General features: G+C 66.8%; 57 protein-coding genes (2 of these 57 running past the window's edge). 37 read left to right on the top strand and 20 right to left on the bottom strand.

Features of this window, described 5'->3' with window-relative positions:
* The 13 genes from NS6_RS24370 to NS6_RS24310 form a co-directional block, all read left to right on the top strand.
* A protein-coding gene (locus tag NS6_RS24370; protein WP_068045931.1) for a DUF3180 domain-containing protein crosses the window boundary here: on the top strand, positions 1 to 425 show its 3' portion. It extends 52 nt beyond the left edge of the window; the window shows 425 of its 477 coding nt (coding positions 53-477); the start codon falls outside the window, past its left edge; the stop codon is at positions 423 to 425.
* A 69-nt stretch (positions 426 to 494) separates the two neighbouring features.
* Entirely contained in the window at positions 495 to 1,616 is a 1,122-nt protein-coding gene (locus NS6_RS24365; RefSeq protein ID WP_157112920.1) for a DUF6779 domain-containing protein, read from the top strand.
* 117 nt (positions 1,617 to 1,733) lie between these two features.
* The gene (locus tag NS6_RS24360; protein ID WP_371859356.1) at positions 1,734 to 2,681 is read left to right on the top strand and encodes a Rossmann-like and DUF2520 domain-containing protein; all 948 of its coding nucleotides are present in this window, start codon (positions 1,734 to 1,736) and stop codon (positions 2,679 to 2,681) included.
* A 49-nt stretch (positions 2,682 to 2,730) separates the two neighbouring features.
* Positions 2,731 to 3,663, top strand: a complete 933-nt coding sequence (panC, locus tag NS6_RS24355; RefSeq protein WP_068045772.1) for a pantoate--beta-alanine ligase — start codon at positions 2,731 to 2,733, stop codon at positions 3,661 to 3,663.
* Between the two features lie 87 nt (positions 3,664 to 3,750).
* The gene (gene panD / locus NS6_RS24350) at positions 3,751 to 4,170 is read left to right on the top strand and encodes an aspartate 1-decarboxylase (protein ID WP_068045769.1); all 420 of its coding nucleotides are present in this window, start codon (positions 3,751 to 3,753) and stop codon (positions 4,168 to 4,170) included.
* A 14-nt stretch (positions 4,171 to 4,184) separates the two neighbouring features.
* Positions 4,185 to 4,979, top strand: coding sequence for a type III pantothenate kinase (locus NS6_RS24345; protein ID WP_068045766.1), 795 nt, complete (start codon positions 4,185 to 4,187; stop codon positions 4,977 to 4,979).
* Between the two features lie 203 nt (positions 4,980 to 5,182).
* Entirely contained in the window at positions 5,183 to 5,809 is a 627-nt protein-coding gene (locus NS6_RS24340) for a cysteine dioxygenase (RefSeq protein ID WP_084471365.1), read from the top strand.
* A gap of 8 nt (positions 5,810 to 5,817) precedes the next feature.
* The gene (locus NS6_RS24335; RefSeq protein ID WP_068045924.1) at positions 5,818 to 6,240 is read left to right on the top strand and encodes a rhodanese-like domain-containing protein; all 423 of its coding nucleotides are present in this window, start codon (positions 5,818 to 5,820) and stop codon (positions 6,238 to 6,240) included.
* A 297-nt stretch (positions 6,241 to 6,537) separates the two neighbouring features.
* Entirely contained in the window at positions 6,538 to 8,004 is a 1,467-nt protein-coding gene (lysS, locus tag NS6_RS24330) for a lysine--tRNA ligase (protein WP_068045921.1), read from the top strand.
* Positions 8,005 to 8,122: 118 nt separating this feature from the next.
* Positions 8,123 to 8,485: a histone-like nucleoid-structuring protein Lsr2 gene (locus NS6_RS24325; protein WP_068045764.1), complete on the top strand. Its 363-nt coding sequence runs from the start codon at positions 8,123 to 8,125 to the stop codon at positions 8,483 to 8,485.
* Positions 8,486 to 8,733: 248 nt separating this feature from the next.
* Complete coding sequence (locus tag NS6_RS24320; protein WP_371859355.1) at positions 8,734 to 9,357, top strand: FHA domain-containing protein; 624 nt, start codon at positions 8,734 to 8,736, stop codon at positions 9,355 to 9,357.
* 278 nt (positions 9,358 to 9,635) lie between these two features.
* Complete coding sequence (locus NS6_RS24315; RefSeq protein WP_068045757.1) at positions 9,636 to 12,191, top strand: ATP-dependent Clp protease ATP-binding subunit; 2,556 nt, start codon at positions 9,636 to 9,638, stop codon at positions 12,189 to 12,191.
* Between the two features lie 159 nt (positions 12,192 to 12,350).
* Positions 12,351 to 13,001: a vWA domain-containing protein gene (locus NS6_RS24310; RefSeq protein WP_174552627.1), complete on the top strand. Its 651-nt coding sequence runs from the start codon at positions 12,351 to 12,353 to the stop codon at positions 12,999 to 13,001.
* A gap of 178 nt (positions 13,002 to 13,179) precedes the next feature.
* On the opposite strand, the gene NS6_RS24305 is transcribed toward NS6_RS24310, so the two are convergent.
* Positions 13,180 to 14,277 carry a sensor histidine kinase gene (locus NS6_RS24305; RefSeq protein WP_068045753.1) on the bottom strand — a complete coding sequence of 366 codons (1,098 nt, stop codon included), beginning with the start codon at positions 14,275 to 14,277 and terminating at the stop codon, positions 13,180 to 13,182.
* A 186-nt stretch (positions 14,278 to 14,463) separates the two neighbouring features.
* Between NS6_RS24305 and NS6_RS24300 the strand changes: the two genes are divergently transcribed.
* On the top strand, positions 14,464 to 14,919 hold the full coding sequence (locus NS6_RS24300; protein ID WP_068045916.1) for an SRPBCC family protein: 456 nt from the start codon (positions 14,464 to 14,466) through the stop codon (positions 14,917 to 14,919).
* 55 nt (positions 14,920 to 14,974) lie between these two features.
* Positions 14,975 to 15,418, top strand: coding sequence for an OsmC family peroxiredoxin (locus tag NS6_RS24295; protein ID WP_068045750.1), 444 nt, complete (start codon positions 14,975 to 14,977; stop codon positions 15,416 to 15,418).
* Positions 15,419 to 15,468: 50 nt separating this feature from the next.
* Here the strand turns inward: NS6_RS24295 and NS6_RS24290 are convergent, their stop codons facing one another.
* Both NS6_RS24290 and mhuD read right to left on the bottom strand, forming a co-directional pair.
* The gene (locus NS6_RS24290) at positions 15,469 to 15,954 is read right to left on the bottom strand and encodes a hypothetical protein (RefSeq protein ID WP_068045748.1); all 486 of its coding nucleotides are present in this window, start codon (positions 15,952 to 15,954) and stop codon (positions 15,469 to 15,471) included.
* 88 nt (positions 15,955 to 16,042) lie between these two features.
* Positions 16,043 to 16,354, bottom strand: coding sequence for a mycobilin-forming heme oxygenase MhuD (mhuD, locus tag NS6_RS24285; RefSeq protein ID WP_062972073.1), 312 nt, complete (start codon positions 16,352 to 16,354; stop codon positions 16,043 to 16,045).
* Positions 16,355 to 16,401: 47 nt separating this feature from the next.
* Between mhuD and NS6_RS24280 the strand changes: the two genes are divergently transcribed.
* Positions 16,402 to 17,166 (top strand): alpha/beta fold hydrolase, encoded by a 765-nt coding sequence (locus tag NS6_RS24280; protein ID WP_068045745.1) that lies wholly within the window; start codon positions 16,402 to 16,404, stop codon positions 17,164 to 17,166.
* Positions 17,167 to 17,251: 85 nt separating this feature from the next.
* Here the strand turns inward: NS6_RS24280 and NS6_RS24275 are convergent, their stop codons facing one another.
* Positions 17,252 to 18,121: an HhH-GPD family protein gene (locus tag NS6_RS24275; protein WP_084471376.1), complete on the bottom strand. Its 870-nt coding sequence runs from the start codon at positions 18,119 to 18,121 to the stop codon at positions 17,252 to 17,254.
* Positions 18,122 to 18,295: 174 nt separating this feature from the next.
* Between NS6_RS24275 and NS6_RS24270 the strand changes: the two genes are divergently transcribed.
* Together NS6_RS24270 and NS6_RS24265 are read left to right on the top strand one after the other, a co-directional pair.
* A complete protein-coding gene (locus NS6_RS24270; protein WP_068045913.1) occupies positions 18,296 to 18,919 on the top strand; it encodes a carbonic anhydrase in 624 nt (207 codons plus the stop codon).
* 119 nt (positions 18,920 to 19,038) lie between these two features.
* A complete protein-coding gene (locus tag NS6_RS24265) occupies positions 19,039 to 19,707 on the top strand; it encodes a hypothetical protein (RefSeq protein ID WP_068045738.1) in 669 nt (222 codons plus the stop codon).
* A gap of 32 nt (positions 19,708 to 19,739) precedes the next feature.
* On the opposite strand, the gene radA is transcribed toward NS6_RS24265, so the two are convergent.
* Positions 19,740 to 21,113, bottom strand: a complete 1,374-nt coding sequence (gene radA / locus NS6_RS24260) for a DNA repair protein RadA (RefSeq protein WP_068045735.1) — start codon at positions 21,111 to 21,113, stop codon at positions 19,740 to 19,742.
* A 176-nt stretch (positions 21,114 to 21,289) separates the two neighbouring features.
* A complete protein-coding gene (locus NS6_RS24255) occupies positions 21,290 to 21,949 on the bottom strand; it encodes a copper chaperone PCu(A)C domain-containing protein (protein ID WP_245669484.1) in 660 nt (219 codons plus the stop codon).
* 464 nt (positions 21,950 to 22,413) lie between these two features.
* Here NS6_RS24255 and carD point away from each other — a divergent pair, with 464 nt between their 5' ends.
* The 6 genes from carD to NS6_RS24225 all read left to right on the top strand — a co-directional run bounded on the left by carD (position 22,414) and on the right by NS6_RS24225 (position 27,140).
* Positions 22,414 to 22,902, top strand: a complete 489-nt coding sequence (gene carD, locus NS6_RS24250) for an RNA polymerase-binding transcription factor CarD (protein ID WP_011206964.1) — start codon at positions 22,414 to 22,416, stop codon at positions 22,900 to 22,902.
* A gap of 2 nt (positions 22,903 to 22,904) precedes the next feature.
* Positions 22,905 to 23,615: a 2-C-methyl-D-erythritol 4-phosphate cytidylyltransferase gene (gene ispD / locus NS6_RS24245; protein WP_068045732.1), complete on the top strand. Its 711-nt coding sequence runs from the start codon at positions 22,905 to 22,907 to the stop codon at positions 23,613 to 23,615.
* A 5-nt stretch (positions 23,616 to 23,620) separates the two neighbouring features.
* Positions 23,621 to 24,112: a 2-C-methyl-D-erythritol 2,4-cyclodiphosphate synthase gene (gene ispF, locus NS6_RS24240; protein ID WP_068045907.1), complete on the top strand. Its 492-nt coding sequence runs from the start codon at positions 23,621 to 23,623 to the stop codon at positions 24,110 to 24,112.
* Positions 24,113 to 24,398: 286 nt separating this feature from the next.
* Positions 24,399 to 25,805, top strand: a complete 1,407-nt coding sequence (cysS, locus tag NS6_RS24235) for a cysteine--tRNA ligase (protein WP_068045729.1) — start codon at positions 24,399 to 24,401, stop codon at positions 25,803 to 25,805.
* Complete coding sequence (rlmB, locus tag NS6_RS24230) at positions 25,805 to 26,776, top strand: 23S rRNA (guanosine(2251)-2'-O)-methyltransferase RlmB (RefSeq protein WP_068045905.1); 972 nt, start codon at positions 25,805 to 25,807, stop codon at positions 26,774 to 26,776. The genes cysS and rlmB overlap by 1 nt, the downstream gene beginning before the upstream one ends.
* Before the next feature lie 88 nt (positions 26,777 to 26,864).
* Positions 26,865 to 27,140 carry a DUF4190 domain-containing protein gene (locus NS6_RS24225; RefSeq protein WP_068045726.1) on the top strand — a complete coding sequence of 92 codons (276 nt, stop codon included), beginning with the start codon at positions 26,865 to 26,867 and terminating at the stop codon, positions 27,138 to 27,140.
* A gap of 6 nt (positions 27,141 to 27,146) precedes the next feature.
* On the opposite strand, the gene NS6_RS24220 is transcribed toward NS6_RS24225, so the two are convergent.
* From NS6_RS24220 to kstR, 7 genes are all read right to left on the bottom strand, one after another.
* Positions 27,147 to 27,956, bottom strand: a complete 810-nt coding sequence (locus NS6_RS24220; RefSeq protein WP_068045721.1) for an enoyl-CoA hydratase/isomerase family protein — start codon at positions 27,954 to 27,956, stop codon at positions 27,147 to 27,149.
* A gap of 51 nt (positions 27,957 to 28,007) precedes the next feature.
* Positions 28,008 to 29,177, bottom strand: a complete 1,170-nt coding sequence (locus tag NS6_RS24215) for an acyl-CoA dehydrogenase family protein (protein WP_068045718.1) — start codon at positions 29,175 to 29,177, stop codon at positions 28,008 to 28,010.
* Positions 29,178 to 29,705: 528 nt separating this feature from the next.
* A complete protein-coding gene (locus NS6_RS24210) occupies positions 29,706 to 30,605 on the bottom strand; it encodes a metal ABC transporter permease (RefSeq protein WP_068045715.1) in 900 nt (299 codons plus the stop codon).
* Positions 30,606 to 31,649 carry a metal ABC transporter ATP-binding protein gene (locus tag NS6_RS24205; protein WP_084471364.1) on the bottom strand — a complete coding sequence of 348 codons (1,044 nt, stop codon included), beginning with the start codon at positions 31,647 to 31,649 and terminating at the stop codon, positions 30,606 to 30,608.
* Between the two features lie 33 nt (positions 31,650 to 31,682).
* Positions 31,683 to 32,573, bottom strand: a complete 891-nt coding sequence (locus NS6_RS24200; protein ID WP_068045712.1) for a metal ABC transporter solute-binding protein, Zn/Mn family — start codon at positions 32,571 to 32,573, stop codon at positions 31,683 to 31,685.
* Between the two features lie 225 nt (positions 32,574 to 32,798).
* Entirely contained in the window at positions 32,799 to 35,351 is a 2,553-nt protein-coding gene (gene otsB, locus NS6_RS24195; protein WP_068045710.1) for a trehalose-phosphatase, read from the bottom strand.
* A gap of 175 nt (positions 35,352 to 35,526) precedes the next feature.
* Positions 35,527 to 36,171 (bottom strand): cholesterol catabolism transcriptional regulator KstR, encoded by a 645-nt coding sequence (gene kstR, locus NS6_RS24190; RefSeq protein ID WP_068045707.1) that lies wholly within the window; start codon positions 36,169 to 36,171, stop codon positions 35,527 to 35,529.
* Between the two features lie 131 nt (positions 36,172 to 36,302).
* On the opposite strand from kstR, the gene NS6_RS24185 reads away from it, so the two are divergent.
* The 11 genes from NS6_RS24185 to NS6_RS24135 all read left to right on the top strand — a co-directional run bounded on the left by NS6_RS24185 (position 36,303) and on the right by NS6_RS24135 (position 48,159).
* Positions 36,303 to 38,480: an acyl-CoA dehydrogenase family protein gene (locus NS6_RS24185; protein WP_068045704.1), complete on the top strand. Its 2,178-nt coding sequence runs from the start codon at positions 36,303 to 36,305 to the stop codon at positions 38,478 to 38,480.
* A gap of 26 nt (positions 38,481 to 38,506) precedes the next feature.
* Entirely contained in the window at positions 38,507 to 39,571 is a 1,065-nt protein-coding gene (locus tag NS6_RS24180) for an acyl-CoA dehydrogenase family protein (RefSeq protein WP_068045701.1), read from the top strand.
* On the top strand, positions 39,556 to 40,725 hold the full coding sequence (locus NS6_RS24175) for an acyl-CoA dehydrogenase family protein (protein WP_068045699.1): 1,170 nt from the start codon (positions 39,556 to 39,558) through the stop codon (positions 40,723 to 40,725). The genes NS6_RS24180 and NS6_RS24175 overlap by 16 nt, the downstream gene beginning before the upstream one ends.
* Before the next feature lie 103 nt (positions 40,726 to 40,828).
* Positions 40,829 to 41,716 carry a bifunctional MaoC family dehydratase N-terminal/OB-fold nucleic acid binding domain-containing protein gene (locus tag NS6_RS24170; RefSeq protein ID WP_068045899.1) on the top strand — a complete coding sequence of 296 codons (888 nt, stop codon included), beginning with the start codon at positions 40,829 to 40,831 and terminating at the stop codon, positions 41,714 to 41,716.
* A complete protein-coding gene (locus NS6_RS24165; RefSeq protein ID WP_068045697.1) occupies positions 41,713 to 42,141 on the top strand; it encodes a MaoC family dehydratase in 429 nt (142 codons plus the stop codon). Before NS6_RS24170 ends, NS6_RS24165 begins: the two co-directional genes overlap by 4 nt.
* Positions 42,142 to 42,196: 55 nt before the next feature.
* A complete protein-coding gene (locus NS6_RS24160) occupies positions 42,197 to 43,390 on the top strand; it encodes a lipid-transfer protein (RefSeq protein ID WP_084471374.1) in 1,194 nt (397 codons plus the stop codon).
* 514 nt (positions 43,391 to 43,904) lie between these two features.
* Entirely contained in the window at positions 43,905 to 44,924 is a 1,020-nt protein-coding gene (locus tag NS6_RS24155) for a DUF4129 domain-containing protein (RefSeq protein ID WP_068045694.1), read from the top strand.
* Positions 44,924 to 45,418 (top strand): hypothetical protein, encoded by a 495-nt coding sequence (locus NS6_RS24150; RefSeq protein WP_068045691.1) that lies wholly within the window; start codon positions 44,924 to 44,926, stop codon positions 45,416 to 45,418. Before NS6_RS24155 ends, NS6_RS24150 begins: the two co-directional genes overlap by 1 nt.
* 28 nt (positions 45,419 to 45,446) lie before the next feature.
* Complete coding sequence (locus NS6_RS24145) at positions 45,447 to 46,409, top strand: AAA family ATPase (protein WP_068045688.1); 963 nt, start codon at positions 45,447 to 45,449, stop codon at positions 46,407 to 46,409.
* Entirely contained in the window at positions 46,406 to 47,680 is a 1,275-nt protein-coding gene (locus NS6_RS24140) for a DUF58 domain-containing protein (protein WP_068045685.1), read from the top strand. Before NS6_RS24145 ends, NS6_RS24140 begins: the two co-directional genes overlap by 4 nt.
* Positions 47,677 to 48,159, top strand: a complete 483-nt coding sequence (locus tag NS6_RS24135) for a hypothetical protein (protein ID WP_068045682.1) — start codon at positions 47,677 to 47,679, stop codon at positions 48,157 to 48,159. Before NS6_RS24140 ends, NS6_RS24135 begins: the two co-directional genes overlap by 4 nt.
* Here the strand turns inward: NS6_RS24135 and NS6_RS24130 are convergent.
* Together NS6_RS24130 and NS6_RS24125 are read right to left on the bottom strand one after the other, a co-directional pair.
* Positions 48,089 to 49,321: an alkane 1-monooxygenase gene (locus tag NS6_RS24130; RefSeq protein ID WP_210747239.1), complete on the bottom strand. Its 1,233-nt coding sequence runs from the start codon at positions 49,319 to 49,321 to the stop codon at positions 48,089 to 48,091. The genes NS6_RS24135 and NS6_RS24130 overlap by 71 nt on opposite strands.
* A gap of 97 nt (positions 49,322 to 49,418) precedes the next feature.
* Complete coding sequence (locus tag NS6_RS24125) at positions 49,419 to 50,696, bottom strand: lipase family protein (protein WP_068045892.1); 1,278 nt, start codon at positions 50,694 to 50,696, stop codon at positions 49,419 to 49,421.
* 544 nt (positions 50,697 to 51,240) lie between these two features.
* Between NS6_RS24125 and NS6_RS24120 the strand changes: the two genes are divergently transcribed.
* A complete protein-coding gene (locus NS6_RS24120; protein ID WP_084471361.1) occupies positions 51,241 to 51,987 on the top strand; it encodes an esterase/lipase family protein in 747 nt (248 codons plus the stop codon).
* 141 nt (positions 51,988 to 52,128) lie between these two features.
* Here the strand turns inward: NS6_RS24120 and chsH3 are convergent, their stop codons facing one another.
* Entirely contained in the window at positions 52,129 to 52,992 is an 864-nt protein-coding gene (gene chsH3 / locus NS6_RS24115) for an enoyl-CoA hydratase ChsH3 (protein WP_068045679.1), read from the bottom strand.
* A 14-nt stretch (positions 52,993 to 53,006) separates the two neighbouring features.
* Positions 53,007 to 54,716: a 3-oxosteroid 1-dehydrogenase gene (gene kstD, locus NS6_RS24110; protein WP_068045677.1), complete on the bottom strand. Its 1,710-nt coding sequence runs from the start codon at positions 54,714 to 54,716 to the stop codon at positions 53,007 to 53,009.
* 104 nt (positions 54,717 to 54,820) lie between these two features.
* Here kstD and NS6_RS24105 point away from each other — a divergent pair, with 104 nt between their 5' ends.
* The gene (locus NS6_RS24105) at positions 54,821 to 56,440 is read left to right on the top strand and encodes an FAD-binding protein (protein ID WP_068045674.1); all 1,620 of its coding nucleotides are present in this window, start codon (positions 54,821 to 54,823) and stop codon (positions 56,438 to 56,440) included.
* A gap of 116 nt (positions 56,441 to 56,556) precedes the next feature.
* Here NS6_RS24105 and NS6_RS24100 read toward each other — a convergent pair whose 3' ends face one another.
* From NS6_RS24100 to NS6_RS24095, 3 genes are all read right to left on the bottom strand, one after another.
* The gene (locus NS6_RS24100; RefSeq protein ID WP_068045672.1) at positions 56,557 to 56,913 is read right to left on the bottom strand and encodes a hypothetical protein; all 357 of its coding nucleotides are present in this window, start codon (positions 56,911 to 56,913) and stop codon (positions 56,557 to 56,559) included.
* Positions 56,914 to 56,923: 10 nt separating this feature from the next.
* Positions 56,924 to 57,196 (bottom strand): CdiA C-terminal domain-containing protein, encoded by a 273-nt coding sequence (locus tag NS6_RS34210; RefSeq protein ID WP_084471360.1) that lies wholly within the window; start codon positions 57,194 to 57,196, stop codon positions 56,924 to 56,926.
* Between the two features lie 85 nt (positions 57,197 to 57,281).
* Positions 57,282 to 57,319: the 3' portion of a hypothetical protein gene (locus NS6_RS24095; RefSeq protein WP_068045669.1), read on the bottom strand. The gene runs 526 nt beyond the window's last position; only the last 38 of its 564 coding nucleotides appear in the window; its start codon lies off the right edge, out of view; it ends in the stop codon at positions 57,282 to 57,284.

Genomic DNA, 57,319 nt, shown 5'->3' with positions numbered 1-57,319 from the left:
CAGCCGTTATCGCCTGGGTGGCCACCCGGCTCGCCTACGGGAGTTTCCCGCCGATCTCCACGATTGCGGGGGCCTCGCTGTACCCGGTGGCCGCGCTCGAGGCGGTGCTCGGGTTCTATATCCGTGCCCGGGTGAGCAACAGCCAGATCGGTGCCGACCGGCGCCAGCTGCATCCGATCACGGTGGCCCGGGCGTTGGCGCTGGCGAAGGCGTCTGCGCAGGTAGGTTCGCTGGTGGCCGGGGTCTGGCTGGGATTCTTGCTCTGGATTTTCCCGCAGCGCGGAGATCTGCGGGCCGCCGACGCGGACTATCCGGGCGTCCTCATCGGCTGCGGCGCGGGTATCGCGCTGGCCGTTGCGGCACTGTGGCTCGAACACTGCTGCCGGGCCCCGGACGACCCCAGCGACGAACCCGCGCCATCCTAGACCTCTTCGTGATGGATCACGCCCATTCTGACCTGGGCGCGTCCGACTTTCACGATTACTCTTGCGGGCATGGTGTCACCGTCCCGCAGTAGTTCTTCCGTGCGCAGCCGGGAAGATGTGGGCAAGTTGTTCCTCGGCGGCTCGGTGCTGCTCGGGGTGGTGGCCAGTGTTTTCCTGGTGCTCAGCGATAGCGTGCAGCTCATCCGCGTGGGGCTGGTGGCCGCGTTGTGGGCGGCGGTACTGGGGGCGTGGGCGGTGAGCCGGTATCAAGCCAAGGTTCGGGATCTACGTGGCGCCTATGAACGGGAACTGGAGCGGGAGATCAGCGCGCGCCGCGAACACGATCTCGGGATCGAGGCCCGGGTGCGCTCGGCGGTGGGTGCCGACGCGACCGAGATGTCCGCGCTGCGGGCCGAGCTCGCGGTGCTGCGCCGACAGCTCGAACGGCTCTTCGACGGTGAGCTCCCGCCGGAGCGTCCCGCGCTGCGGGCTGCGTCCTTCCGTATCCAGGAATTGTCCGGCGCGCCGGACCGGGCCGGTTTCGCGGCGGCTTGGCCGCCGACCGAGGACGGTGAGCGGCACGCGGTCGACGCCTGGGCCAACGCCGCGGCGAGCTGGTCGCATGCGGCGGACAGCTGGGTCGATCCCGAAGACGAGGTGGCGGATTCGGGCGCCGGCATCGGGGAACGCAACACCGTCACTCCCGTCTACGAAAGTGATCATCCCGGTCGGCCCCGGTTCGCCGGCCCCGACGATGCCCCCATCACGGCCGAAACGGCGATCGTGCGCATCGACGACGAACCGGCGCCGGGCGGGGCAGAGTCGGAGCTCGCGGCGCCGAGCTGGGCTGATGCGTTCACCGAGGTCCACGACGCCCCGGATGGGCCCGGCGGTGCCGAGCGTCACGGGCCGCCGCACCCCGCCGAATTCGTACAGGGCCCGCCGCGGCCGCCCGAGCCCGTTCACGGTCCGCCCGCACCGCGTCGCCCGGCGGCCGCCTTGTCCGAACCGTCCGAGACACCGGCTCCGGCGAAGGTCCGGGAGAACACCCGGGCCCCGGGCAAGCTGTCCCCGCGCTCGGTCAATTCGCGCCGCCGCCGTGCCCAAGCCGAACCGGCCGGTTCGCGCCGGTTGTCGGTGGCCGAGATCATGGCGAACCTGCGCCGAGAGGAGGAGCAGCGCAGCTCCTGAAGTGCGGCAGATCACCCGGTGCGCCCATGGCGCATCGGCGGACGTGAGTCCTATCCTCGATGCGTAACGTCTGGTACCCGCTGTGCGGGACTGGAACGACTTTTCGAGAGGACACTGTTGACCTCGCCACGCGTGACTCCTGGCAATCCGGCCGCGAGTGGTGATCCGGCGCCCGCACGCCTGACGGTAGGAATCGTTTCGGCGGGGCGCGTGGGATCCACACTCGGCGCCGCGCTCGAACGCGCCGGACATGTGGTGTTCGGCGTCGCTGCCATCTCCGATGCCTCGGTGCGGCGGGCGCGTACCCGGCTGCCCGAATCCCGGATCCTCCCGGTCGAGGAGGTCGCCGCGCGCTGCGAACTGCTCATCCTGGCGGTCCCGGACGCCGAGCTGGCCGGGCTGGTGCGCGGGCTGGCGAGTGCGCGGACAGTGCGGCCGGGCACGATCGTGGCGCATACGTCGGGCGCGAACGGTATCGCGATCCTGGCCCCGCTGGAGGAAGCCGGCGTGCGCCCGCTGGCCATTCATCCAGCGATGACCTTCACCGGCCACGACGAAGATCTGTCCCGCCTGGCCAATGCATGTTTCGGGATCACCGCCGCGGACGAGATCGGCTACGCCATCGCGCAGTCGCTGGTGATCGAGATGGGCGGCGAACCGGTTCGGGTGGCCGAGGAGCACCGAACCCTCTATCACGCCGCGCTCGCCCACGGCAGCAACCATCTGGTCACCCTGGTACTCGATGCCGTGCAGGCGCTGCGCGACGCGCTCGCCGGGCCGGGGCTGCTCGGCCAGCAGACCATCGACGACCAGCCGAACGGCCTGCCCGAACGGCTGCTCGCGCCGCTGGTCTCGGCGGCGCTCGACAATGCGCTGCGCCGCGGCCAGGCCGCGCTGACCGGCCCGGTTGCCCGCGGTGATACCGCCGCGGTCGCCGCGCATCTCAACGCCTTGACCGCGGCCGATCCGCAGATCGCCGCCGGGTATCGGGCCATGTCGCGGCGTACCGCCGAACGGGCGCAGGCCCCCGCCGAACTTCGTGCGCTGCTGGAAGAGCACCGATGATGCGTTACCTGCGCCGTGGACCGCACGTACCGGCTTGGAAGGAGGCAGCATGACGGATCGGACCCTGCACGACGCCTACCGCGTCGGCGAGCTGACAGTGCAGCACGACCCGGTCGTCCTCGGCAAGGTCGTCCGCGCGCTGCGCCGCTCCGGCCGGACCGCCGGGCTCGTCCCCACCATGGGCGCCCTGCACGAAGGCCATTTGGAACTGGTCCGCCGCGCCAAGCGCACCAACCAGGTCGTGGTCGTCTCGATCTTCGTCAACCCGCTGCAGTTCGGCGAGAACGAGGATCTCGACAGCTACCCGCGCACCCTCGACGCGGATGTCGAACTGCTTCGCGCGGAGGGCGCCGACCTGGTATTCGCCCCGAGTGCCGCGGATATGTATCCCGACGGCCCGCGCACCACTGTGCAGCCGGGTCCGCTCGGCGCCGAGCTGGAGGGCGGCTCTCGGCCGACTCATTTCGCCGGGATGCTCACGGTGGTGGCGAAACTACTGCAGATCGTGAGCCCGAACGAGGCCTTCTTCGGCGAGAAGGACTATCAGCAGCTGGCGTTGATCCGGCAGATGGTCCGCGATCTGAATTTCGATATGAAGATCGTCGCAGTCCCGACGGTCCGTGAATCCGACGGTCTGGCGCTGTCGTCGCGCAACCGCTACCTCGACCCGATCCAGCGCGAACTCGCGACCACTTTGTCGGCCGCCCTACTGGCGGGTGCCCGTTCCGGAGCAGCTGGTCCGCAGGCCGTCCTCGATGTGGCGCGGTCGGTTCTGGCCGCGGCCCCCGAAATCGACCTGGACTACCTGGAACTCCGCGCCGCGGACTTGGGGCCGACCCCGGAGACAGGCAACGCCCGCCTCTTGATCGCGGCCCGGGTGGGCACGACCCGGCTGATCGACAATGCCCCCGTCCAGCTCGGCGTACAGCCCAACGAGACCCAGGGGGCCCCGAACCCCGCGCTGCCGGAGGCAGCGCCATAAACACAGCGGAGTGAAGAACGAGACCAAGGGGGGCCTCGAACCCTGCGACGCCGGAGGCGGCGCCATGGATACAGAAGGGCGACAGTGATGTTGCGGACCATGATGAAGTCGAAGATCCACCGGGCCACCGTGACCCATGCCGATCTGCATTACGTCGGATCGGTGACCGTGGACCAGGATCTGCTGGACGCCGCCGATCTGCTCGAGGGTGAGCAGGTCTGCATTGTCGATATCGACAACGGGGCCCGGCTCGAGACCTATGTGATCGCCGGTGAGCGTGGTTCCGGGGTGATCGGTATCAACGGTGCCGCCGCCCATCTGGTCAACCCGGGTGATCTGGTTATTCTCATCGCCTACGGGATGATGGACGAGGCCGAGCTGCGCGGATACGACCCGAAGGTGGTGTTCGTGGATTCGCGTAACCGGGCGGTCGAGCTGGGTTCGGATCCGGCGCATGCGCCGGAGGGCTCCGATCTCATCAGCCCGCGTAATCTGTCGCTGGTCTGAGCGCCGATAAACCGATGCTGCTGACCCTCGACGTCCGTACCACCAGCACTGTCATCGGGTTGATGAACGATACCGATTCCGGGGCGGAACTGGTGCGGCACTGGCGGATTCACACCAATCCACTCCATACCGCCGACGAGTTCGCCATGAATCTGCGCGGTCTGCTCGGGGCCGATCTCGACACGGTGACCGGTATCGCCGGCCTGTCGACCATGCCGCCGATGCTGCGGGAAATGCGGCTGATGCTGGACCGCTACTGGCAGCACGTGCCGCATGTGCTGGTGGAGCCGGGGGTGCGGACCGGTATACCGCTGCTGGTGGACAACCCGAAAGAGGTCGGTGCGGACCGGATCGTCAACAGTCTCGCGGCCTATCACGAATACGGCACCGCTTCGATCGTGGTGGATTTCGGTGTATCGATCTGTGTCGATCTGGTGTCGGCGAAGGGGGAGTTCCTCGGGGGTGTCATCGCGCCGGGGGTGGAGATCGCGACCGAGGCGCTGATCGAGCGGGCCGCGCTGCGGCGGGTCGAGCTGACCCGGCCGAGATCGGTGGTCGGCAAGAACAGTGTCGAATGTATTCAGGCCGGCGCCGTTTTCGGTTTTGCGGGGCTGGTGGACGGGCTGGTGGACCGGATCCGCGACGATATCGACGGTTTCTCCGGCAACGATATCGCCGTGGTGGCGACGGGCCCGGGCGCGCCGTTGATCCTGGACGAGTCCGAGACGATCGAACATCATCTGCCGCATCTGACGCTGAGCGGCCTGCAGCTCGTCTACGAACGCAACCAGCGGCGTAGTCGCGGCTGAGCGCACCGGGACGTAGTCGCGGCCGAGGGCACTGTGTGATGTATTCCGCTGGGCTGGGTGTGGCCGCGGCGGGTCCGGGTTGCTAGTATCGCCGTGTGCTGTTCCGCATGCGTACCCAGGAGTGTTGTCGAGGCTGATTCGCCTCGACCGTTCGAGGCATCCCGAATTCCTCGTTCGTTCTCATTCCTCTTGGAGATGCGCAGATGCGTTCCCCTGTTCTTTCTTCCGTAGTGCGGCCCTCGGTTCGTGATACCACCGCAGCGGCGGCGAATCCGATTCCCGATCGTCCGATTGCTCCGGCATTGCCTACCCGGCTGCGTCCCGCGGATCTGTTACGGCTGACCGACGAGACCGGTGAGGATGTGCTCGCCGGCCGATACGACCACCTGCTTCCCGAGGGCGGCCGCTGGCCGCTGGTGGACCGTTGGGCTACTCGGCTGGTCGCCGATGACGAGGTCGATATCTGGCTGATCAGTTGGACACCGGAGAAATCCACGAAACTGCACGATCACGCCGGTTCGCTCGGCGCGTTGACGGTGCTCAGCGGCGCGCTCGCGGAGTACCGCTGGAATGGATCAGAACTGCGGCATCGGATCCTGGCGGCGGGTGATCAGGCAGCTTTCCCGATCGGCTGGGTTCACGATGTCGTCCGTGCCTCCGACCGGGTTGCGGTCGCGGGGCGGTCCGATCCCGGGCCGCTGGATCCGACGCTGAGTGTGCACGCGTATTCGCCCCCGTTGACTGCCATGTCCTATTACGAGGTGACCGGTCACGGCAACCTCCGACGTACCCACACTGTCCTCACCGACCAGCCCGAAGGTGATCTCTGATGCCGTCGATGACCATCGACCAAATGCTCGACAATGCCCGCTCCCAGTTGCGGCGGATCCAGCCGATCGAAGTACCGGCCGCGCTCGCGCGGGGTGCGATCCTGGTGGATATCCGGCCCGCGGCGCAGCGAGCCGGGGAGGGGTCGCTACCCGGCGCGCTGGTGATCGAACGGAATGTCCTGGAGTGGCGGCTGGATCCGAGCAGTTCGGCTCGGCTGGCGCTGGCCACCGACCATGATGTCGAGTGGATCGTGGTGTGCTCGCAGGGGTACACGTCGAGCCTGGCCGCGGCCTCATTGCGTCAATTGGGGTTGCATCGCGCGACCGATCTGGTCGGCGGTTACCAGGCGCTGGTAGCTGCGGGTATGCGCACGGTGGCGACCGGCGCCGAACACTTCACCAGGGAAGTTCGTTCGCTCGCGGTTCTCTGAATTGTTCCGCGCCCGGCAGCGAATAGATCCGGAGCGCAATACATTTCCGCGCTGCCGCCACACCGGCGATATTTCCTAAGCAACCAAATGGTCTATTTTCGTGGTTAGCCCACGCGTGCCCGCGCCGATTCCATATGGGGCGGTCCAGGGGCGGGCGGCTGACGAATCGATTTGCCGTGCACGCTAGGGTGGTTCGCTGTGAGCAACCCGAACTCCTCGTCATCCGGCGGCTCCGCGGGCACTGTTCCCGTGGGCGGATCCGGCCGCGCAGCGGTTGTCGACGACATCCCCGAGCAGATGCGGATCCGGCGGGAGAAGCGGGAACGGCTGCTTGCCGCGGGCGGTGAGGCCTATCCGGTAGTGGTGCCCCGCACGCATTCACTCGCCGAAATCCGGGCCGCTCATCCGGATCTCGCGGCCGATACCGCGACCGGTCAACACGTCGGTGTGGCCGGGCGCGTCATCTTCATGCGCAATACCGGGAAATTGTGTTTCGCGAAGTTGCAGGAAGGTGACGGCACCACGTTGCAGGCGATGATCAGCCTGAACGGCGTCGGCGCCGACGCCCTCGCGGCGTGGAAAGCCGATGTGGATCTCGGCGATATGGTTTTCGTCCACGGCGAAGTCATCTCGTCGCGTACGGGCGAATTGAGCATCATGGCCGATTCCTGGTCGATGGCGTCCAAGGCGCTGCGGCCGCTGCCCGTCGCCCACAAGGAGATGAGCGAGGAATCTCGGGTCCGCCAGCGTTATGTGGACCTGATCCTGCGCCCGGAGGCCCGGGAGATGGCCCGCACCCGGGTCGCGGTGGTGCGGGCGCTGCGCAACGCGCTCGAACACCGGGGTTTCCTCGAGGTCGAGACACCGATGCTGCAAACCCTGCACGGCGGTGCGGCGGCACGGCCTTTCCGGACACATTCCAATGCGCTCGATATGGATCTCTACCTGCGCATTGCTCCGGAGTTGTTTCTCAAGCGCTGTGTTGTCGGCGGGCTCGAGCGGGTCTTCGAGATCAATCGAAACTTCCGTAACGAGGGTGCGGATTCCACCCATTCACCCGAGTTCGCGATGCTGGAAACTTATCAAGCGTACGGAACCTACGACGACTCTGCGCGGATGATCCGGGAATTGATCCAGGAAGTCGCTCGAGAGGCTCTGGGAACTGAGGTTGTCACGCTTGCCGACGGGTCGGAATACGACCTGAGCGGCGAGTGGACAACCGTGGAGATGTATCCGTCGCTATCGGAGTCGCTGGGCGTCGAGGTCACCCCCGAAACAACTGTCCCGGAATTGCTGGCGCTCGCCGAACGGGAAGGTCTGGAAATTCCCGAAGGCAAGGGCTACGGCCACGGCAAACTGGTCGAGGAACTCTGGGAGCACTGCTACGGCGACAAGCTGGACAAGCCGACTTTCGTCCGTGATTTTCCGGTCGAGACATCCCCGCTGACCAGGCAGCATCGGTCGCGTGCCGGTGTTGCCGAGAAGTGGGACCTGTATGTCCGCGGCTTCGAGTTGGCCACGGGTTATTCAGAGTTGGTCGATCCGGTCATCCAGCGCGAACGGTTCGTCGATCAGGCGCGGCTCGCCGCCGCCGGTGATGACGAAGCAATGGTTCTGGATGAAGACTTCCTCACCGCGATGGAACACGGGATGCCGCCGACAACCGGAACCGGTATGGGAATCGATAGGTTGTTGATGGCGCTCACCGGATTGGGAATCCGGGAAACGATACTGTTCCCAATAGTGCGGCCGGCCGGCCGTTGAGCGAACGGTTTGCATAGCCGATCGCTCGTCTTGGAATTTTCCGAATTCGAGGTATTCTTGCCTCGGGTAATCGGCCTGATTTTGCTGGGCCGCACGATTTCGAGAGGACGTTCATCTCATGGCAAAGAAGGTCACCGTTAGCCTGATCGACGATGTCGACGGTGAGTCCATCGCGGACGAGACCATCGAGTTTGCAATCGATGGAGTGTCGTACGAGATCGACCTGTCGTCATCGAATGCGGAGAAGCTTCGGGACGAGTTGGAGCAGTGGGTTTCCAGCGCCCGTCGCGTGAGCGGCCGGCGCCGGGTGAAGGCCGCGGTCGCCGCCGGTGCGGGCAACAGCAAGGGGCGGGCCACGATGGATCGCGAACAAAGCGCCGCAATTCGTGAGTGGGCACGGCGGAATGGTCACAAGGTTTCCGCGCGCGGGCGTATCTCCGCCGATATCACCGATGCGTACAACAAGGCCTCGAAGGGATAGTTCTTCTTTCAACCGTCGTTCGCTGAATATTTTCTACGAAGCGGACGGCGGTCGGTCTTTCTCGATAGCAAATTGGAATTACCGCTGGCCCCGGCGCTGTGTGCCGGGGCCGCTGCGCTCAGCGGTGTTCAGTCTTGCTCCACCGCCCGCTTGCCCGGCACCATAGGGGTGTTGGTAGTACCGGGCCCGTGCGGTCGGGGTGGTGTCCGGCAGTTGCTGCCGGTATGGAGAGGTCAGGTAGCGGCGCAGTGTCCGGATCCGTGGGATCGTTTCTACGTTTCACCGATGACGAGGGCCGGCGGTGTGAGGTGATGCTGACCCCCGACCGGCAGCGGATCACGATAGGTCGTTCGGCCGGCGCGGACCTCTCGCTGCGCTGGGACGCCGAGGTGTCGCGACTACATGCCGCCGTGGAATACCTCGCGGCGCAATGGACCATCGTGGACGACGGGCTGTCCCGCAACGGCACGTTCATCAACGGCGAAAGATTGCACGGCCGCCGTCGGCTGATGCCGGGCGATCGTATCCGGGTGGGCACCTCCATGGTGTCGTTCCACGACTTCAACGGGGTCGCCGACGATGCGACCCGCGCATCCGGTGGCAGCGTCCCGACCGTCCGGTCGCTGACCGAGGCGCAACGAGGTGTGCTGATCGCCCTCTGCCGCCCGTACAAGGGTGACGCCGGATTCGCCGCCCCCGCGACCAATCAGCAGATCGCCGACGAACTTTTCCTCAGCGTGGACGCCGTCAAAACACATCTGCGCGCGCTGTTCGCCAAGTTCGGTGTCGAGGATCTGCCCCAGAACCAGAAACGCGTCCGGCTGGCCGCGCTCGCCATGCGCAGCGGGCTCATCAGCGATCGCGACCTGTAGACCTGCGGTTACTCCGACAGGCCCGAATCGGTGTGTTCGCTCTGGGCAAAACCGGAGTGGGAAACGAATACGTGGGTATCGGCGTTATGAATGAATAGAGCTGCGACCGGCCCACAGATCACTAGGGTGGACGGGCGGCAGCGTGACCACCCGCCAACTAGAGTGGGAGGCGGGGGCCGCAACCCCTGGCCTTCATGGCAGGCTGAGTCCGACGGTTGTCCACGACACACCACGGCGTCAGCCGGGCATAGAGTCCGGAGCAGGAGAGTGAGGGAGCGATGTTCGAGAGGTTCACCGACCGCGCAAGGCGTGTCGTCGTCCTGGCCCAGGAAGAGGCCCGGATGCTCAACCACAACTACATCGGCACCGAGCACATCCTGCTGGGTTTGATCCATGAGGGTGAGGGTGTCGCGGCCAAGTCGCTGGAGTCGCTCGGTATCTCGCTGGAGGGCGTGCGCAGCCAGGTCGAAGAGATCATCGGGCAGGGCCAGCAGGCTCCGTCCGGCCATATTCCGTTCACTCCGCGCGCCAAGAAGGTGCTGGAACTGAGCCTGCGTGAGGCGTTGCAGCTCGGCCACAACTACATCGGCACCGAGCACATCCTGCTGGGCCTCATTCGTGAGGGCGAGGGAGTTGCGGCCCAGGTCCTGGTCAAGCTCGGCGCCGACCTGAACCGGGTCCGCCAGCAGGTGATCCAGCTGCTGTCCGGTTACCAGGGTAAGGAGCCGGTGGAATCCGGCGCCCGCGGGGAAACCGGCACGCCGTCTACTTCGCTGGTCCTCGATCAGTTCGGCCGTAATCTCACCCAGGCCGCCCTGGAGGGCAAACTCGACCCCGTGATCGGCCGCTCGAAGGAGATCGAGCGGGTCATGCAGGTGCTGAGCCGCCGCACCAAGAACAACCCGGTGCTGATCGGTGAGCCCGGTGTCGGTAAAACCGCTGTGGTGGAGGGCCTGGCGCAGGCCATCGTCAACGGCGAGGTTCCCGAAACACTGAAGGACAAGCAGCTCTACACCCTGGACCTGGGTTCCCTGGTCGCCGGCAGCCGTTACCGCGGTGATTTCGAAGAGCGCCTGAAGAAGGTACTCAAAGAGATCAACACCCGTGGTGACATCATTCTGTTCATCGATGAGCTGCATACGCTGGTCGGTGCGGGTGCTGCCGAAGGTGCCATCGACGCGGCCTCGATCCTGAAGCCGAAGCTGGCCCGCGGGGAGTTGCAGACCATCGGCGCCACCACTCTGGACGAGTACCGCAAGTACATCGAGAAGGATGCCGCCCTCGAGCGCCGCTTCCAGCCGGTGCAGGTGGGCGAGCCGACGGTCGAGCACACCATCGACATCCTCAAAGGTTTGCGCGACCGTTACGAGGCGCATCACCGGGTCTCCATCACCGATAGCGCCCTGGTCGCCGCCGCCACCCTGGCCGACCGCTACATCAACGACCGGTTCCTGCCGGACAAGGCGATCGACCTGATCGACGAGGCGGGCGCCCGGATGCGTATCCGCCGGATGACCGCCCCGCCGGACCTGCGCGAATTCGACGACAAGATCGCCGATGCGCGCCGGGAGAAGGAATCGGCGATCGACGCCCAGGACTTCGAGAAGGCCGCGCGGCTGCGCGATAAGGAGAAGCAGCTCGTCGCCAAGCGTGCGGAGCGTGAGAAGCAGTGGCGCTCCGGCGATCTGGATGTCGTGGCCGAGGTCGACGACGAGCAGATCGCCGAGGTGCTGGCCAACTGGACCGGTATCCCCGTCTTCAAGCTCACCGAGGAGGAGACCACCCGTCTGCTCCGTATGGAGGACGAGCTGCACAAGCGGATCATCGGCCAGGAGGATGCGGTCAAGGCCGTGTCCAAGGCGATCCGCCGCACCCGTGCCGGCCTGAAGGATCCGAAGCGTCCGTCCGGTTCGTTCATCTTCGCCGGTCCGTCCGGTGTCGGTAAAACCGAGCTGGCCAAATCGCTGGCGAACTTCCTGTTCGGCGACGACGACGCGCTCATCCAGATCGATATGGGCGAGTTCCACGACCGCTTCACCGCCTCGCGGCTGTTCGGTGCCCCTCCGGGCTACGTCGGCTACGAAGAGGGCGGCCAGCTCACCGAGAAGGTGCGCCGCAAGCCGTTCTCGGTGGTTCTCTTCGACGAGATCGAAAAGGCCCACCAGGAGATCTACAACACCCTGTTGCAGGTTCTGGAGGACGGCCGTCTCACCGATGGCCAGGGCCGGACCGTGGACTTCAAGAACACAGTGCTGATCTTCACCTCGAACCTCGGCACTTCGGATATCTCGAAGGCCGTCGGTCTGGGCTTCACCCAGTCGAACAACGAGGGTTCGAACTACGAGCGGATGAAGCTCAAGGTCAACGACGAGCTGAAGAAGCATTTCCGGCCCGAGTTCCTCAACCGTATCGACGATGTGATCGTCTTCCACCAGCTCACCACCGATCAGATCGTGGCGATGGTGGATCTGATGATCAGCCGGGTCGGCGTCCAGTTGAAGAACAAGGATATGTCGATGGAGCTCAGCGACCAGGCCAAGAGCCTGCTGGCCAAGCGCGGATTCGATCCCGTGCTGGGCGCACGGCCGCTACGCCGCACCATTCAGCGCGAGATCGAGGATCAGCTCTCGGAGAAGATCCTGTTCGGCGAGATCGGCGCTGGTCAGAACGTGTTGGTCGATGTCGAGGGCTGGGACGGCGAAGGGTCCGGCGAGGACGCCCGCTTCACCTTCACCCCGAAGACCAAGCTCACCAAGGGCGACGGTGAGAAGAAGCCGGAGGTCGTGCTGACCGGTGCCGGTGAAGGCACCACCGAGGCCGCCTCGGGCGAGTAGGGACAAGTCCGCGAAGGGCCTGCCCGGCTGTATTGCACAGCCGGGCAGGCCCTTTCGCATGTTCGGACCTCCGAATGGTCCCGCCGCAAAACGCTCGAGCGAGTATGGCGGGTGCGCGCGTAGGCTGGCGGCAAGGGAACAACTCGAATGGGGGAAACGATGACCGATCCCGCGCAGAGCCTGATCGCGGTCCTACTGGACCGCTCCGGCTCCATGCAGTCGATCAAATCCGATACCGAAGGCGGATTGGCGGCCTTCTTCGAAGAGCAGCGCAAGGTCGAGAAAGCCGTACGGGTGACCTTCGCCCAGTTCGACACCGAGTACGAATGCCTGTACTCGAATACCCCGCTCGAACAGGTCCCGCCCCCGGTCCTGTATCCCCGCGGCGGTACGGCGCTCTACGACGCGATCGGGAAACTGGTCACCGATATCGGCGCCGAGCTGGCCGCGCGGCCCGAATCCGAACGCCCGGGTACGGTGGTCGTCGTCATCCTCACCGACGGTCACGAGAACTCCAGTCGCGAATGGACCCATTCCGCTGTGCGTTCGCTGATCCAACAGCAGCAGAACGACTACAACTGGGATTTCCTGTTCCTCGGCGCCAATATGGACGCGGTGCAGATCGGAACCGACCTCGGTTTCGCTCCGCAGCAGTCGATTACCTACGGCGCGGCCCCGGCCGGCGTGCAGGGTGTGTTCCGGGCTGCGGGGGCGTATTCGTCCCGTCTGCAAGCCCCTGGGGCCCCGGGAGCGGCCCGCGCCGCGGGGTTCACCGACGAAGAGCGGCAGGGGGCCGACCCCGGGCACTGACCGCTGCCCGGTCACCGCGAACGGCGTCGCCCGGAGCCCGCGGGCAGGGCGTCGGCGAGCGGGGACTTGATTTCGGCCTGCTCTATCAGGTCGTGTCGACGAGCAGATCTGTCCCGATGCCTGCTCCGCAGGCCGGCGGCTTCGCCACCTGTCGAGTGACAGCAGCCCCGGCCATCGGCTAATCCGTTGTAACGGGGCCTGTTTCGACCCGCTCCGGCGAATTACCACGGATTGCGGACCGGTCGGAAGACGTCGTCGTCCGTTTGTTCTCGTCCGAACCCGAACCCATTCCTGCCCGTGACCGTGGCGTCTTGTCCGGATCGATCGCGATTCGCAGCGGCCGGCTGGGCAACCGTGCCGCCACACGGAAACCGCCGCTGGGTTTCGGGCCGGCCGTCAGCGCGCCACCGAGTGCGTGGGTGCGTTCCCGCATGGCGATGATGCCCATCCCGCGCGTCGGTCCCGTGTGTTCGGGTTTGCCGGTAGGCCGGGTGTTGTCGATGGTGAGGTCCACGGAATCGGCGGTGAACCGGACGGTGACCGTGGCCTCGGCGCTGGGCGCGTGCCGGGTGACATTCGCCAGCGACTCCGTGATGATCTGTGTCGCCGCCTCGTCGATAGCAGCCGGTAAGGAACCGGCGGTGCCGACTACCTTGGTGTGCACGGTCAGGCCGGCCAGCCGAGGTTTACGGAGTAGTTCCTCCAGATCCGACATCGTCGGATCAGGTTCGCGCGGTGGTGGGGCCGGTGCCGCAGGCGGGGAGGCGCTCCGGCCGGCCGGCTCGGTGATCCCGGCCGGGCCGGTGATACCCGACCGGTCACGGCGCCCGAAACCGCCACGCCGGGCCCGCTTTTCCCGCTCAGCGCCCGAATCGCCGGGCCGTTCGCGGTCCGGCCGGGCCGGTTCGGCCGGCTCCACCGACTGGATGGCGTGGCGTAACGCCTGGACATCTTCGAGGGCATTACGGCTGGTGGTCTTGATTTCGGCCACCGTGCCCGCCGCCTTCGCCGATTTGTTCTCGACCTGTTGCAGCGCCATCCCCGACTGCACATTGATCAACGAAAGATTGTGTGCCACCACGTCGTGTAGCTCACGTGCGATCACCAGGCGCTCGGTACTCACCTCGAGTTCACCTAGCCGCTGCGCGGCGGTTGCGGTCGCGGCGTCACGCTCCCGGTGCACCCGTAGCAGTGCGCGGCGCTGCCGCAACAGCACCACCAGGGCGGCGGTCAGCGCAAGCCAACCCAGTAGCCCGACCATCTGCCAGCTCGTCATCGCGGACTCTCCACCTGCACCACCCTATTCGCATCTCGGGCGAAGGCGGCGGTGCACACCCGGATTCCCGGTGTAGCAAGGTGATTGCCGGTCCCTATCCGCCGATCGGACACGAAACGATGAATGACGGCGCGACGATCGGCGCATCTGCGGCGGCACCTGCCCCGGCGCGGGTATGGTCCAGAGATGGTCGACCAGCAAGTGCGTATACCGGACCTGTCAGCGCGACCGTACGAGCTGACGGTGGAGCGGGTGATGAAAGCCTCGTCCGAACTGTTGTACCTGGCATGGACCCAGGGATTCGATATCTGGTTCGCCGAGCCCGCCACAGTGCGGATGCGGCCCGAGGTGAACGAGCCGTTCTACTTCGAAACCGCGCACGAGGGAAGCATGCACCCGCATTATGGGCGCTTCCTGCGGCTCGAACCCCGGCGGCTCGTCGAAATGACCTGGGTAACCGGAGCCGCGGGTACCGAGGGCGCGGAGACCGTGGTCCGGGTGGAACTCGTCAAACAGCCCCGCGGTATCCGGTTACGCCTGCGGCACAGCGGATTTGCCGGCGAAGCCGCCCGCGACCGGTACCGCGCGACCTGGCCCAAGGCGCTGGCCCGCCTCGACGAACGTACCGCTGCCCTCGGTTGACGGGTGCGGGTAGTTTCGGAGCAGACCCGAACACATCGTCTTCGAAAGGATTGTGATGCCCACACGTACCGCGCGCACCGCATGGACCGGTGGTCTACAGGACGGCTCCGGCCAGGTCGAGCTGGTCAGCTCCGGAGTCGGTAAGTACGAGGTGTCCTTCCCCAAACGTTCCGCCGACGAAGCCGGCGGAACCACCAGCCCGGAAGAGCTGATCGCGGGAGCGCACGCGTCCTGCTACGCGATGGCATTGTCCAACGAGATCGCCCAGGCGGGCGGTACTCCGGAGAGCCTCGACGTCTCGGCCGCGGTTACGCTCGGCCCGGATCCGGCCGGTGGATTCCGGATCAGCCGTATCGCGCTGACCGTGCGCGGCCGGGTGTCCGGATTGGACAATGCGGGCTTCACCACGGCTGCCGCCGCGGCCAAGTCGGGATGCCCGGTGAGCAAGGCATTGGCGGGAGTCGACGAGATCACCCTGGACGCGGCACTGGAGTCCTGAGTCGTCGCCCGGGCTCTCCCGGTTGCGGGGTGGCCCGGGCGCATCGGCTGTCAGCGGCGTTCGCGCGTGAACCACGCGCGTGCCGCGGGCGTGTACATTGCCGGGATCGCGATCAGCACCGCGCAGATATGCCCGATACGGGTGATCGCCACGAGTACGTTCTCGACCGTCGCATCGGGCAGCAGGCCGCCGGTGCCCTCGGCCGCGACGAGCGCGGTGAGCGGCTCCACCAGCAGTGAGGCCGTGCCGAGAATACCGATTCCGAGCGCCAGCGCGAGACGTGCCCAACGGTCGCCGCGCAGCATCCGCCACGCTACAACCAGCACCACGATGTAGGTGCCGGTTCGTATCAGCCATCCGGTGGCGAGAGAGCCGAGTCCGATCGATTGCCCGAACTGCCCCGCGCTGTGTACCGCTGTTTCCGCGACACCGAATCCCACGGCGGCCACCAAAGCGCTGAACGCGAGGGTGACCGACCGAGGTCGCGGCACGGTGGCAGCGGTACTACCCGCGACGTGGAAGGCGATCTCGTTCATACCCCCGACATTGCCGCGGCCGCACCGCAACGGCGATCACCCTGCGGTAGCAGTCGTTTCTGCTACCGGAGTAGGGCCGACCCGGCGGTCAGGCGTTCTTACCCGAGACGTCGAGCACCACCTCGAACTCCAGCAGCGAAGCGCCGGTGGCCACCGGTTTGTTCTGCTGCCCGGCATGCGCTTCCTTGGCCGGGCCGTCGCGCCATGCCGCGAAGGACTCCTCGGAATCCCACTGGGTGACGACGAAATACCGGTTCTCGCCGGCGGTCGGCCGTAGCAGCTGGAAGCCGAGGAACCCGGGGGAGTTCTCGACGGCGTGCGCGCGGTGGGCGAACCGCTTCTCCAGTTCGGGACCCGCGCCCTCGGGGATCTCGATCGCATTGATCTTCACAACAGCCATCCCCCGAGCTTAGCCGCGGGCCGTGGGGTCGAATTAGACTTGGGCCGGTGTTGCACGACGAAGGTGGGTCCGGGGTTCCGATACTGCTGCTGCACGGGTTGATGGGTAGCGCCCGGACTTGGGTAGATCAGCTCGGCTGGCTGCGCGGCCACGGTCATGTGTACACGTTCGACGCGGCGGGGCACGGGCGGCCCGCTCCGGCCGAATTGACAACCGATGCGTTCGTCGCAGATCTGGCCGCGGCCACCACGGGGATCGGTGAGCCGATGGTTGTCATCGGCCATTCCATGGGCGCCCTGCACGGATGGGTTTTCGGCGCCGAGTTCCCGGACCGGGTCCGGGCGCTGGTGGTCGAGGATATGGCCGCCGATTTCACCGGCCGCACCGCTGCGCATTGGGCAGCCATGGTCGAAGCATGGCCACAGCCGTTCGCCGACGAAGCCGCCCTGCTGGAGTTCTTCGGACCTGTCGCTGGGCGTTACTTCCAGCGCTCTTTCGACCGAGCCCCGGACGGCTATCGGCTGCACGGACAGATCGCCACGTTCCGGGATATCTCCGAGGAATGGGGAACGCGTGCGTTCTGGCCGCAGTGGCGGCAGCTGCGCGTGCCGACCTTGCTCATCGAGGGTGAGTACACCATCACCCCGCCGGGGCAGATGCGCCGGATGGCGGAGCTCCATCCGGCGGCCGAGCACATCGTGATCTCCCAGGCCGGTCATCTGGTGCACGATGACCAGCCGGACCGCTACCGTGCCGCAGTCCAGCGGTTCTTCACCCGGGTGCTCGACACGGAACCTGCACCCCACCGCTGACCTTTTCCGTCCGCGCCCGCCGAATCCGCGCACCGTGTGCCGGCGAGCCTGCCCGCCGCCGGTGGTCCGGACAGTGGTGCAGGTCTCAGCCCTCGCCCGCCAGCGCGAACCGGCCGTCCCGGGTTTGTTCGATCAGGCCGTCGACCAGAAGCGAATCCAGCGCACGGTCGCGCTGCCCGGGGTCGCGTGTCCAGGCCAGGTCGAGGCGAAGGCGGTCCACGGGTTCGGTTGCCGCACGCAGCACATCGAGTAGCCGCCCGCGTGCCTGCCGGTCGGTGCCCTCGTACTTCTGGGTCCGGCGGGTCGATTCCTGGCGCGGCCGGCCCGCCGCCACCCAGGCACAGCGGGGCAGTGGACAGCGGGTGCAGTCGGGGGTGCGGGCGGTGCAAACCGTCGCTCCGAGCTCCATCAGGGCGGCGGAGAAGACCGCCGCCCGGTCCACCCGGGTGGGTAGCAGTGCCGCGGTTTCGCGCAGGTCCCTGGTGGCCGGATTACCGGCCTCGCCGCGGCCGTGGACAGCCCGGGCCACCACCCGGCGAACATTGGTGTCCACCACCGGGACTCGCTGACCGTAGGCGAAACAGGCGACCGCCCGTGCGGTGTAGTCGCCGATACCGGGCAAACCGAGTAGCACCTCGACATCGCCGGGGACCTCGTCCCCGTGCTCGGCCGCCAAGACCTGTGCGCATTCGTGCAGCCGCAAGGCGCGCCGGGGATAGCCGAGTTTGCCCCAGGCACGTAGCACCTCGCCCGCGCTCGCTGCCGCCATGGCCGAAGGCACGGGCCAGCGCGCCACCCATTCCCGCCAGATCGGTTCCACCCGCGCTACCGGGGTCTGCTGGAGCATGATCTCGCTCATCAGGATCTGCCAGGCGCTCACCCCGGCCCGTCGCCACGGTAGGTCGCGGGCGGTGCGGGTGTACCAGTCGATCAACACGTCGGAATCGAGCAGCAACGCCTCGCCCGCAGTTCCGCGGCCTGCCTTGTCCACCGGTCCGCCGACTGCTCCGCTGCTCACCCGAATCGCTCCGTTCCCACTGTGCAGTAGCCACCGGCGACGCGGCTACCGACGCCGTGCCGTGACAGGACCGAGGCCGGGGGCAATCTCGAATCGTGCAGAATGGACACCATGCCACAGTCCAACCCGGTGAGTGCCTGGAAGTCGCTGCGCGAAGGTAACGAGCGCTTCATGAACGGCACATTGCAGCATCCTAGTCAGGGAATCGCCGACCGAGCCAAGCTCGTCGGTGGCCAGAGTCCGACCGCTCTGCTGTTCGGCTGCGGTGATTCCCGGGTGGCTGCGGAGTTGATCTTCGATCAGGGCCTCGGCGATATGTTCGTGGTGCGTACGGCAGGCCATGTCATCGACGCCTCGGTCCTGGGTTCCATCGAATACGGCGTGGGCGTGCTGAACGTACCGCTGATCGTCGTGCTCGGCCACGACAGCTGTGGTGCAGTCAAAGCGACACTTGACGCGCTGGACGGCGGCGAGGTGCCGGGCGGGTTCATTCGCAGCGTTGTCGAGAAGGTCACCCCGTCGATGCTGATCGGCCGTCGCGAGGGGCTGGAAACAGTCGACGAGCTCGAAGCTCGCCATGTGGTGGAAACCAGCAGCCTGCTCATGGAACGGTCGAAGATCATTTCCGACCGGGTGGATGCCGGCGAATGCGCCATCGCGTGCGTCACCTACAAGCTGGCCGAGGGCCGTGCTCAACTGCAGCGCGTGGTCGGTCAGATCGGGGAGACCGTCTGACGGTCGTAGGTGCCGTCCGCCCGCAGAACCCGGCCGGACCACCGCGGTGGCGGCGCCCCGGACCAGCTTCCGGTGTGCCGTTGACCGCCACCGCCGCCGAATGCGCTTACCGTTGACACGTGTTGGAACCGACAGGACCGTTACCGCCGGAGATCTACTGGCGGCGTCGTGTTTTTGCCATAGGAGCGGTGGTGGTCGCGCTCGCTGTGGTGATCTGGCTGGTCGTGACCGTCACCCGGGGTGGCGGTTCGCCCGAGGCGACCGGCGCCGCGGCCTCGTCCACGGTGACCTCGGAGGCCACGGCGAGTTCGGCGCCGTCGGCCACCAAGACGACCGAGAAGTCCGCCTCGACCTCGGCCGCCGAATCGTCGCAGCCCGCGCCCGCCGCGTCCGGGCAATGTGCCGACCAATCACTGGCCATCAAGGTTTCGGTGGCCCAGCCGACCTATCGGGCCGGGGAGGAACCGGTTTTCGGGATCGTGATCACGAATATCTCCGGTGAGCCCTGTACCCGCGATATGGGGTCGGGGCTACAGCGGGTGTCGGTGCAGACGCTGGACGGGGGACGGCAGTTGTGGGCCAGTACGGATTGCTACCCCGACGGTGAACCCGATCTGCGTACTCTCGACCGCGGTGAGCAGGCCGCGTTCACGGTGACCTGGACCGGGACCACCTCGCAGCCGGAGTGTGCGGGGGAGCGGGTTCAGGTCCCCAGCGGCGCCTACCACGTGGTGGCGCAGCTCGGGGCGGTCCGCAGCGCACCCGAGCCCTTCAATATCGCGGAATAGCGGCCCCCGGCCGGAGCCGTTGCGCGCGCCGGCTACTTCTTCGACAACCCCGCCAGCCGTAGCGCGGCCCGCAGGCTGGACGCTTCGTGCAGAGTCATACCCGTGTCCTTCGCGGTAACGCCCGGTGGCACCACTGCGTTCGTGAACCCGAGCCGTTCGGCTTCGGCCAGCCGGCGGCCGGTGGCGGTGATCCGGCGGACCTCGCCGGCCAGCCCCACCTCCCCGAGAATTACCCAGCCCGGCGGAAGCGCGGTATCGCGGGCGGCGCCGGCGATGGCCAGTGCGATGGCGAGATCGGCGGCGGGTTCGGTGAGCCGCATCCCGCCCACCGTCGCCGCGTAGACATCCTGTTTGCCGACATAGAGCCCGCAGCGGCTCTGCAGGACGGCAAGCACCATGGCGACCCGGTTGTAGTCCAGCCCACTGACCGCGCGGCGTGGCGCCGGTACCTGGGTGTCCACCGTGAGGCCCTGAACTTCGCCGACCAGCGGCCGTTTCCCGTCCATCGCCACGGTGACCGCCGTGCCGGGTACCGAATCGGTCCGGTGATGCAGGAACAAGCCGGAAGGATCTGTAACACAGGCGATTCCGTCGTCGTGTAGTTCGAAACAACCGACCTCTTCGGCGCTGCCGAAACGGTTCTTGATACCGCGTACCATCCGCAGCGTCGAATTCTTGTCACCCTCGAACTGCAGCACCACGTCGACCAGATGTTCCAGTGTGCGCGGCCCGGCCACCGCCCCGTCCTTGGTGACGTGACCGACCAGCAGTACCGCGATACCGCTCGTCTTGGCCAATGAGGTGAGCGCCGCGGTGACCGCCCGGACCTGCGTGACCCCGCCGGTTACGCCGTCGCTGTCGGTGGCCAGCATGGTTTGGACCGAATCCACCACCAGCAGTGTGGGTTTCACCTGATCGACATGCCCGAGCAGAATCGACAGATCCGATTCGGCTGCCAGGTACACCCGATCGTGCACCGCACCCGTCCGATCTGCCCGCAGCCGCACCTGTCCTGCGGATTCCTCCGCGGTGACGTACAGGGCCCGTTCGTCGCGCTGCCGTGCCCATCGATGCGCGACCTCGAGCAGTAGGGTCGATTTCCCGACACCGGGCTCCCCGGAGAGCAGTATTACCGACCCGGCGACGATTCCGCCGCCGAGTACCCGATCGAGTTCGGAAACCCCCGTCGACCGGGCTGTCGTGGTGTGTGAGTCGATCCGTGAAATCGGTGCGGCTGCGGTGCTGGGCAACATCGCCTTACGCGCCGCCGGGACACCGGCGGCCCCCACCGTGGGCAGCGACTCGTCGACGGTGCCCCACGATCCGCAGGCCGGACACTTACCGACCCATTTGGCAACCTCGTGCGCGCATTCCGAGCACCGATAGACGGCTTTGGTCTTGGTCACTGCCACAGCCCGCACCTTACGCACACCGACCGACAGGATGCCTTACTCGGCACTCCTCGGCCTTTACCCGGCCGCAACCAGTGGCGCAGCCGAGTTCAGGTGTGGTCCAGGAAGCTTTCGGCCCGCATTCCGGGGAAGGGCGAAACCCACGCCGATGAGGCGGCGCGCCGAAAGATTCAGTGCCCGCCGCCCGATCCGGTGGTGCTCTGGGAGAGCTCGGATTCGTGGCGGGGAGACTCGATGCCGGCGTCGACCGGGACCTCGACCTGGACGGTGCCGTTCTCCTTGAAGTCGAACGAGACGTTGTAGGTCAGGCCCGGGGTGATGTTCTGGGTCAGCCCGGTGATTTCGATGGTGGCGGGTTTCGTTTCCCCGGCTGCGGTGTCGATGGTTTCGCCGGTGGTGTCGGTTTCCGCGCCTGCCGCCGGGGTCGATACGACGATCGTTTCGGACGGTGCGATTTCGATCTTGTCGCCGTCGGACGGGGTGATCTTCACCGTGCCGAGGTCGGTGGTGACGCCGGTGAGTTCGTCGGTGACGGTTTCGCCGGTGTTGATGATCGACAGCGCCAGTGCCGCCTGGCCGCCGGCGGTGTTGGTGTGCGGGCCGGATCCCGGGTAGACGATGTGCACATTGCGCAACGAGATGGTGCCGGCGTCAGCGGTGTTGCCGTTGATGGCCGCGACCTGGTCGGCGGTCTGCGAGACCTGGCCGGCGCTGCAGCCGGACAGGATGATGGCCGCTCCGGCGGCGAGCGCGGCGACCGGCACCAGGCGCCGGCGCCGCCGAGTCGAGGCGACCGGGCTCGCGGCAGTCACAGCAGTCAGGGCAGTCACGGGTTGTCCTCCATGTCCGAGTGGGCGCACTCCAACTAGGCACTGTAGTAGTCGCTGTACGGGCCGGGATGCACCGGGCGGCGTCAGGGGGTATTGCGGGATCGGAACTGTGTGATTTGTCGCACCTCTCGCTCGCGGGTATCGCTTCCGGGGAGTCGAGCGGGTAATGCTTCGTAACGGTGTAACCGTTGGGCCGTGCAGCCGGGTCTTCGGTGGCACCGCATGGCACCCGCTGACCGGTAACGATTCGGTTTCCGCGCCCCGGTTTCCGGCCCCGGTGTGCCGCGGTGCCGACCGGCCCGGTGGAGCGCGGCGCCGACACCCGTTCGGCCCCAACGTGATGCACACCAAACACGCCCTGTCAAGCCCCAGTACCTGGCCGTTGTGGCCCTGACCTGCGCAGTTGATCGCGCCGTTATCGAGTCGCGTGTTAAACTGTGAACATCGAAAGGGGCACGGGACACATGATTTTTAAGGTCGGAGATACCGTCGTTTATCCCCATCATGGGGCGGCTTTGATCGAAGCTATCGAGACCCGCACCATCAAGGGTGAGCAGAAAGAGTATCTGGTCCTGAAGGTCGCACAGGGTGACCTCACTGTTCGGGTTCCCGCGGAAAACGCGGAATACGTCGGCGTTCGCGATGTAGTGGGCCAGGAAGGCTTGGATCGGGTCTTCCAGGTTCTGCGAGCGCCACATACGGAAGAACCCACCAACTGGTCCCGTCGTTACAAGGCCAACCTCGAGAAGCTCGCCTCCGGCGATGTGAACAAGGTGGCCGAGGTCGTGCGCGACCTGTGGCGCCGGGAACAGGATCGGGGCCTGTCCGCGGGCGAGAAGCGGATGCTGGCCAAGGCACGGCAGATTCTCGTCGGTGAGCTTGCGCTCGCCGAGGGAACCGATGACGGCAAGGCCGAGACGCTTCTCGACGAGGTCCTCGCCGCGGCGTCCTGACCGTGTACGAACCGGACGGGTCCGGCCGTAACGCCGGGCCTGTCATAGCGTTGGTTCCTGCCGCCGGTCGTGGTGAACGCCTGGGAGCAGATGCTCCCAAAGCGTTCGTCCCGGTCGGCGGCATACCCATGCTCGGGTTGGCCGTCGGCGGGTTGATGGCTGCCGGGGTTGTCGACGAGATCATAATTATGGTGCCCGCCCAACTCGTCGAGGCAACGGCAGCTCTGCTCCCGCCCGCGGCACCGGCTCGGATCGTGGCCGGTGGTGCCGAACGCACCGATTCCGTGCGCGCCGGGCTGGCATATGCCGGCGCAGCCGCCCACGTTCTGGTGCACGATGCCGCACGGGCACTGACACCACCCGATCTGATTGCCCGGGTGGTGGCCGAACTAAGGGCCGGCCGCCCCGCTGTCGTACCGGTGCTCCCGGTGGTCGATACCGTGAAATCGGTCGATCCCGCCGGCATCGTGACAGGTACACCGGACCGTTCCGCATTGCGCGCTGTGCAGACCCCGCAAGGATTTGCCGCCGATGTGCTGCGCCGTGCTTACGAGCATCCGGAGAGTGCTACCGACGATGCCGGCCTGGTCGAACGGCTGGGGGTCGACGTGCACACCATTCCTGGTGATCCGCTCGCATTCAAGATCACAACGCCGCTCGACCTGCGCCTGGCCGAAGCCGTGCTCGACGGAAAGCAGGTGGCCGGGCGATGATGGACATTCGCGTCGGTATAGGCACCGATGTACACCCGATCGAGCCGGGACGGCCCTGCTGGATGGCCGGGCTGCTGTTCGAGGGTGCGGACGGTTGCGCGGGACATTCCGACGGCGATGTGGCTGTCCATGCGCTGTGTGATGCTCTGCTGTCGGCCGCTGGGCTCGGCGATGTCGGGTCGGTCTTCGGGACCGGGCGCCCGGAATGGGCGGGAGTGTCCGGGGCTGCCATGCTGAAAGAAGTGCGGCGGCTGCTCGAAAACTCCGGATACGCTGTCGGCAACGCCGCGGTCCAGGTCATCGGTAATCGCCCGCGGATCGGACCGCGACGAGCCGAAGCCCAGCAGGTGCTGGGTGATCTGCTCGACGCACCCGTTTCGGTATCCGGCACCACCAGCGACGGCCTCGGTCTCACCGGCCGCGGCGAGGGTATCGCCGCGGTCGCCACGGCACTGCTGCACTGTCCGGGGCGGCCGAGCGACCTCCCTGGGGACTGATAACCGGACACGATCGGGGACAGCGAAGCCGCTGCACCCAGCAACGCCGGAAAGAGCCCGGTCGGCGGTCGATATCGTGTGAACACCACACTGCCGGGTCCGCCGCGGCGGTCGCGGTGGGAAGGATTGCTGCCCCGCTGCAAGATCGTTGCCGCGCTCCTGCCCAACTGTCCCCGCCGCGACGGTGCGGCCGAATGCCGTAGAACCGGTCGTTGCCGCTACCCTGCCCATATCCCCGCTGCACCACTTCGAGTGCAATCCACAAACGAAACTAGGATCGACTGCCGTGACGCTGCGCCTGTTCGACACCGAGAAACGGACCCTGCGTGATTTCACGCCGCTGGTACCCGGACACGCCTCGGTGTACCTGTGTGGGGCAACCGTGCAGGGACTGCCGCATATCGGCCATGTGCGCAGCGGTGTGGCGTTCGATATTCTGCGCCGCTGGCTGGCCGCGGGCGGGCTGGATGTGGCATTCATCCGCAATGTCACCGATATCGAGGACAAAATCCTCACCAAGGCGGCCGCAGCCGGCCGACCCTGGTGGGAATGGGCCGCGACGCATGAGCGCGCCTTCGACCAGGCTTATCGGCAGCTCGGGGTGCTCCCGCCGTCGGCGGAGCCGCGGGCAACCGGGCATATCACTCAAATGGTCGATTTGATGCAACGGCTCATCGACCGCGGGCACGCCTACGCGTCCGAAGGCAATGTGTACTTCGATGTGCGGAGCTATCCGGATTACGGCCATTTGTCCGGACACCGGCCGGAGGACGTGCACCAGGGTGAGAGTGCCGGGCTCGGCAAACGCGACCCCCGTGATTTCACGCTCTGGAAAGCCGCGAAACCGGGCGAACCCACGTGGCCGTCGCCGTGGGGCCCCGGCCGCCCCGGCTGGCATCTGGAATGCTCGGCGATGGCCGAGTTCTACCTCGGACCGGTATTCGATATCCACTGCGGTGGTATGGATCTGGTGTTCCCGCACCATGAGAACGAAATCGCGCAGTCCAAGGCCGCCGGCGACGGTTTCGCGCAGTACTGGTTGCACAACGGCTGGGTGACCATGGGCGGCGAGAAGATGTCGAAATCGCTCGGCAATGTGCTGGCCATTCCGAATGTGCTGAAATCCGTGCGTCCGGTGGAATTGCGCTTCTACCTGGGTAGTGCGCACTACCGTTCCATGCTGGAATACTCCGATAAAGCGCTCGCCGACGCCGCCCAGTCGTATCAGCGGATCGAAGCTTTTGTGCAACGGGTCGCCGAACGCGGCGGTGATATCCCGATGGGCAAATGGACCGACGGTTTCGCCGCCGCCCTCGACGACGACCTCGGTGTCCCGAAGGCGCTCGCCGAAATCCATCACGGCGTGCACGAGGGCAACCGTGCGCTGGACGCCGGTGTTCTCGAGACCGCCCGCGAACACGCGAGCCAGGTCCGGGCCATGCTCGATGTGCTGGGGGTGGACCCGCTCGACCCGCACTGGAATACCGCCGCCGATCATTCGGCCGCCGATGCCGCCCTCGACGTGCTGGTCGGTGCCGAACTGGAACGCCGCCAGCAAGCCCGGGCCGCGAAAGACTGGGCCACCGCCGACGCCGTACGCGACCGCCTCCAGGCGGCCGGTGTCGAAGTGACCGATACCCCGAACGGTGCCGAATGGTCGCTGGGCACACCTACCCCTGGAAAGGCGGGCTGATGGCCGGCAATTCACAACGTCGTGGTGCAATCCGCAAGGGGGGCACTAAGAAGGGGCAGGTGGTCGGTTCCGGCGGGCAGCACCGCCGTGGACTGGAAGGTCGCGGGCCGACACCTCCCGCGGAGGCACGTACCAAACATCCCGCGGCGCGCAAAGCCGCCGCGAAAGCGCGTGCCGCCCAGAAAAATCCGACCGGACGTGGCTCCCGGCCCGCCGGCCGGCGCGGTGACGACAGCCCTGAGTTGGTCCTGGGCCGCAACCCGGTGACGGAATGCCTGCGCGCCGGCGTTCCGGCGACAGCGCTGTACGTGGCGGCCGGTACCGAGAGCGACGAGCGGCTCACCGAAAGTGTGCGTATCGCCGCCGATGCCGGGATATCCATCCTCGAGGTACCGCGCACCGATCTGGACCGGATGAGCTCCAACGGTTTACACCAGGGGATGGCACTGCAGGTGCCGCCGTACCGGTACGCGCATCCGGACGATCTACTCACCCGCGCCCAGCAATCGGTGGAACCGGCGCTGCTGGTGGCGTTGGACAATATCTCCGACCCGCGCAACCTGGGCGCCGTGGTGCGCTCTGTGGCGGCGTTCGGCGGGCACGGTGTGGTGATCCCGCAGCGGCGCAGTGCCAGCGTGACCGCGGTGGCCTGGCGGACCAGCGCCGGGGCGGCAGCCCGGCTGCCGGTCGCTCGCGCCACCAATCTCACCCGCACGCTGAAGGACTGGGCTGCCAAAGGAGTTCAGATCGTCGGCCTGGACGCCGGCGGTGACACCTTGCTCGACGATTTCGATGCCACCGGGCCCACGGTGATCGTGGTGGGTTCCGAGGGCAAGGGGTTGTCCCGGCTGGTCCGGGAGAATTGCGACGCGATCCTGAGCATCCCCATGGCGGGTCCGGTGGAATCGCTCAACGCCTCTGTGGCGGCCGGCGTAGTGCTGGCCGAAACAGCACGGCAGCGCCGCATCTGACCAGAGCAGTCCCGGTCAGCGGGCGGTTCCACGCCGATTCGGTCGCGCCCGGACCGCAAAACCGCCACCACACCGTAGAATTCGTTCCGTGGTGATACCCAACACGCCCATCGGTAAGCCGGTCGAGCACCCATATGCGACGGCGGTGCTGCTCCTGGGTGTGGTCAGCCTCCTGTGTTTCGGGCTGACCGGGCCGGTGGCCTGGGCTATGGGTAAACGCGCGTTGGATCAGATCGACGAATCGGGTGGCGCCTACGGTGGCCGGACCCAGGTCGTGATCGGGTTCACGCTGGGTGTCATCGGCACGATTCTGGCGGTGCTGATGGCGCTGTTGTTCGTCCTGGTGCTCATCACCGGTGGCTGACGGCGATCAGTCCAAGCTCTGCTGCCCGGTCCATTTCCCGGGCCCCCAGGTCGGCCATTCCTCACTGATCGAGCCCGACCAGGTGGGCTGACGGCGTTCCCGGAAGGCTGTCATCGCCTCACCCGCATCCCGGCCGCCGGCAATGTGATCGTTCAGATCGGCCTCCAGTTGGGCGACCGTCGCCGGTTCCAGGCCGGCCCCCTCCCAGAGCAGGCGCTTCGACAGAGCGGCGCTCAGTGGCGCCGAACCGCCCGCGATATCGTGCGCAACCGCCATCGCGGTGGGCAGCACCTCCACCGCGGGCAGGCAGGCATTTGCCAGGCCCATCGCTTTGGCTTCGGCGCCGTCGAAGGTGCGGCCGGTGAGCAGGATATCGGCGGCATTTGCGAGACCGGCCAGCCGCGGCAGTGTCCAGTGCGCGTAGCCGTCGGCGAGTACACCGCGCCGCACCTGGCTCAGTGCATATACCGCGTCGTCGGCCAGGTATCGCAAATCGCATTGCAACGCGAGCGCCAGGCCGACGCCTACTGCGTGCCCGTTGACCGCCGCGATCACCGGTTTGCGGACCTGGAACGGGGGCGGATCGATACTCGCGCTCACCTCTCCTACCCGGTCGGACAGATCTGCCCCCGCGCAGAACGCCGGCGGTGTCCCGGTGATGACCACTACCCGGATCGCATCCTCGGCGTCACACCGCTTCAACGCCGCCCCGAGCGCTTCGGTCATGGCGGGATTGAACGCGTTCTGTTTGGCCGGCCGATTCAAGGTGAGGACGGCGATGCCCGCTGAGACATCGACGAGCAATTCCGAACTCATGGTGGGGAGTGTATTGGTGGACGGCCGCGCCCGGGGTTTCGGGCCGTAATATCAGCGCAGCACTTTACGGCTGATGGCGTATTTGTGGACTTCGGTGGGGCCGTCGTAGAGCCGGAACGGGCGCATATCACGGAAGATCATTTCGACGACCGTTTCATCGCTGACGCCGATACCGCCGAGGATTTGGACACAGCGGTCGGCGACCTTGAACAGTTCCTCGGAGACGAAAGATTTCGCCATCGAACTCTCATGGCGGGCTTTTTCGCCCTGGTCCATGAGCCAGCAGGTATGCCAGATGGTGAGCCGGCACTGGTGCAGCGCGATCTCGTTATCGGCGATCATGAAGGACACGCCTTGATGTTCACCGAGGGTTTTGCCGAAGGCCGTGCGGGTTTTGGCGTGGTCGATGGCGATGCTCTGGGCGCGTTCGGCGGCGCCGAGCCAGCGCATGCAGTGGGTGAGCCGGGCCGGGGCCAACCGCAACTGGGCGTAGCGCAGGGCCTGCCCCGCCTCGCCGAGTAGGGCGGATTTCGGCAGCGTGAGCCCGTCGAAGCGAACCACGCAGTGTCCGGCCACGTAATTGCGGTCCATGGTGTTCATGGTGCGTTCGATGACGATGCCCGGCTGGTCGCCGTCGGTGAGGAAGAGGGTGGGGCCGGCCGGGAGGTGCGGGTTCTCGGCGAGTGCGGCCATGATGATCCAGGTTTTCGCGCCGTTCGCGCCGGTGATCAACCATTTGCGGCCGTCGATGGTGAAGTTCTCGCCGTCGAAGGTTGCGGTGGTGGACAGCTGTGCAGGGTCGGATCCGGCGCCGTCGGGTTCGGTCATGGCGAAGACCGACCGCTGGTGGCCGTCGATAACCGGTTTCAGGTAGCGCTCGGTCTGGTCCGGGTCGGCGATCTTCGAGAGCAGGAACATATTGCCCTCGTCGGGGGCCGCGCAGTTCATCGCGACCGGGCCGAGGGTGGACCATCCGGCCGCTTCGTAGAGAACGGACTGTTCGATATGAGTGAGGCCGCGGCCGCCGAGCTCGGTGGGCGCCTGGATGGTGAGCAGATCCTCGGCGCGGGCCAGCGCCACGAGCTCCTGGCGCAGTTCGTCGGTGGGGCCGTGCGAGGTGAGCCGGGGGTCGCGTTCGTAGGGCACGATTTTCTCGGCGACGAACCGGCGGATCCGGTCGCGTTCGGCGGCCAGGCCGGCGGGAATCGTGAAGTCGATCATGTGGGTGCCCTTCGTTCCGGGAGCGTTGCGCACGAGCATACGAGCCCCTGCCACCCCGACTGAAGGCACCTGCCCGCAGCGCCGGGGTGGCGCCCCGCTCTCAACCCACCGCCTGGTCTCCCTCGTGGTCAGTGGCTGGAAAGGCCCACCCGGCGCCGCCTACCGATCGAGACCTCTTGTCGCCGAGGTCGACGGCGCCGAGCGGCTCAGCCGTGTTTGCGCACACCCCCACACCCCCACAACCCCGCACAACCCACAACCCCGCGTACCCCACCTCTGTGGATGGTTCACCTCCATGGGTGGGGCCCGCCCCTGGTCTGGAGCGACGGAGCGGGGGAGCGAAGCGGAGGAGCGGAGGAGTGAAGACCAGGGGTTAATAGGGCTCAACCCTCGAGACGCGGAGCGTCTCCAAAATTACAGCCCGCCCCTTCACCGAAGGTTCCCCCCGAGCGCAGCATCGACAGGCTCACCATCTCCAAGCTCCGACCGGCCGTCCCAATTGCCGAGCGCACCCAAGCTGCCCAACCTCTATACCCGGGCTACCCGGACTTCCGCCCCACGTTTCCGGAGACTGCGTGATGACCGCTGCCGGGCGCCGATCACCCGGCAGACCAAGTAGATCAGGAACGAGATCGTCGTGACGAACGTAGAAACCGGAGCCCCCGGCGCCAGCGACAGCAGGATCCCGCCGACCGCCGCGATCTCTGCGAAGATCACCGCGAGCACTGTGGCTCGCACCGGGTCGGCGGTGAGCTGTGCCGCGGCGGCCGCCGGTGTGATGAGCAGCGCGAGGACCAGGAGCGCACCCACGATCTGCACGCCGAAGGCAGCGGTGATCCCGAGCATCACCGCGAACAGGATCGACAAGGCGCGTACCGGGACCCCGCGGGCCACCGCGACCTCGGGGTCGGTACTGGCGAACAGTAACGGCCGGTAGACGACGACGAGAACCGCCAGCACCGCCGCGGTGCAGGTGGCCAGCAGGGTCAGCCCGCTGAATCCGACACTGACGACCTGGCCGGTGAGCAGCGAGAACTTCGATCCCGCGCGTTCGGGACCCAGCCACAGGAACAGCACGGAGAGGCCGAGACCGAACGACAGCACCACCGCGATCACCGAATCGCGTTCCCGCGCCCGGGTGCCGAGGACGCCGAAGAGGACCGCGGCGATCACCGAGCCCGCGATCGCGCCGATGCCGACCCCGGCGCCGACGAGCAGTGCGGCGGCGGCGCCGGTGAGCGAGAGCTCGCTGGTGCCGTGTACGGCGAACGACATCTGCCGGCTGATGATCAGCGGCCCGATGGCTCCGGCGAGCAGGCCCAGCAGTGCCGCGGCGAGTACGGCCTGTTGTACGAAGTCGTAGCCGAGCAGGTGAACGGTGGTCTGCAGATCGAAGATCTCGGCCAGTACGTCGGAGAGTTTGTCCATCTAGGTGTATGCCTGTCGCGGTTGCCGGCCGGGGTCGGTGCCTGCCGGGTCGGGGGTGTGCGGGGTGCCGGGGTCGCCGTGGCAGTGGGCGCCGGCGGTGCCGAGCGCATCCATGGTGTCGCCGGTGCCGACCACGACCAGCCGGCCGCGGACGCGCAGCACATCGACATCGGTCTGATACAGCTCGGACAGCACCGCCGAGGTCATCACCTCGTCCGGGGTGCCGATCCGGAACTTCCCGTCGACCAGGTAGAGCACCCGGTCCACCAGCGGCAGGATCGGGTTGATTTCGTGGGTGACGAACAACACCGCGGTTCCGTGGTCGCGGCGCCGCCGGTCGATCAGGCCGGAGACGAGTTGCTGACTGGCCAGGTCGAGACTGAGTAGGGGTTCGTCGCAGAGCAGTACCGCCGGGTCGCCGACCAGTGCCTGCGCCACTCTCAGCCGCTGCTGCTCGCCGCCGGACATGCTCTCCAATGGAGCGCGCGCGAATTTCTCGGCACCGACATCGGCGATCGCGGCGGCGACCTTGCGGCGGCGTTCGGCGCGTCCGCCCAGCCCGAGACCCCAGCGGTGCCCGTCCACCCCGAGACCGACCAGGTCGGTGCCGCGCAACTGCACACCGGCGTCGATGGTGCGCTGCTGCGGGATGTACCCGATATCGGGATGCCCGGCGCGCGGTGAGGCACCGCCGATGCGGGCCCGCCCGGCGGACAGGCCCAATTGGCCGAGCAGCACCCGGAGCAGGGAGGTCTTACCGGATCCGTTGGGTCCGAGCACGGCGATGAACTCGCCCCGGGCGACGCTGAGGTCCAGTTCGCGCCACAGTATGCGGTCGCCGAAACCGAGGGTCGCCGATTCGAGCGCGACGGCCGGCGGTGCGCTTGCGGGCGCGCCCGGTACGGCGCTCTGCCCGTTGGGTGAGTTCGGCTTGTCGGGTTGCGCGGCACTCTGTGCGCCGGGCGCGATACCGCTTGTATCCGCGGGCAACGCCGTATCGGCGGATGGTGTCCCGCGACCGTTTGCCGACGCGGTTTCGCTCATCGGTTGTATCCGTTCGTCGCTCTCGGGCCGGGGTCAGCCGATGGCATCGGCCAGCGCTTCGGCGTTGCGGGTCTGCCATGCCACGAAATCCAGCCCCGGCGGCAGCGTCTCGGTAACCTCGACCACCGGGATACCGGCCGCGTCGGCAGCCGCCCGCAGATCCTGGCTGACTTTGTCCTCGGTCTGGACGTTGTAGATCAGTACCTCGATCTGCCGGCCGTTGATCAGGTCGCGGGTCGCGGCGACGGCTGCCGGGGCGGGATCGGTTTCCTGCTCGATTGCTTCCTGGTAGTCGCCCGGTGTCCGGTCGACGGTACCGGCGTCCTGGAGCAGGTAGTACGCCAGCGGTTCGGTCTGCAGCACCGGCGTACCGGGGTGCGCGCCGGCGGTCCGGTCGGTGAGGGTGGTGACCGCATCGAGTCGGCCGGTGAATTCTGCTGCGCGATCGGTATAGCCCTGCGCGTGCTCGGGGTCGAGTTCGCCGAGTGCGGTGCCGATCTCCTCGGCTACCAGTGCGACGGTCTCCATGTCGTACCAGACGTGCTCGTTCGTATCGTTCGCGATGGTGCTGTCGCGGGTCGCGACGGCTTCGACGGCGCGCTGTCCGCGGCCCTCGATCGCCTTCGCCATGAATTCGTCGTAGTGGCCGCCGTTGTACACCACCAGATCGGCGTCGCTGATCTGCGCGGATTCGGCCGCGGAGGTTTCGTGGGAATGCGGGTCGGCGGCAGGATCGGAGATGATCGCCGAAACTTCCGCGTCCGGCCCGGCTACCGCGCTCGCAATATCAGCCCATACATTGGTTGACACAACCACCTGTGGTTTGCCCGAATCGTTGCCGGTGTCACCGCAGGCGGTGAGTGCCGCGGCCGTCGCCACACCGACGGTGAGTAGTAAGGCGCTACGAGCAGATTTCAGAGACACGGCGTACCTACCAAAAAGTTTAATGGAAATCGTTTCCGTTTTACTTTAGCAGGGGACGGGAGGTCTTCTGAACCGACCGTCCAGTGTCTAACGGTCGCGTTCGGCGGTGCGTCTACCCGCACCCGACCCCACCCGTCGCGTTTCACCGGGCGGCTCGGCTGGGCTCACTCGACCCAGAGCGGCGCAATTCGTTCCGTCGCTCTGGGTCGAGTACGTCCCTATCGCTCAGGCACCGAGCAGTTGGGCGCAGCGCAGCAGGCCCAGATGGCTGTACGCCTGGGGATGATTACCGAGGGACCGCTCGGCGACCGGGTCGTACTCCTCGCTGAGCAGCCCCGTCGGACCCGCCACGTCCACGAGTTGCGCGAACAGTGCTTCGGCGTCGGACCGTTTACCGATCAGCAGATAGGCCTCCACGAGCCAAGCCGCGCACAGGTGGAACCCGCCTTCGCCGCCGGGCAGCCCGTCGTCGTGGTGGTACCGGTAGACGGTGGAACCGCTGCGCAATTCGGCCTCGGTGGCCACAACCGTCGCCGCGAACCGGGGGTCGGCGGGATCGATCAGGCCGCTGAGCCCGATATGCAGGGTCGCCGCGTCGAGGTCGATGCCGTCGTAGGCGGCGGTGTAGGACTGGACCTCGTCGTTCCAGCCCTTGGCCTTCACCTCGTCGGCGATGGTTTCGCGCAGCGGCAGCCAGTCGGCGTCGACGGGGCGGTCGAACTTCTCGGCGAGGGTGAGCGCGCGGTCCACCGTGAGCCAGCCCATCACCTTCGAGTACACGTGGTGGCGGGGATTGCCGCGGATCTCCCAGATGCCGTGGTCGGGCTCGGTCCACCGCCGCTGCACCGCCGACACCATGGCGTGTACCAGTTCCCAATCTGCGTCGGGCAGCACCTTGCGGGGATCGGTGATGCCCTGTTTCTCCCGGGCGTGGGCGAGGCTGGTGATCAGGTCCACGATGGGGCCGAAGACGTCCAGCTGAACCTGCATATTCGCCGCGTTGCCGACCCGGACCGGACGCGATCCGGCGTAGCCGGGCAGCTGATCGATCACCGCTTCCGGGGGCAATGTTTCGCCGTAGATGGTGTACAGCGGGTGCAACCGCTCGGGACCGGGCAGGGTTTCCAGTACACGATGCACCCAATCCAGGTATTGCTCGGCTTCGCCTACGGAACCCAGCGAGACCAGTGCGCTCGCAGTCAACGCGGCGTCACGCAACCAGCAGTAGCGGTAATCCCAGTTGCGTACGCCGCCGATATCCTCGGGCAGCGAGGTGGTGGCCGCCGCCAGGATGGAACCGGACGGGGCATGCACCAGACCGCGCAGGGTGAGTGCGGAACGCTTCATCAGGTCGGGTTTGAGCGCCGGCAGGTCCAGCGTGCGTGCCCATTCCGACCAGTAGAGTTCCGCTATCCGGCGGCGTTCCGGTTCGCTGGTCGCGGCCGGGCCGAGATCCTTCGAACCGCAGCGCAGTTCCAGGATCACCGGCCCCTGTGACGGGTCGACAACCGCGGTGGCCGAATCGTGCACACCATCGCTGTGGATCTCCCAAGCGACCCCGGGGGAGCGCAGTACCACCGGGTCGTTGGTTCCCCATACCCGCAGTCCGTCGCGTTCCACCTCGATGGAGACCGGCACCTGGCCGAATTCGGGCCGCGGCGCGAAGGTCACCTGGGCCGAGGTGGTGCCGGTGATCACCCGGGTGAGGTCGGTGCGATCCGGGTCCACGTCGTGCGGGAGATAGTCGACGACCGACAGTTTCGCCCAGCGGGTCTCCACCGTCATGGTGCTATCGATGTACCGCTGCGAGAGCGGTAGGCCCGGCCGTTGCGGGGTGATCGAGAAATGGCCGGCATCGAGTCCGCCGAGCAGATGCGCGAATACCGCCGCGGAATCCGGTTCGGGATGGCAGAACCAGGTCACTGTGGCGTCCGGGGTGAGTAATGCCACCGAACGCGGGCTGGCGAGCATGCTCAGGCGTTCGATCGGCGGCGCGCTGGCGCCGGCCAGCCAGGTCCGGCGTTCCTCCAGCAGGTAGGCGAGGGCATGCGAGACCGCTTCGGTGCTGTCCACTCGATACTTGGCCAGCGATTCGCCATCGCCGACCTTGATGCCGATATCGGGACCGGCCAGGACCCGGAAGGCTTTCTCATCGGTGACATCGTCACCGAAGAACACCGCGGCGGAGGCGCTTTCCTGATGCCGCACGGTACTCAGCGCGGAACCCTTGTCGGTGGGGACCACCGCGAGTTCGATCACGGCTTTACCTTCGGTCACCTGCACGCCGACCCACGACGCCGGACCCTGCCGGGCCTGGTTGAGCGCGCGGCGCCCCACCTCGGGTGCCGCGTTGCGCACATGCAGCGCGACACTGGCCGGTTTGACCTCGACGGAGGCGCCGGTATTCGCCGCGGCGATCTTGCTCAGGGCCGTGACCACTTCCCGAAGCAACTGTCTGGCGTCGTTGTCGATGGCATGGACGAAACCTACGTCGAATTCCGAGCCGTGGCTGCCGATCAACTGCACTTCTACCGGCAGTCGAGACAGTGCGGCGAGGTCGCGTAGGGCGCGGCCGGAGATGACCGCGGCCGTGGTGCCGGTGAGCCCGGCCAGCGCGCGTAATGCCCGGACGGACTCACCGTGCGGGTAGGCCTTGGCCGGATCGGAGACGATGGGCGCGAGGGTCCCGTCGTAGTCCGATGCGACCAGTAGCCGAGGCACGCGCGCGACTGTCGCCAGCGCTCGGCGGAGTTCCAGTGGCAGATCCTGTGCGCTCACGCATCCAACCTATTGATCGGAGTTTTCGTTAAGAGGGGGCGCGCATGACAATACTGTGTCGTCAGCGCCCGTCCGATTCGGCGGGAAGTGCGGGCGGCTGCCTGCGAAGCCCACACGGATCATCGTAGCTGCCGGGGCGGGCCCGGCGGTCGTGGCCCGAGGCAGGCTCGTTCGGTCAGGTACGGCTGCCGAGCAGCAGGTCGACGGTCAACTCCAGGCGTTCGGAGACGTCGGTCGCCGATGCTCGGCGAGTGAGCCAGGCGACCAGATTCGACAGCCACACATCGCTGATCACGCGGGCGATGGCGAGCTGGCGTTCGGTAGGGTCGCCGTCGTTCATGGCACGTGCGAACACCCGGTCCATCACTTTGCCGACCCGGTCCACCTCGGCGGCCGCCGAGGCGTCGGCGAACATGAACGCGCGGGTCATCGCTTCGGTGAGCAGCGGGTCGCGCTGCATCATGCGGGTGATCTGGGAGAGCAGCATATGCATCCGCTCCTCCGGCGTTTTGCCGGCGAGCGGTTTGCGCTTGCCCTCGAACTGCTCGAATTCCCGGGCCAGGGCCGAGACCAGTAGATGTACCTTGGACGGAAAATATCGGTACAGGGTGCCCACCGCGACATCGGCGCGTTCGGCGACAGCCCGCATCTGCACCGCGTCGTAGCCGCCCTTCGAGGCCAGGGCCAGGGTGGCGTCCAGGATCCGCTTGCGCCGCTCCCGCTGAGCCGTCGAGCTCAGTTCGTCCTCCCGCAGCGTGGTGACGGGTGTGCTCGAGGACGCATCCGAATCGCCGGGCCGGGGACGGGAGGGGCTGGCCATGGACGGGCGTCCTTTCCGTGACGTGGTCGAGCGCGAGCGCGGCCGGTGGGATCGTGCCTTGACTTCCGCCCGCCGTGGATATTAGAACATGTTCTAGGTGTGGGAGTCACGCCGGAAAGGCGGGATGGACTGTGACCATCGCCACCACTGACGAGCATAAAGCCGTTCAACAGTCGATGAACGGGTGGGCCGCGGCGGCCCAACCGATTGCAACAATGCGGGCCCAGACCACTGGCTTCTGGCGTTCGTACTGGCCAACGCTGACCGAGCTCGGAATCTTCCGAGTAGCGGTGGCCGAGGAGGCGGGCGGCGCGGGCGGATCGGTGACCGATCTGGCCGTGTTCCTCGAGCAGGCGGCGCACGATATGGTCGGCGGCCCGGTGCTGACCACGGCGGCGGCCGGCTACGTGACCGCCGGCGCACTACCGGAGGAACAACCCTGCGGGATCGCGCTGGATACGGTGGTCGCCGACAAAGCCGAGCCGGCGTCGGCGCCGGAGCTACGGCCGGATGGTGACGGGAGCCTGCTGAGCGGTACCTGGGAAACGGTGCTCGGCGCCGAATCCGGTACCGCGGTGCTGCTGCCGGTCGACACCCCGGACGGCCGGCGCTGGTGCCTGCTGCCGCCGGATACGGCCGGGCTGCAACTGGAGCCGCTGGAATCGCTCGACCTGGCGACTCCGCTGGCCCGGGTCCGCTGTACCGATGCGCGGGTGGATGCCGCGGCGCTGTTCGCGCCCGCCTACGCCGTCGAAGACCTGCTGGTCGCGCTGGCCGTGGCCGAACTCGCGGGAGTGACCGGCTGGTGCCTGTCCACCGCCGTCGAATACGCGAAGGTCCGTGAGCAGTTCGGTCGCAGTATCGGTTCGTTCCAGGCCGTGAAACATATCTGCGCGTGGATGCTGTGCCGGACCGAACTGATCCGGGCGGTCGCGGCCGACGCCGCGGCAGCCGTGGACACCGGCGCCGCCGAACTGCCCATCGCCGCCGCGATCGCCGCGACCATCAGTCTCGACGCCGCGGTGGAAACCGCCAAGGACTGCATCCAGGTGCTCGGTGGTATCGGGTTCACCTGGGAGCACGACGCGCACCTGTACCTCCGCCGGGCGGTGGCGCTGCGCCAGTTGCTCGGCGGCGAATCGTACTGGCGTAGCCGGGTCACGGAACTGACCCGCGCCGGGCAGCGGCGCACCACGGGCGCCGACCGGGTCTTCGCCGATGCGGCCGCCGTGGGCGGAACCGATACCGGCGCCGATACCGGCGAACTCGCCACCGAAGTGGCCCGGATCGCCGCTCTGCCGGCCGGCGAACAGCGCACCGCACTGGCCGAAGCCGGCCTGATCATGGCGCACTGGCCCGAGCCCTACGGCCGCGCGGCCGACCCGATGACCGGCCTGGTGATCTCCGAGGAGCTGCGCCGCGCGGGTCTGACGGTGCCCGATCTGACCATCGGGGGCTGGGCGATCCCGACCCTGCTGCAGCACGGAACACCCGAGCAGATCGAACGTTTCGCCTGGCCGACCCTGCGCGGTGAGGTGGTCTGGTGTCAGCTGTTCAGCGAACCCGGCGCCGGTTCCGACCTCGCCGCGCTGCGCACGAGCGCCGAACGCACCGACGGTGGCTGGATCCTGCGCGGCCAGAAGGTGTGGACCTCGCTGGCGAAGGAAGCGAACTGGGCGATCTGCCTGGCCCGCACCGATCCGGCCGCACCGAAACACAAGGGCATCAGCTACTTCCTGGTGGATATGCGCAGTGCCGGGATCGATATCCGGCCACTGGTACAGATCACCGGCGAGGCACGGTTCAGCGAAGTGTTCCTCGACGAGGTGTTCGTACCGGACGACTGTGTGGTCGGCGCGCTGGGCAACGGCTGGAAGATCGCCCGCTCCACGCTGTCGGCGGAGCGGGTCGCCATGAGCGGTAACGGGATCGGTCCCGCGCTGGAGGAACTGATCACCAAACTGCCGGCCACCGGGCGGGGGTCGGAACTGATCAACGACCGGCTGGGTGGTTTCGTTGCCGACGCGATCGCCGGATTGCTGCTGGAACAGCGTGCGGCGGTGCGGATCCTGGCCGGCGCCGACCCGAGCGCACAGAGCAGTGTGCGCAAACTGGTGGGCGTTCGGCACCGGCAGGCGGTCGCCGAGTTCGCGGTACAGGTGGCCGGCCCGGCCGGTGCGCGAACGACCGAGGACACCTCGGAATTCCTGCTCACCCGCTGTCTGTCGATTGCGGGCGGAACCGAGCAGATCCTGTTGACCGTGGCCGCCGAGCGGATCTTGGGCTTGCCCCGCGACGCGGCCGGCTAGTTCGTGCGACGACTGGAGAGCAGAACGTGGACTTCACCCGAGACGAAGCTCAGGAGGCGGTGGCCGAGGTCGTCGTCGGACTCCTCGAGCGACAGGCAGCGCGCGACAGCGCGCTGTGGCCCGAACTGGCCGCGACCGGACTGCTGTCGGTAGCGCTACCGGAGCGGTTCGGTGGCGACGACATGGGTATCGACGCGGTATCGGTGCTGCTGACCGAACTGGCCACCGACGCGGTGGCCGCACCTGCCCTGCCCACTCTGGGGTTCGGTGTCCTGACGCTGCTGGGCGCGGTACCCGAAAATGTGGCGGCGGAGGTGTTCCCGGCGGTCGCCGAGGGGGCGGTGCTCACCGCCGCCATCAGCGAGCCCGGTGCGCCGTTGACCACCGAGCCCACCACCAAAGCCGAAGCCTTCGGCGATACGGTGCGGATCACCGGATACAAGGTGGCGGTGCCGTGCGCGGATCAGGCCCGCTGGCTCCTGGTCACCACGGATTCCGGGGTCGCCATCGTCGATGCGAAGGCAGCGGGCGTGTCGTGCGCGCCGTCCTCGGTATCCGGCGGGCTCCCCGAGTTCTCGGTGAAACTCGACGCGGTGGAGATCCCGGCCGACCGGTTGCTGGCCGATGCCGGCCCGCGGCTGCACCGGGTCGTACTCGCCACCATCGGCGCCGTCGCCGACGGCCTGCTCTCGGGCGCGGTGAAACTGACTGCCGCGCATGTGGGCACCCGGCAGCAGTTCAACCGGCCGCTGGCGGAGTTCCAGGCGGTCGCTCAGCAGATCGCGGACCTGTATGTGGTCTCGCGTACCCTGCACGTCGCGGCGGTTTCCGCGAACTGGGCGCTGGGGCGCAACGATCCGAGCCCCGAACAGCAGCAGCGGATCGACGATGATCTGAACGTGCTGGCCTATACCGTGGCCGCGGAATTGCCGCGCGCCATGCAGAAATGTCATCACCTGCACGGCGGTATCGGAGTGGATGTCACCCACTCCATGCATCGCTACTACTCACAGTCCAAGGACCTCGCCCGCTGGCTGGGCGGCGCCGCACTGCGGCTCGAACGATTGGGGGCAGGGTGTTCATCGATCTGACCAGCGAACAACGCAAACTACGTGACGATCTGCGCGCCTATTTCGCCGATCTCGTCACCCCGGAAGAGGCCGCCGCGATGTCGGTCAACCGGCACGGCGACGCCTACCGCGCCGTGGTCCGCCGGATGGGCCACGACGGCTGGCTCGGTGTCGGCTGGCCGAAGGAGTACGGCGGGCACGGGTACGGCCCGGTCGAACAGCAGATCTTCTACAACGAGGCGTCCCGCGCCGATGTCCCGCTGCCGCTGGTCACCCTGCTGACCGTCGGCCCGACACTGCAGCAGTTCGGCACGCAGGAGCAGAAAGACAAGTTCCTGCCCGGAATCCTCTCCGGCGATATCCATTTCGCCATCGGATACTCCGAGCCGGAAGCCGGCACCGATCTCGCCGCGCTGCGGACGAGCGCGGTCACCGACGATTCCGGCGACTGGGTCGTCAACGGCCAGAAGATCTTCACCACCGGCGCGCACGAGGCCGATTACATCTGGCTGGCCTGCCGCACCGGTTCGGTGGAATCGCGGCATCGCGGGATCACCATTCTGATCGCCGATACCACGGATCCGGGCTATTCCTGGACCCCGATCATCACCGCCGACGGCGCACACCACACCAACGCCACCTACTTCGACGATGTCCGGGTTCCGGCGAGCATGCTGGTGGGCGAGGAGAACAAGGGCTGGCGGTTGATCACCACCCAGCTCAACCACGAGCGGGTGAGCCTGGGGCCGTCCGGCAAGATCGAACAGCTCTACGACAAGGTCCGCGATTGGGCGAAGCCGCGGGCGATCCTCGACGAACCCGAGGCGCAGCGCGCGCTGGGCCGCATCCACGCCATGACCCGGCTCAACGAACTGCTGAACTGGCAGGTGGCGGCCACCGCAGAGGATCCCAACACCGATCAGTCGCAGGTCATCGCGGATGCTTCGGCAACCAAGATCTTCTCCACGGAATCGCTGCAGGAAGCCGGCCGGCTGGCCGAAGAGGTCGTGGGTCGTTTCGGCGATCCGGCCGATCCGGCCACCGCGGAACTGCTGGGCTGGCTGGACCGGCGCACCAAACAGAACCTGGTGGTGACCTTCGGCGGCGGCGTCAACGAGGTCATGCGCGAACTCGTCGCCTCCGCGGGCCTGAAACTGCCCCGGGTCCCACGTTGACCGGGTTCGGCCGGATCCCGTGCCCCACCCTCTATCCCTAAGGAGCAGTTCCTTGCCGGATATCAGTACGCCGGAAGAGATCACCGCGGCCGCGGAGAAGATCATGGCGGCCGGCGCCAGCGCGCCCAGGCTCGGCCGTGACCCGGTGAACCAGCCGATGATCAACAACTGGGTGGAGGCCCTGGGCGATACCAACCCGGTGTACGTCGACGAGGCCGCCGCCGCGGCGGCCGGGTTCGACGGGATCGTCGCTCCGCCGGCCATGGCCCAGGTGTGGACCATGCTGGGGCTGGGCGGCAGCCGCCCGGCCGACGATCCCATGGAAGCCACCAACGCCCTGCTCGATTCCGCGGGCTACACCTCCGTGGTCGGCACCAACTGCGAACAGATCTACCACCGCTACCTGCGGCCCGGCGAAGAGGTGAACATCACCAGCGCGCTGGACAGTATCGTGGGCCCGAAGAAGACCGGGCTGGGCGAAGGGTTCTTCCTCACCTACCGCACCAGCTGGTACGTCGGCGACGAACTCGTCACCGAAATGCTGTTCCGCATCCTGAAATTCGCGCCCGGTACCGGTGCGCCCCCGAAGCCGTCGGCAGCCGACCGCGTCCGCCCGCTGGTCTCTCAGGACACCGAATTCTTCTGGGACGGGGTGAAAGCCCGCGAGCTGCGCATCCAGAAGCTGCCCGACGGCACGCTGCGCCACCCGCCCGTTCCCGCGATCTGGCAGGACAAGACCGAACCGGTCGACTACGTCGTCGCCTCCGGCAAGGGCACCGTGTTCAGTTTCGTAGTGCACCACGCCCCCAAGGTTCCCGGCCGCGACCTGCCGTTCGTGGTAGCGCTGGTGGAACTCGAGGAGGGGGTGCGGATGCTGGGCGAACTGCGCGGTATCGAACCCGGCAAGGTCGACGTGGGACTGGCCGTCGTCGCCGATTTCGAAAAACTGGACGACGATACGGTGCTGCCGTTCTGGAAGGTGATCCCGTGACGACAACATTCGACCCGGCGGCCGTCGCGGTGGGCACCGAACTGCCCGAACTGTCGATCCACGCCGACCCGACCTTCGTGATCAGCACCGCCCTGGCCACCCGGGATTTCCAGGATGTGCACCACGACCGGGACAAGGCGATCGAGCGCGGTTCGAAGGATATTTTCGTCAACATCCTCACCGATACCGGTCTGGTGCAGCGGTTCGTCACCGACTGGGCGGGTCCGAGCACGGTGGTGAAATCCATTTCGCTGCGACTCGGTGTGCCGCTCTACGCCTACGACACCCTCACACTCACCGGAAAGGTGACGGCCGTCGAGGGCTCCGAAGTGCAGCTCGAGATCGTGGGCAAGGACAGCCTCGGCGATCACATCGTCGCGAAGGCAGTTATCGATATCGCGCGGTGTGGCGGGGGGACGGCATGAGCGAGCGGAATACAGGCGTAGCGAGGGCGGCAGCGGCCCGCGGAACGAGGAACGCGTGAGCAACTCAGATCATCCACTGTCCGGCCGGGCCGCCATCGCGGGTATCGGCGCCACCGATTTCTCCAAGGAATCCGGCCGTAGCGAACTGCGGCTGGCCGCGGAAGCGGTGACCGCCGCGCTCGCCGACGCCGGACTCACCCCGGCCGATGTCGACGGCCTGACCACCTTCACGATGGATACGAACCTGCAGGTCGCGGTCGCGCGGGCAACGGGTATTCCGCAGCTGAAGTTCTTCAGCCATATCGGTTACGGCGGCGGCGCGGCCTGCGCCACCGTGCAGCAGGCGGCGATGGCGGTGGCCACCGGTGTCGCGGATGTGGTGGTGGCCTACCGGGCGTTCAACGAACGTTCGGTATCGCGATTCGGGCAGTTCTCCAGCTCGCTGGCCGCGGCGCCGACCTCGTCCGGGATCGACGCGGGCTGGTCGTATCCGCACGGTCTGGGAACCCCTGCCGCGCAGGTCGCCATGGTGGCGCGCCGATATATGCACGTCTACGGCGCGACGAGCGCCGACTTCGGGCGGGTCGCCGTCGCCGACCGCAAACACGCCGCGGTGAACCCGAACGCCTTCTTCTACAACAAGCCGATCACCCTCGAAGACCACCAGAAGTCGCGCTGGATCGCCGAACCGCTACACCTGCTGGACTGCTGCCAGGAATCCGACGGCGGGGTCGCGATCGTGGTGACCAGTGCGGAACGGGCCCGGGACCTGCCCAACCCGGCTGCCGTGATCACCGCCGCCGCACAGGGCAGCGGGGCCGACCAGTACGTGATGACCAGCTATTACCGCGATGCGCTCACCGGGCTTCCGGAAATGGGGCTGGTCGGTGACCAGCTGTGGCAACAGAGCGGTTTACGCCCCGACGATATCCAGACCGCAATTCTGTACGACCACTTCACTCCATTTGTGCTCATGCAGCTGGAGGAGCTGGGTTTCTGCGGGCGTGGTGAGGCGAAGGATTTCATTGCCGGCGGGGCAATCGAAATCGGTGGAAAACTACCGATCAACACCCATGGCGGACAATTGGGTGAGGCGTATATCCACGGGATGAACGGTATCGCCGAAGGGGTTCGGCAATTGCGCGGAACCTCGGTGAACCAGGTCGAAAAGGTGGAGAACGTACTGGTCACCGCCGGTACCGGGGTGCCGACCTCGGGATTGGTGCTCAGCGCCGACCACGCCGCCTGAGCCGCTACCGGGCGGGCCCGAGCCGAGCCGTATCGCGGTTCGGTCGGGTGCCGCCTGCGACGTGGTCCGCAGAGTTTGCGGGCCCGTCGCGGCACAGCGAGCTGCTGACCTGCTCCGGATGGCGCCCTGGGCGACTGTGCTCGTGTCGTGCGCGCGTCGGTAGCGGCCCGGGGCGCCCGCGTGCCGAGGCCGCGCCGGGGCGTGCTTTTCGTCAATCCTGATGGACGCGCGATGCCGGCCCGCCGGCACGACCGCACGATTCCGCATCGGCCGAGTCGGGCCCCTTCGCCGGGCGTTTCGCGGGTCTGTTCCCGGTGTACCGGCATACTTGTGAGTTTTCACAGTCGGGAACAAGATATAACTGTCGATTACGCAATATGCATCAGGTTTGCCGGCAAGGGGCTGGTAAAGATGGAAAACTCGTCGATTTATATTCTCGAATCGCTCCCGGACCGGCCGTCGGGCATGTAAATATGTGGCAGTTCTTGGCGGTACACATGGTGGAGTCGAGGTTTTGGCCGGGTCGCGGGCGCTGATCGCGCGCATTGTGGCGGTGTTCGCGCTGCTGTTCTGCGCTGTTGTCGCGCTGCGCGGACATATTCCGGGGATGCCGCAAAATCCGGCGGAGAACGCCGGGGGCGCATCCGCGGTGCTATCGGTCGTCCTCATGCCCGTCCTGCTCACCGTCTCGATCGTGGTGTTGCTGGCCGGGGTCATCGCCAGTCAGCACCGGCTGCCGTTGGCCATGCCCGACCTGGATGCCGACGAATCCGAACAGACCTGGCGGCTCGGTCGTTTCGGGGTGATCGTGCTGTTCGCGCTGGCTGTTGCCGGAGTGCTGGCGTCGATTGTTTTCGCCGTCTATTTCATCGGGTTCCAGCGCCCCGGCGAGCAGATTCCGGCGGCACCGGAACAGCGTTCCGAACAGCCCGCCCGGCCTGCTGTGCCGCCCGGAATGGAAGAGGACGAGCCGGTCCTCACCGGCACCGGCCTGATCCTGGCCAGCGCCGCCGCCGCGACTTTGGTGGCGGTAGCGGTGACAGGTCTGGTGGTCGTCACCGTGAACACGCAGCGCCGGGAACGCAGAACCGAATCCGAGGAGGCCGCGGGCGTCACCGACGAGCAGTTGCGTGCGGAAACCCTGTCCTTGGTCAAGGCTGCCGAGATGGGGCTGGCCGCGATGAACGCTCCCGGCCAGGACCCGCGTACCGCGATCATCGCCTGCTATCTGGCGGTGGAACGCGGGCTCGTCCACGCCCGTGCCGCCGCGCCGCTGGCCTCCGATACTCCCATGGAGGTGCTGGCCCGAGCCTTCGAGCACGGAGCCCTGCACGACGCCTCTGCCCGCGAGCTGGTCGCATTGTTCGAGGAAGCCAGATTCAGCCCGCACGCGATGCTGGAATGGCAGCGGATGCGTGCCGAGCAGTTGTTGCGCGTGGTGCTCTCCGATCTTCAGAGCACGCAGATACCCGGCGCATCCCATGCGGAATTGCCCGATCAAGTGACATATCTGCCCGGCGGGACGGTGGCCTGATGACCCGTCCATGGATAGTGGCGACTGCGATCCTTGCCGTCGCCGTTGTCGAGATCGTGGCTTATCTGCGGGCCCGCGAGTTCATGCTGATCGCCGCCGGCGTGCCGGTGGCAATCGCGCTGTGCTGCTTCGTCTGGGTGCTGTTACGCCCGGAGAAGAAAGAGAAGGAACTCGTCGACGAGATGGAAAACGGGCCCGCCGAAATGCTGCGCCACTGGCATGCCCGCGCCGAAATGCTTGTCGACCGCGCCGACGGAAACCGTGCCGATTGGGATCGGCATCTGCGCCCGCTGCTGGCCAAGGAGTTCCAATTGTCCGCCGGATTGCGGGTCAGCAAGAACCGGCGGGCGCTGGAAAGTGCCGGTATCCATCTTTTCGGTGCCGAATTGTGGTGCTGGGTGGATCCGGCGGATTCGGCGTTGCGTGACCAGAACACGCCCGCGCCGGGTCGCGCGGCTCTGGACGAGATCCTGAGCCGCCTTCAAAGAATGTGAGATGGGTCGACACATTGCGAGTAGAGACATGACGATGCCCCTGGACGCGACTGTCCAACGCACCGAAGCCGTGCTCCGGGAGGTTTCCCGGGTCGTGGTCGGTAAACGTGACGAGTTACAGCTCATCATGATCGCGATCCTGGCCGGTGGGCATGTGCTCATCGAGGACCTGCCCGGCCTGGGCAAAACATTGATCGCCCGCTCGTTCGCGGCGGCTCTCGGCCTGGATTTCACCCGGGTGCAGTTCACTCCCGACCTGCTGCCCGCCGATCTGCTCGGCTCCACCATCTACGACATGTCCACCGGCCGCTTCACCTTCCGGCGGGGCCCGGTGTTCACCCATATGCTGCTCGCCGACGAGGTGAACCGCACCCCACCGAAAACCCAGGCCGCACTGCTGGAGGCGATGGCCGAGGGACAGGTGAGCATCGACGGCGAAACCTTCCCGCTGCCGCAGCCTTTCGTGGTGCTCGCCACCGACAACCCCATCGAGTACGAGGGCACCTACCCGCTGCCGGAAGCTCAGCTGGACCGTTTCGCCATTCAATTGCGCCTCGGTTACCTCTCCGAACTCGACGAAACCGAGATGATCCGGCGCAGGCTGGAACGCGGTGCGGTGCAGCCGCGGGTGCAACAGGTGGTGGACGCGAAGGGGCTGCTGGAAATGCGCCACGCGGTCGAATTCGTCTCCGTGCACCCGGATGTGGTGGGTTATGTGGTGGCGCTGGCTTCGGCGACCCGCGGGCATGCACAGGTGGAAGTGGGTGCCAGCCCGCGCTCGGAACTGGATCTGGTGCAGATGGCGCGCGCCCGTGCGCTGCTGAACGGCCGCGACTACGTCATCCCCGAAGATGTGAAAGCCCTCGCCGTACCTGCCATGGCGCATCGCATCACCCTGCGGCCGGAAATGTGGGTGCGCCGGATCCGCGGCGAGGATGTGATCGGCGAACTCCTGCGCCGCCTCCCGGTTCCGCGCGCCGCCACCCCATGAGACACCGCGACGACACCGCGACCGTGGAGACGAGGCTGCGCTGGCGCCCCGCCCCGCTGACGTATCTGCTCGCCATCGCGTCGGCGGTCGCACTGTTCGGCGCGGTGATCTCGGCCAGCTGGCAGCTGGCGGTTTTCGCCGCGCCCATGCTCGGGGTGCTGGCCGGCGCGCCGTGGCAGGTCTCGCGCACCCGCATCCAGGTGGACGGTGGCGGCACCCAGCGGTGTTTCGAGGGCGAGCAGGTCACGGTCACCATCGCCGCGTTCGTCGACCAGGGACACGCCCTGCTGCGCTGCACACCGGTGATCACCGACGGGATGACGGTCACCGTCGACGAATCGTCGGATTCCGGGACGGCACCCGCCGGGTTGCGGTTGACGGTTTCGGCGCAGCGGTGGGGCCGCTATCCGATCTCGGTGCGGGTGAAGGCATTGAGCCCCGCCGGGATGGCGCTGGCCACCGCAACCCTGCCCGCCGGTGAAATCTTCGTCTACCCCGTCACAGACCCGCAGCGAATTCCGCTGCCCCGCACCGAACTGCCCGAACGTCTCGGCGTGCACCTGACCCGCCGGCACGGGCCCGGCGTGGAGTACGCCGATATCCGGGCCTACGCCCCCGGTGATCAGCTCCGCATCGTGAACTGGCCGGTGAGTGCCCGCCGCGGCCGGCTGTACGTGACCGAGCGCCTGACCAACCGCTCCGCCGACGTGGTCGTCCTGGTCGACACCTCCCAGCAGGCACCCGGCCCGGCCAGCGATGCCCTCGAACTATCGGTGCGCGGTGCCGCGCAGGTGGTGCAGTCCACGCTGCAGGCCGGTGACCGCACTGCCGTGGTCTGTCTCGGCCGGTCGCCGCGCTGGCTGCGCCCCGATATCGGCCGCCGCCAGTTCTACCGGATCGTCGACACCGTCCTCGACGTCGGCGACGAGCACATCCCCACCACCGGCACCCTCGCGCCGTGGGCCGCGGTGCCGCCCGGCGCGGTCGTCGTCGCGTTTTCCACGCTGCTGGACACCCAGTTCGCGCTCGCACTCATCGACCTGCGCAAACGCGGTCACGTGGTGGTGGCGGTGGATGTGCTGCGCGGCAGCCCGTTCGCCGGCGACCTCGACCCCACCATGGAGAAGATGTGGCAGCTCGAGCGGATGTCGATGTACCGCGATATGAGTACGGTCGGCGTCGATATCGTCGGCTGGGCCGCCGACACCCGGCTCGACCAGACCATGCGTCTGCTACCCCGGCGCCGGCGGATGATGCGGGTACGCCGATGACCAAATTCCTCGCCCACCTCTCCGGAATCCTGCTGGTGCTATCGGTCGCGTTGATCCAGCCGTGGGCGGCCCCGGCCGCGATCGTCCTGGTGATCACCGGCTGGTGGTGGCGTCTGGCGGCCGTCGGCGCGGTGCTGCTGGTGATCGGGGTGCTGGGACTGTCCGATGCCGGGCTGATCGCAGCCGCCGCCGCGGGCCTGGTCTCCACGACCTACCTGCTGAACATCGCCACCGTCACGGCCCCGCGGGGTGTGGTCCCGACGACGCTGCCCTCGGTGATCGGCGCCGTCGTCTGGACCGGCGCCGCGGCCGCCGCGGCCGCGCTACCCATCGAACTGGCGTGGTCGCCGGTGGCCGCACCGGTTCTGGTGATCCTGCTGTCCTCGATTCTCACCTACAGCATCACCGCTACCCGCCGGCGTCCTGCGAAATCGGATTCCGCGCCCGCGTCGGGCGCCGGCCGGTCAGGGCCGGGCTGACCCGGGCCGTGGCAGCTGTGTGCGCCGGCCGGATTCGGCAGAATCTTCTACGGGGTTTCCTGTTGACGAGTGTGATGTCGCCGCCGTAGTGGTCGAGGAGCCTGGGATCCATTACCGCGCGCCACAGCGGCGGGACGGCGGCGAGCAGGACCATGGTGGCGTAACCGAACGGCAGCTGGGGCGCTTCCTGCGAGCTGCGCAGCGTCTGGTAGCGACGGCCGGGGTTGGCGTGGTGGTCGCTGTGGCGTTGCAAATGGAGCAGGAAGACGTTGGTGACCAGGCGGTCGCTGTTCCAGCTGTGGCGTGGTGAGCATCGCTCGTATCGGCCGTCGGGGCGGCGCGTTCGGAGCAATCCATAGTGTTCGAGATAGTTCACGGTCTCGAGCAAGCCGATGCCGATCACGGCTTGCAGCACCAGGAAGGGGATGATGCCGGGCCCGAAGACGAGAATCATCGAGCCGAACAATGCGACGCTCATCGACCATGCCTGTAGCAGCTGATTATCGCGGCTCAACCATTTTTTCCCCTTGCGGGACAGGCGCTCCCGTTCCAGCGTGAGCGCCGATCGGAAACCGCCCCCCGCACTGCGCGGAATGAACGTCCACAACGACTCGCCGAACCGTGCGCTCGCCGGATCGCCGGGTGTGGCGACACGGACATGGTGGCCGCGGTTGTGTTCGACGATGAAATGACCGTATCCGGACTGTGCCAGTGCGATCTGCGCCAACCGCCGTTCGAGATGTTCGGCCCGGTGGCCGAGTTCGTGGGCGGCGTTGATGCCGATGCCGGAAACGACTCCCATCGTGACGGTCAGGCCCAGTTTGTCGATGAGCTGTAGTTCAGGGCGGGCCCACATGTATCCCGCAATGGCCAGGCCGGTGAACTGGATCGGCAGGAAGAGAAACGTGCACCAGCGGTAATAGCGATCGTTGGACAGTGCCTCGTAGTCCTCGTCTCGTGGGCTGCTGCCATCGCAGCCCAGCGTGACGTCCAGGATCGGTATCAGCACGAACACCACGATCGGACCGATCCACCAGAACAACGCCAGCCCCGTGAGGTCGACCAGTAGCGCCGGAAGTAGCGCGCAACCGGGCGCCACGGTACTCAGGATCCACAGATAGCGTTTGGGGTCGCGCGCGTTCGCCCGTCTGAGAATCGCCAGATCACGCGCCCGCGACCAACCGGCGCCGCGGGATCGTGGCAATTCTGCCGTCTGATCGCGGCGCCGGAGTACCGGAACCGGTTTGGTCTTCACCGTCTCACGGCAGCGCCGCGCAGTTCACCGGGGCGGGCGCACCTGCGAGGCGATCGGTCACCCACGGCAGCGAGGTGGTCATCGAGGGGAAGAACGCCAAATCGTGTGTGCTCAGGAATCCGCCTACGGGAGGCACGGCACCGTCGGCCTCCAGCTGAACGGCCGTACCGCCACCACACCAACTCGCGGCGATACCGCGGACGGCCGGGAACATCTCGTCGTTGCGCGCCGCGTAGATACGCACCGGCACCTCGGGAGCGGACCCGCCGAGCCGCTGCTCATCGAATGCCTTCTTCAATTCCGGGGAGCTTTCGATCACGGCCGTGATCGGCTGTCCGCTGGTGGTCCAGCGGGACGTCTGCGGCGGCTGAGTGACGGTGTTGGAGAGACCGCCGCCGCATTTGCCGATCGATTCGTGCAGGATAGCCTTACCGGTGTCGTTGAGGACGGCATCGAGCACCGGCCGGGTATCGGGGTAGTCGGCGGCGATACCGTTGAGGATCCACGCGATGGCCGGCGCGACGCCGGGTAGGCCATCGCTGCGCGCGATATATTCCGCGGGGCCGACCGGGGGCCCGCCCACATAGGCGCCGTGCACATTCAACTCCGGGGCATAGGCCGGTTTCAGTTCCGCCGCGGCCGCGGCGGCCATCCCGCCCTGCGAGTAGCCGTAGAGCATGACCGGCGAGCCGGGGTGGAGGCCACTGCCCGGCAGACGCAACGCTGCACGCGCGGAATCCAGTACCGCGTAGCCCTGGGTCTTGCGATTGAGGAAATTGTGGATACCCGGCGCGGCGAGGTCGTGATAGTCGGTCATCACCACCGCCATCCCCTGGGCCAGCAGGTATTGGATCGCCATGACGTCGTATTCGAAGACCACATCGACCGGCGGCTGGAATCGGACCACCTGCGACACCATCGCCGACGGCGCGCATTCGGGGCCTTGCCCCTGGGTGCCGCCCGCATATGCCACCAACGGACGTTCGCCGGGGCCGCGCCACGGCGCGGTCGGCTCCAGGTACGTGCCCACCACCGTGGTCGGCGCATCATGGGTATCGCTGCTGGCGTAGGTGAGGCGCGTCGACCGCACCGGCGTCGTTCCGGGCAGACCGGGTACCGAGAAGGCCACTTGCGATACTTCGGTACGGAAAATCTCGCCCCCGGCTGCCGGCGACTGCGATAGCGCCGGTTGTGTCCAGGCGGATGGTGCGCCCGCCGCGGCCCCGGCGACCATCAGAGTTCCCGACAGTACTGCGATCCATGCGCGCTTCCCGCTCTTCATTGCGATCCCTCCTGCGTACGGCACATCCCGGCAGCTATCGAACCGAAACGCGCCATGGACGCGAGCGCAACACCAAGGGCTCCTAGCAGCAAACGTGGCGCTTCGACTCAATAGTTCTAGATCGAGTTGCGAGTATTGCTGGTCGAGCGCGGAAACTGGCACATATGCACGTCGTGTCGCCGAAGAATCCGAGACCCGGCTCCGCCCTGGTTACTGTTCGGTCCCGGTTCGGCCGACGCGGCCGAAAGCCAGCAGCCGAGAATCGACGCGTTCGGCGCCGCCGGTCTGCTCTGCCACCACGGCGCGATTCGATCGGCTTCCTGTCGGTGGGGTGCCTCCAGGGCGTGCGCGCTCGCACTGTTGCGCCGTGCCCGGACTCGTTCCCGGCACTCGGAGAAGTGGTACCGGTGCGGGCGGTGGTAGGCATTCGTAGCACCGCCGCGCCTCCCACGACTTCGGTATCGCCGCATTAGCATCCATGATCGTTGGCTTCGCAGTTTCGGTTTCCGCAGATCGTCGGCGTACGGCTCAGGAAAGCAGGTCGATGAAAACCCTTCTCGCGCTGGTCGTTCGAATCGGATTGATATTTGTCTGCCTGGGGCTCGGTTCGACGGCCGGTCCGGCCGCGTTCGCCCAACCCGGCCCCGCCGCACCGAATCCCGTGTTGGTGATCGGCGGATTCGATGCCGACCATGGGATCCTGGAGAAGCTGCGCGAGGCTTTGGACGGGTGGGGATATTCGGCGTATTCCATCGTTCTTCCTGCTGTGCCGTCCCTCTCGGGTGCGCCGACGGGCTCGGCCCCCATCGCCGAATCAGCGGGCGCGGTCGCGCAGGCCGTGGACGAGATCCGGCGGGAGACCGGCGCGGCGCGGGTCGACGTGGCCGCGCATTCGATGGGTGGGCTCGCCGCCCGGCACTACGTCAAGTTCCTGCGCGGCGGCGAATCGATCGGCACCTATGTCGATTTCGGCACCCCGAATTCGGGCCAGTCGCTCGGCTTTCTCTGCTCCTTGTTCTGGCCGGGATGCCGCGATATCGCGCCGGAATCCCCGTTTCTGCGTGCGCTGAACGAACCGCCCGCGGTCCCGCCGGGACTCGTTGCCTACCACTTGTTCTCCGAGGACGAAGGCCCCGAACGTGAACCGCTGCCGGGCGCGATCAATGCGAGTGTGCAGGCGTTCTGTCCGGGCCGGCATGTGATCCACCGCGACGAACCACGCGACGGCGCGTTCCAGGAGCTGATCGTTTCGGCGCTGCGCGGGGGCCCGCTCGCCACCGGCTGCCCGTAGCAATACGGGGATCCAGTGGATCGCGCCGTCCGGGGGCGATCAGCTGATATCCGGTGCTTCAGGGGCGCGAACGGCCGACCGGAAGACGTATGGCCGGCGACCTCCGGTGAGGTCGCCGGCCATACGATCGAGAACGGGCGGTTACTCGGCGTAGGTGAGGACCACATCGCCCAGCACCGGCGCGTCCTCGCGGTCTACGGCGGTGGCACTGATGGTCAACTTGCCCGGTTCCTGCCAGATGCGTGACCGCAGCGTCTCACCGGGGAACAGGACCCCGGCGAATCGCGCCTTGAACCCGGTGACCCGTGTCGCCGCGGACTCCAGCACCGTATCGGTGGCGGTTTTGCAGATGATCCCGTACGTGCAGAGCCCGTGCAGGATCGGTGCCGGGAAACCGGCGCCCTTGGCGAATTCCGGATCCGAGTGCAGCGGGTTGCGGTCGCCGCAGAGGCGGTAGAGCAGCGCCTGCTGGGGCAGGGTCGCGGTGGTGACGTCGAAATCGGGGGCCCGGTCGGGGAGCTCCGCCTTGTTGCTGGGGCCTCGTTCGCCGCCGAAACCGCCTTCGCCGCGGGCGAAGATGGAGGACCGTTCGGTCCACAGGGCTTCGCCGTCGGAGCCGGTGATGGTGAATTCCTGCACGATCACCGCGTTGGATCCCTTGTCCCAGATCTCGCTGATCCTGCCGGTGCGGGTCGCTTTACCCGAAGCGGGCAGCGGCCGATGCACTTGGATTTCCTGCGCGCCGTGCACCACCTTGGCGAGATCGATATCGACGCCGGGGAATTTCACCTTCGGTGGGTCGGTATCGCGCAGGGTGTGCGCGACGGTGGCGAAGGTGGGCAGGACCTGCGGTTCCCGGTCGTCGAGGTAGCGCAGTTCGGCAGGATCGGTCCAGAGGTGTCCCGCGCCGATACCCAGGTGGTACAGCGCGATATCGGAGGCGGTCCAGGAGAATTCTTTGCTCGGCAGTTCCGCGCCGAGCGCTACCTGTGGATCGATGGGCATAACTTCTCCTCGGCTCAGGCCTCGGCCGGTGACGCGGTGGACCCGGCCTTCTTGCGGTCGATGATGTCGTGGACGGCGAGGTAGCCGAAAGCGATGGCCGGGCCGATGGTGGCGCCGGGGCCGGCGTAGGTGTGGCCCATCACCGGGGTCGACACATTGCCGGAGGCGTAGAGGCCGTCGATCGCGCTGCCGTCCTCGCGGAGTACGCGGGCCGCGGTATCGGCGACCAGGCCCCCCTTGGTACCGAGATCGCCGGGCACCATCTTTGCTGCGTAGAACGGCCCCTGGACCAGGGCGGCGAGGCACGGGTTGGGTTTGACGGTGGGGTCGCCGTAGTAGCGGTCGTACTGGCTGTCGCCGCGGTTGTAGTCCTCGTCCTTGCCGGAATCGGCGAACTTGTTGAACCGTTCGACGGTGGCGGCGAGCTTATCGGCGGGAACCCCGATCTTCTCGGCCAGTTCCTGCAGGGTGGCGGCCTTGACGATCAGATCGTTCTCCATCCAGCGCGACGGGAACTTCAGGCCCGGCTGAAGGCTGGCGAACATGTACCGGTTGCGGTAGCGCTGATCGAAAACCAGCCAGGTCGGGATGTTCTCGCCCGGACCCTCGCCCTGCCCGTATTCACCGCCGTACATGGTGTGCACGGCCTCCACGTAGGGCGCGGATTCGTTGCCGAATCGCTCACCCTTCGGGTTGATCATGATCGAACCCGGCAGGTTGCGTTCGGACAGCGCGAACCACGGCTTACCACCCTTGAAGATGGTCGGACCCCACCAGGCGTCCTCCATGAAGCCGATCGCGGCACCCGCGTCCATACCGGCGAGGATGCCATCTCCGGTGTTGGTGGCGGCGCCGGTCGTCCACTCAGTGGTAATCGGTTCCCGCTGGTACTTCGCGCGCATCTCGGCGTTGTGCTCGAACCCGCCGCTACCCAGCACCACACCGTGGCGGGCGGTGAAGCGGACGGTTTCACCGTTGTGGGTCGCCTCGACACCGGTGACCTTGCCGTCTTCGATCACCAGTTTGTTCATCGGGGTGTCGAGCAGCAGGGGCACGTTCGCATCCATCAGGCCCTTGCGCATACCGGCGATGATCGCCTGACCCATCACCATCAGATGCTTGCGGGTGAACTTGGCCCAGTAGGTACGCACACCGACCCGCAGCGCCCGGATCATGCCCTTGGGATGGCGGCGGATCAGGTTCAGCCGGACGAAATCGGCCTGGGTGACGGCGACGTTCAGCGGTGCTTTGGAGTAAGGCGGGTGGATATTGAAGCGTTCGTCACCGAGGATCATGGCGTTGAACGGTTTGGGTTCACAGGATCGGCCACCGGCCCGGCCACCGGGAGCTTCGGGGTAGTAGTCGGAGTACCCCTTGACCCATTCCATTTCCAGCGGGCTGTTGGCCAGCACGAAGTCGAGGGCTTCCGCGCCGCGGTCGATGTAGGTGTCGATCCGTTCTGCGGGCACGACGTCGCCGATGATGCTGTGCAGGTACCTGCGCGCTTCTTCGCGGTCGTCGGGACCGCCCGTATCGCGCAGGGCCTTGTTGCCGGGGATCCACACCCCGCCCCCCGAGCGTGCGGTGGACCCACCGTAGTACGGCGCCTTCTCCAGGAGCACCACACTCAGCCCGTTGTGCGCGGCGGTGAGGGCGGCGGTCATTCCGGCGGCGCCGCTGCCGACCACCACCACATCGTATTCCCGATCGTTCATGTAGAACACGTTATAGAATGATGCCGCTGTTGGTCTATGTTGTGTGGCAGAAGACTTATTCTGCCGCGGAAACGGCAGCGAAACTCGTTTCAATTTTCGGTGGAGTTGGCTAGATGACGCAGGAATGGGACCTGACCGCGGACGTGGTGGTCGTCGGATACGGAGCGGCCGGAGCAGCGACGGCGCTGCAGGCCACCGAGGACGGTGCCCAGGTACTCGTCCTGGACCGATTCACCGGCGGGGGAGCAACCGCACTGTCCGGCGGGATCATCTACGCCGGCGGAGGGACCTGGGTGCAGCGCGCGGGCGGAGTCGAGGACACACCCGAGCAGATGCTCGCCTATCTGGAACGTGAGGTCGGCGATGCGGTCGCGCCCGCGACACTGCGCCGGTTCGTCGACGGCAGCCCGGCCATGATCGACTGGCTGACCGGTCACGGGGTGCCGTTCGAGGCGTCGCTGTGCCCGTACAAGACCTCGTACCCGAACAACGACTACTACCTCTACTACTCCGGTAGCGAGATCTCCGGCGCCTTCAACGACATCACCCCCGCCCAACGCGGCCACCGGGTCAAGGGGTGGGGCACTTCGGGGAAGAAGCTGTTCGCGCCGCTCGCCCGGTCCGCGGCAAACAAGGGTGTCCGGGTCGAATCGCTCACCACGGCGACCACGCTGCTCACCGACGACACCGGCGCCGTGGTCGGGGTGCAGTGCCGCACCCTGCGCGATGCCCCCTCCCGGGTTCGCGCGCGCTACATCCGGATGGCCGCCGTCGCCGCCAAGCCCGGAATCTATTACCCACCCCTGCGCCGCGCACTGGAAAAACAGCTCGCCCGCCTCGACCGCCGGTACGGCACCACCCTCCGAGTGCTCGCCCGGCGCGGCGTTGTCCTCACTGCGGGTGGCTTCATCGCCAACCGGGAAATGATGCGTGCCTACGCCCCCGCCTACAGGAACGGCCTGGCACTTGGCAGCTCCGGCGACGACGGCAGCGGTATCGAAATGGGCCGCAATGCCGGCGCCGCCACCTCCCGGATGGGCAATGTCTCGGCCTGGCGGTTCCTGCTGCCGCCGAGCTCGTTCGCCGGTGCGCTGCTCGTCGACGGGAAAGGGCAGCGGGTGATAGATGAAACCCGCTACGGCGCCGCGGTCGGTGACGCCCTGATCAACCGGCACGACGGTATCGGCTTCCTGCTCGCCGACGACGAACTGATGCGGAAGGCGATCTCCCAGATAGGCCCGCAGGCCGCCTGGTTCCAGCGGATGCAGTTCGAGGTCATGCGGCGAAAGGCGAAGCGAGGCAAGACTCTGGACGCCGTCGCCGCCGCGGCAGGTATCGACGCGTCAGGTCTGCGGGAAACGGTCGCCGCACACAACTCCGCATACGCCACCGGCGCCCCCGACCCGGTAGATAAACCCGCCGAGTATGTCCGCCCCGTCGGTGGCGGCCCGTACTGGCTGGTGGATGTCTCGATCAAACGAAGCCTGACCAACCCCTGCCCGATGTTCACGGTTGGCGGGCTGGTTGTCGACGAGGACACCGGTGCGGTGAAGGGCGCCGACGGCGGCGATATTCCGGGCCTGTATGCGGCCGGTCGGACAGCCGCCGGAATCTGCGTGAACTCCTACGTCAGCGGGCTGTCTTTGTCCGACTGCATTTTCTCCGGCCGGCGCGCGGGTCGCAGCGCGGCAGGCGAACAGTCTGCCGCCGCCGACACCGGCAGGCGAAAGTAGCGTCAGGCGTCGGCAGAGTCGGCACAGTTCCCGGCGCGGCGGCACCCGGCACGCCAACCGTGCCTCATATGCGCCATGCTCAGTGGTCGTGAACCTGCCACCGAAGGTGGACCGAATCAACGGCGTTCGAGCATTCTCTGGAGGTCTTCTACCAAGATTCCGTGGGATCCGGTAATGCTGCACACCTTATCCAGAAGCCAGCGCGCGGTTGATTCCTCGCGGGTTCTATTCGAATTCAGGTCGCGCACGGTAATAACAATCGGATACTTCGAGAAAGGAATCCCGAGGTCATCCTCGTATTCGTGCGACATTTCCAGCTCCACCACGGTGTTGTCGAATATGAAAGCCCTCAAAGTGGCACCGTCAAGCACTTGTTGCGTACGCGGACGGGATCCAGTGATCGTCTGGATGGATTCGATCAGAGCCGATTCCTCTGCGTCTGTGTCGATGAATATCTGGTGATGCGAACTCACGACATATCTCCTAGGGCCAATTGATTTCCCAGCCGTCGCCAATTATGCGTACGGTGGTCATCGTATCCGGACTTGCACCGAGGAACCTATTCAAACCACGCTGCGCTTCATCTTGCGATATTCCGCTGTGCTTTGCGTTGATAATTGCATTCGGTGCCTGACCGCTGGCCGAGTCCAATGCATTCTTTACCGTGTTGTTCGAAGCGCCTTCGTTGAGGGTCTTGAATTCTGTTGGGGTGCCGTTGACGAGCGCATCGGGAGTTCTAGTTGTGCCTTCCGCCACACCCTTGACATCTTTCCGTCATTTGCAATGAATTTCCGCGATTTCTCTCTCTGCTGGATCGAATGGCTTTTCCGATTCGTCTATTTCACCACGTCTCGGCGTCGAGGCGGCTTCTACGGCCCA

It is taken from the genome of Nocardia speluncae NBRC 108251, from assembly GCF_001613245.1.
GTDB classification, from domain to species: domain Bacteria; phylum Actinomycetota; class Actinomycetes; order Mycobacteriales; family Mycobacteriaceae; genus Nocardia; species Nocardia speluncae.
The sequence above is the reverse complement of the archived record's forward strand: the minus strand, read 5'-3'. Positions and strand labels throughout refer to the sequence as shown.

Bases quoted from the DNA above. Each gene is read 5' to 3' on its own strand.
- NS6_RS24365 (WP_157112920.1), top strand. From the start codon at position 495: ATGGTGTCACCGTCCCGCAGTAGTTCTTCCGTGCGCAGCCGGGAAGAT.
- panC (WP_068045772.1), top strand. From the start codon at position 2,731: ATGACGGATCGGACCCTGCACGACGCCTACCGCGTCGGCGAGCTGACA.
- panD (WP_068045769.1), top strand. From the start codon at position 3,751: ATGTTGCGGACCATGATGAAGTCGAAGATCCACCGGGCCACCGTGACC.
- NS6_RS24345 (WP_068045766.1), top strand. From the start codon at position 4,185: ATGCTGCTGACCCTCGACGTCCGTACCACCAGCACTGTCATCGGGTTG.
- NS6_RS24340 (WP_084471365.1), top strand. From the start codon at position 5,183: ATGCGTTCCCCTGTTCTTTCTTCCGTAGTGCGGCCCTCGGTTCGTGAT.
- NS6_RS24335 (WP_068045924.1), top strand. From the start codon at position 5,818: ATGACCATCGACCAAATGCTCGACAATGCCCGCTCCCAGTTGCGGCGG.
- lysS (WP_068045921.1), top strand. From the start codon at position 6,538: ATGCGGATCCGGCGGGAGAAGCGGGAACGGCTGCTTGCCGCGGGCGGT.
- NS6_RS24325 (WP_068045764.1), top strand. From the start codon at position 8,123: ATGGCAAAGAAGGTCACCGTTAGCCTGATCGACGATGTCGACGGTGAG.
- NS6_RS24315 (WP_068045757.1), top strand. From the start codon at position 9,636: ATGTTCGAGAGGTTCACCGACCGCGCAAGGCGTGTCGTCGTCCTGGCC.
- NS6_RS24310 (WP_174552627.1), top strand. From the start codon at position 12,351: ATGACCGATCCCGCGCAGAGCCTGATCGCGGTCCTACTGGACCGCTCC.
- NS6_RS24305 (WP_068045753.1), bottom strand. From the start codon at position 14,277: ATGACGAGCTGGCAGATGGTCGGGCTACTGGGTTGGCTTGCGCTGACC.
- NS6_RS24300 (WP_068045916.1), top strand. From the start codon at position 14,464: ATGGTCGACCAGCAAGTGCGTATACCGGACCTGTCAGCGCGACCGTAC.
- NS6_RS24295 (WP_068045750.1), top strand. From the start codon at position 14,975: ATGCCCACACGTACCGCGCGCACCGCATGGACCGGTGGTCTACAGGAC.
- NS6_RS24290 (WP_068045748.1), bottom strand. From the start codon at position 15,954: ATGAACGAGATCGCCTTCCACGTCGCGGGTAGTACCGCTGCCACCGTG.
- mhuD (WP_062972073.1), bottom strand. From the start codon at position 16,354: ATGGCTGTTGTGAAGATCAATGCGATCGAGATCCCCGAGGGCGCGGGT.
- NS6_RS24270 (WP_068045913.1), top strand. From the start codon at position 18,296: ATGCCACAGTCCAACCCGGTGAGTGCCTGGAAGTCGCTGCGCGAAGGT.
- carD (WP_011206964.1), top strand. From the start codon at position 22,414: ATGATTTTTAAGGTCGGAGATACCGTCGTTTATCCCCATCATGGGGCG.
- rlmB (WP_068045905.1), top strand. From the start codon at position 25,805: ATGGCCGGCAATTCACAACGTCGTGGTGCAATCCGCAAGGGGGGCACT.
- NS6_RS24220 (WP_068045721.1), bottom strand. From the start codon at position 27,956: ATGAGTTCGGAATTGCTCGTCGATGTCTCAGCGGGCATCGCCGTCCTC.
- NS6_RS24215 (WP_068045718.1), bottom strand. From the start codon at position 29,177: ATGATCGACTTCACGATTCCCGCCGGCCTGGCCGCCGAACGCGACCGG.
- NS6_RS24210 (WP_068045715.1), bottom strand. From the start codon at position 30,605: ATGGACAAACTCTCCGACGTACTGGCCGAGATCTTCGATCTGCAGACC.
- NS6_RS24205 (WP_084471364.1), bottom strand. From the start codon at position 31,649: ATGAGCGAAACCGCGTCGGCAAACGGTCGCGGGACACCATCCGCCGAT.
- kstR (WP_068045707.1), bottom strand. From the start codon at position 36,171: ATGGCCAGCCCCTCCCGTCCCCGGCCCGGCGATTCGGATGCGTCCTCG.
- NS6_RS24170 (WP_068045899.1), top strand. From the start codon at position 40,829: ATGGCGGCCGGCGCCAGCGCGCCCAGGCTCGGCCGTGACCCGGTGAAC.
- NS6_RS24150 (WP_068045691.1), top strand. From the start codon at position 44,924: ATGACCCGTCCATGGATAGTGGCGACTGCGATCCTTGCCGTCGCCGTT.
- NS6_RS24145 (WP_068045688.1), top strand. From the start codon at position 45,447: ATGACGATGCCCCTGGACGCGACTGTCCAACGCACCGAAGCCGTGCTC.
- NS6_RS24140 (WP_068045685.1), top strand. From the start codon at position 46,406: ATGAGACACCGCGACGACACCGCGACCGTGGAGACGAGGCTGCGCTGG.
- NS6_RS24135 (WP_068045682.1), top strand. From the start codon at position 47,677: ATGACCAAATTCCTCGCCCACCTCTCCGGAATCCTGCTGGTGCTATCG.
- NS6_RS24125 (WP_068045892.1), bottom strand. From the start codon at position 50,696: ATGAAGAGCGGGAAGCGCGCATGGATCGCAGTACTGTCGGGAACTCTG.
- NS6_RS24120 (WP_084471361.1), top strand. From the start codon at position 51,241: ATGAAAACCCTTCTCGCGCTGGTCGTTCGAATCGGATTGATATTTGTC.
- chsH3 (WP_068045679.1), bottom strand. From the start codon at position 52,992: ATGCCCATCGATCCACAGGTAGCGCTCGGCGCGGAACTGCCGAGCAAA.
- NS6_RS24105 (WP_068045674.1), top strand. From the start codon at position 54,821: ATGACGCAGGAATGGGACCTGACCGCGGACGTGGTGGTCGTCGGATAC.